The 48491-nt window shown below is 41.2% G+C and carries 44 protein-coding genes and 1 tRNA gene; 7 read left to right on the top strand and 38 right to left on the bottom strand.

Annotated elements, in window-relative coordinates; all coding sequences use genetic code 11:
• Nucleotides 1-211: 211 nt before the first annotated feature.
• The 4 genes from PG840_RS12775 to PG840_RS12760 all read right to left on the bottom strand — a co-directional run bounded on the left by PG840_RS12775 (nt 212) and on the right by PG840_RS12760 (nt 4179).
• On the bottom strand, nt 212-1123 hold the full coding sequence (locus tag PG840_RS12775) for a CvpA family protein (RefSeq protein WP_270205824.1): 912 nt from the start codon (nt 1121-1123) through the stop codon (nt 212-214).
• A 9-nt stretch (nt 1124-1132) separates the two neighbouring features.
• Entirely contained in the window at nt 1133-2311 is a 1179-nt protein-coding gene (locus PG840_RS12770; RefSeq protein WP_118199588.1) for a DUF5711 family protein, read from the bottom strand.
• A gap of 68 nt (nt 2312-2379) precedes the next feature.
• A complete protein-coding gene (locus PG840_RS12765) occupies nt 2380-3513 on the bottom strand; it encodes a LysM peptidoglycan-binding domain-containing protein (protein WP_118199587.1) in 1134 nt (377 codons plus the stop codon).
• A gap of 66 nt (nt 3514-3579) precedes the next feature.
• The gene (locus tag PG840_RS12760; RefSeq protein ID WP_117836386.1) at nt 3580-4179 is read right to left on the bottom strand and encodes an HD domain-containing protein; all 600 of its coding nucleotides are present in this window, start codon (nt 4177-4179) and stop codon (nt 3580-3582) included.
• 193 nt (nt 4180-4372) lie between these two features.
• Here PG840_RS12760 and PG840_RS12755 point away from each other — a divergent pair, with 193 nt between their 5' ends.
• Nucleotides 4373-5173, top strand: coding sequence for a hypothetical protein (locus PG840_RS12755; RefSeq protein ID WP_118199585.1), 801 nt, complete (start codon nt 4373-4375; stop codon nt 5171-5173).
• A gap of 176 nt (nt 5174-5349) precedes the next feature.
• On the opposite strand, the gene PG840_RS12750 is transcribed toward PG840_RS12755, so the two are convergent.
• The 8 genes from PG840_RS12750 to PG840_RS12715 form a co-directional block, all read right to left on the bottom strand.
• Nucleotides 5350-6291, bottom strand: coding sequence for a transketolase family protein (locus PG840_RS12750; RefSeq protein ID WP_022220697.1), 942 nt, complete (start codon nt 6289-6291; stop codon nt 5350-5352).
• Complete coding sequence (locus PG840_RS12745) at nt 6279-7115, bottom strand: transketolase (RefSeq protein ID WP_055158468.1); 837 nt, start codon at nt 7113-7115, stop codon at nt 6279-6281. Before PG840_RS12745 ends, PG840_RS12750 begins: the two co-directional genes overlap by 13 nt.
• 94 nt (nt 7116-7209) lie before the next feature.
• Nucleotides 7210-7866, bottom strand: coding sequence for a fructose-6-phosphate aldolase (gene fsa, locus PG840_RS12740; RefSeq protein ID WP_008370963.1), 657 nt, complete (start codon nt 7864-7866; stop codon nt 7210-7212).
• A 263-nt stretch (nt 7867-8129) separates the two neighbouring features.
• The gene (locus PG840_RS12735) at nt 8130-9230 is read right to left on the bottom strand and encodes a LacI family DNA-binding transcriptional regulator (RefSeq protein WP_195255219.1); all 1101 of its coding nucleotides are present in this window, start codon (nt 9228-9230) and stop codon (nt 8130-8132) included.
• Between the two features lie 67 nt (nt 9231-9297).
• Complete coding sequence (gene recR, locus PG840_RS12730; protein WP_270205823.1) at nt 9298-9894, bottom strand: recombination mediator RecR; 597 nt, start codon at nt 9892-9894, stop codon at nt 9298-9300.
• A 16-nt stretch (nt 9895-9910) separates the two neighbouring features.
• Nucleotides 9911-10261: a YbaB/EbfC family nucleoid-associated protein gene (locus PG840_RS12725; RefSeq protein ID WP_022220696.1), complete on the bottom strand. Its 351-nt coding sequence runs from the start codon at nt 10259-10261 to the stop codon at nt 9911-9913.
• A 21-nt stretch (nt 10262-10282) separates the two neighbouring features.
• Nucleotides 10283-11851 (bottom strand): DNA polymerase III subunit gamma/tau, encoded by a 1569-nt coding sequence (gene dnaX / locus PG840_RS12720; RefSeq protein ID WP_270205822.1) that lies wholly within the window; start codon nt 11849-11851, stop codon nt 10283-10285.
• A 14-nt stretch (nt 11852-11865) separates the two neighbouring features.
• Complete coding sequence (locus PG840_RS12715) at nt 11866-12942, bottom strand: 6-phosphofructokinase (protein ID WP_270205821.1); 1077 nt, start codon at nt 12940-12942, stop codon at nt 11866-11868.
• A gap of 306 nt (nt 12943-13248) precedes the next feature.
• Between PG840_RS12715 and PG840_RS12710 the strand changes: the two genes are divergently transcribed.
• Nucleotides 13249-14112: a methionyl aminopeptidase gene (locus tag PG840_RS12710; protein ID WP_055249318.1), complete on the top strand. Its 864-nt coding sequence runs from the start codon at nt 13249-13251 to the stop codon at nt 14110-14112.
• 73 nt (nt 14113-14185) lie between these two features.
• Here PG840_RS12710 and PG840_RS12705 read toward each other — a convergent pair whose 3' ends face one another.
• From PG840_RS12705 to PG840_RS12620, 18 genes are all read right to left on the bottom strand, one after another.
• Nucleotides 14186-15625, bottom strand: coding sequence for an MFS transporter (locus PG840_RS12705; RefSeq protein WP_117835928.1), 1440 nt, complete (start codon nt 15623-15625; stop codon nt 14186-14188).
• Nucleotides 15626-15723: 98 nt separating this feature from the next.
• Entirely contained in the window at nt 15724-17250 is a 1527-nt protein-coding gene (locus tag PG840_RS12700; protein ID WP_270205820.1) for a response regulator, read from the bottom strand.
• Nucleotides 17231-18922 carry a sensor histidine kinase gene (locus PG840_RS12695; protein ID WP_008370994.1) on the bottom strand — a complete coding sequence of 564 codons (1692 nt, stop codon included), beginning with the start codon at nt 18920-18922 and terminating at the stop codon, nt 17231-17233. Before PG840_RS12695 ends, PG840_RS12700 begins: the two co-directional genes overlap by 20 nt.
• Nucleotides 18919-20142 (bottom strand): ABC transporter substrate-binding protein, encoded by a 1224-nt coding sequence (locus PG840_RS12690; RefSeq protein WP_243000058.1) that lies wholly within the window; start codon nt 20140-20142, stop codon nt 18919-18921. The genes PG840_RS12695 and PG840_RS12690 overlap by 4 nt, the downstream gene beginning before the upstream one ends.
• A gap of 1 nt (nt 20143) precedes the next feature.
• Complete coding sequence (locus PG840_RS12685; protein WP_008370998.1) at nt 20144-22033, bottom strand: fructose-bisphosphatase class III; 1890 nt, start codon at nt 22031-22033, stop codon at nt 20144-20146.
• A 15-nt stretch (nt 22034-22048) separates the two neighbouring features.
• Entirely contained in the window at nt 22049-24562 is a 2514-nt protein-coding gene (locus tag PG840_RS12680) for a hypothetical protein (RefSeq protein WP_117835922.1), read from the bottom strand.
• A 36-nt stretch (nt 24563-24598) separates the two neighbouring features.
• The gene (locus tag PG840_RS12675) at nt 24599-25762 is read right to left on the bottom strand and encodes a class I SAM-dependent methyltransferase (protein ID WP_270205819.1); all 1164 of its coding nucleotides are present in this window, start codon (nt 25760-25762) and stop codon (nt 24599-24601) included.
• Nucleotides 25763-25870: 108 nt separating this feature from the next.
• A complete protein-coding gene (locus PG840_RS12670; RefSeq protein ID WP_270205818.1) occupies nt 25871-28477 on the bottom strand; it encodes a histidine kinase dimerization/phospho-acceptor domain-containing protein in 2607 nt (868 codons plus the stop codon).
• An 8-nt stretch (nt 28478-28485) separates the two neighbouring features.
• The gene (locus PG840_RS12665) at nt 28486-29184 is read right to left on the bottom strand and encodes a response regulator transcription factor (protein WP_117559421.1); all 699 of its coding nucleotides are present in this window, start codon (nt 29182-29184) and stop codon (nt 28486-28488) included.
• Between the two features lie 234 nt (nt 29185-29418).
• Nucleotides 29419-29676, bottom strand: a complete 258-nt coding sequence (locus PG840_RS12660; protein WP_270613698.1) for a hypothetical protein — start codon at nt 29674-29676, stop codon at nt 29419-29421.
• A 22-nt stretch (nt 29677-29698) separates the two neighbouring features.
• Nucleotides 29699-30769, bottom strand: a complete 1071-nt coding sequence (locus PG840_RS12655; RefSeq protein ID WP_117824392.1) for a galactose/methyl galactoside ABC transporter permease MglC — start codon at nt 30767-30769, stop codon at nt 29699-29701.
• Between the two features lie 30 nt (nt 30770-30799).
• Entirely contained in the window at nt 30800-32296 is a 1497-nt protein-coding gene (locus PG840_RS12650) for a sugar ABC transporter ATP-binding protein (RefSeq protein WP_055249308.1), read from the bottom strand.
• A 137-nt stretch (nt 32297-32433) separates the two neighbouring features.
• Nucleotides 32434-33567: a galactose ABC transporter substrate-binding protein gene (locus tag PG840_RS12645; RefSeq protein ID WP_270205817.1), complete on the bottom strand. Its 1134-nt coding sequence runs from the start codon at nt 33565-33567 to the stop codon at nt 32434-32436.
• Between the two features lie 232 nt (nt 33568-33799).
• A complete protein-coding gene (locus PG840_RS12640; RefSeq protein WP_118219331.1) occupies nt 33800-34819 on the bottom strand; it encodes a substrate-binding domain-containing protein in 1020 nt (339 codons plus the stop codon).
• A complete protein-coding gene (locus PG840_RS12635; RefSeq protein WP_270205816.1) occupies nt 34806-36530 on the bottom strand; it encodes a sensor histidine kinase in 1725 nt (574 codons plus the stop codon). Before PG840_RS12635 ends, PG840_RS12640 begins: the two co-directional genes overlap by 14 nt.
• Complete coding sequence (locus PG840_RS12630; protein WP_270205815.1) at nt 36517-38112, bottom strand: response regulator; 1596 nt, start codon at nt 38110-38112, stop codon at nt 36517-36519. Before PG840_RS12630 ends, PG840_RS12635 begins: the two co-directional genes overlap by 14 nt.
• A 197-nt stretch (nt 38113-38309) precedes the next feature.
• Complete coding sequence (locus PG840_RS12625) at nt 38310-38798, bottom strand: QueT transporter family protein (RefSeq protein WP_008371036.1); 489 nt, start codon at nt 38796-38798, stop codon at nt 38310-38312.
• A 536-nt stretch (nt 38799-39334) separates the two neighbouring features.
• A tRNA-Gly gene (locus PG840_RS12620) sits at nt 39335-39405 on the bottom strand.
• Nucleotides 39406-39576: 171 nt separating this feature from the next.
• Between PG840_RS12620 and pepI the strand changes: the two genes are divergently transcribed.
• Complete coding sequence (gene pepI / locus PG840_RS12615) at nt 39577-40458, top strand: proline iminopeptidase (protein WP_270613697.1); 882 nt, start codon at nt 39577-39579, stop codon at nt 40456-40458.
• A gap of 123 nt (nt 40459-40581) precedes the next feature.
• Here pepI and PG840_RS12610 read toward each other — a convergent pair whose 3' ends face one another.
• The 7 genes from PG840_RS12610 to PG840_RS12580 form a co-directional block, all read right to left on the bottom strand.
• A complete protein-coding gene (locus PG840_RS12610; protein ID WP_022220300.1) occupies nt 40582-41163 on the bottom strand; it encodes a xanthine phosphoribosyltransferase in 582 nt (193 codons plus the stop codon).
• A gap of 80 nt (nt 41164-41243) precedes the next feature.
• Nucleotides 41244-42122, bottom strand: coding sequence for an aldose 1-epimerase family protein (locus tag PG840_RS12605; protein ID WP_117559329.1), 879 nt, complete (start codon nt 42120-42122; stop codon nt 41244-41246).
• A 263-nt stretch (nt 42123-42385) separates the two neighbouring features.
• Complete coding sequence (locus PG840_RS12600; protein WP_117455464.1) at nt 42386-42718, bottom strand: DUF3784 domain-containing protein; 333 nt, start codon at nt 42716-42718, stop codon at nt 42386-42388.
• A gap of 50 nt (nt 42719-42768) precedes the next feature.
• Entirely contained in the window at nt 42769-43086 is a 318-nt protein-coding gene (locus PG840_RS12595; protein ID WP_005611085.1) for a hypothetical protein, read from the bottom strand.
• Between the two features lie 154 nt (nt 43087-43240).
• Nucleotides 43241-43987 carry an alpha/beta fold hydrolase gene (locus tag PG840_RS12590; protein ID WP_117455466.1) on the bottom strand — a complete coding sequence of 249 codons (747 nt, stop codon included), beginning with the start codon at nt 43985-43987 and terminating at the stop codon, nt 43241-43243.
• A gap of 53 nt (nt 43988-44040) precedes the next feature.
• The gene (locus PG840_RS12585; RefSeq protein ID WP_117455468.1) at nt 44041-44376 is read right to left on the bottom strand and encodes a DUF3784 domain-containing protein; all 336 of its coding nucleotides are present in this window, start codon (nt 44374-44376) and stop codon (nt 44041-44043) included.
• Between the two features lie 128 nt (nt 44377-44504).
• On the bottom strand, nt 44505-44720 hold the full coding sequence (locus tag PG840_RS12580) for a helix-turn-helix domain-containing protein (protein WP_004845965.1): 216 nt from the start codon (nt 44718-44720) through the stop codon (nt 44505-44507).
• Between the two features lie 111 nt (nt 44721-44831).
• Here PG840_RS12580 and PG840_RS12575 point away from each other — a divergent pair, with 111 nt between their 5' ends.
• Nucleotides 44832-45149, top strand: coding sequence for a hypothetical protein (locus PG840_RS12575; RefSeq protein WP_040015282.1), 318 nt, complete (start codon nt 44832-44834; stop codon nt 45147-45149).
• A gap of 158 nt (nt 45150-45307) precedes the next feature.
• Here PG840_RS12575 and PG840_RS12570 read toward each other — a convergent pair whose 3' ends face one another.
• On the bottom strand, nt 45308-45724 hold the full coding sequence (locus PG840_RS12570; RefSeq protein WP_005424130.1) for a helix-turn-helix domain-containing protein: 417 nt from the start codon (nt 45722-45724) through the stop codon (nt 45308-45310).
• Between the two features lie 159 nt (nt 45725-45883).
• On the opposite strand from PG840_RS12570, the gene PG840_RS12565 reads away from it, so the two are divergent.
• The 3 genes from PG840_RS12565 (at nt 45884) to PG840_RS12555 (ending at nt 48429) form a co-directional block, all read left to right on the top strand.
• On the top strand, nt 45884-46204 hold the full coding sequence (locus PG840_RS12565; protein WP_055195245.1) for a hypothetical protein: 321 nt from the start codon (nt 45884-45886) through the stop codon (nt 46202-46204).
• A gap of 142 nt (nt 46205-46346) precedes the next feature.
• Nucleotides 46347-47180, top strand: a complete 834-nt coding sequence (locus PG840_RS12560) for a rolling circle replication-associated protein (protein ID WP_173794097.1) — start codon at nt 46347-46349, stop codon at nt 47178-47180.
• Entirely contained in the window at nt 47173-48429 is a 1257-nt protein-coding gene (locus PG840_RS12555) for a tyrosine-type recombinase/integrase (protein ID WP_117455470.1), read from the top strand. Before PG840_RS12560 ends, PG840_RS12555 begins: the two co-directional genes overlap by 8 nt.
• The last annotated feature ends 62 nt before the right edge of the window (nt 48430-48491 follow it).

The following is a 48491-nucleotide window of genomic DNA, read 5'->3' as shown; positions in this document are numbered from 1 at the left end:
AACTTTTTTAAATTATTTTTTGTCGCTTTTTATTTTTATTAGCGACAACCTCTATATAATATCATGTGTATTTTGTTTTGTCAACACATTTTTTGAGGTTTTTATTTTTATTTTCAAAGGCTACCTTACATCCCTTATTATAAATAAAAACCCATCACTTTTCCGTGATAGATTTTTATGATACCATTATCAGTTTCTATTGTCAAGCCTTTTATCTCAACATTGTTGCAATTTTCATAATTATATTATTATCATATAAAAAACTAAGGATCTGATCTTCTCTGATCATTCCCATTGCCTGCTTTCCTATCGTTGTTGTATACAGAAGCGTAATTACGATAAACAGGATCCCTACTATAATAAATGAAATCGTCGACCCTACCAGAACTCCTGCCAGCCTGTTCAGAATTCCCAGAACCGGAAGTGCTGTCACAAAATCAAGCGCAAACACAACCGCTCTTATCACAATGGTTGCAAACAGGAATGTTACCAGAAACGCGACAATCTCGATAACCAGCTTTGCAAAATATTTGCTTACATATTCCGCAAATGTCGTTACCCCAAGCTTCTGATAAACTTCACTGTTATTATTTTCCAGAAGAAGATTCTTAAATACATCCGGAAGATCTGCCCCCTCGATTGCCACTATCTGCATTTGCTTTGGAACCTCAGCCTCCATGATTGACTGCTCTGCCTCTTCCGTTGGCACATGTCCATCGAAGATATTTGGTGAAATTCCATACTGCTGCAGCATCTCATCTGACACATTACCATTTACAATATCTTCCACGGTAATTCCTGCTGCTTCCAATGTCTGCTCAGATACACCTGCCGCCGAGAGGATTCCCCGTACCTGCTCTTCCGTAAATCCCGAATTTGTATCCGCTTCTCCCGTGAAGGCTTTTGTCATCGTTTTTATACACTGCTGTTCTACCATCTCATCAATCGGTGTAAGCGAATAAATTGCCTTGCTGACATACGGCGTTGCAAAATACACAACCGCCAGTGTAAGGATCGTCGCCCCAAGCGATACAGCAATCCTGACAGCACCTTTGGCAAATCCTACAATGGCTCCTATTGCTATAATGCCCCCGACAATTACCAATAAAATATTTACTTCCATACTCTACTCCTATTTTACAAGCCGTACCTCTGCAAGTCCGTCTGCATTCATCACCAGGTACTTATTGATTCCGAAAACCGGAATTACTTCTTTTATCTCATATTCTGTCGTTCCTTCAAATTGCTTCACACCAAGCTTGGAATAAATCAGGCAAGAAGTCCCATCATACATGATAACATTTCCATCTGCAATCTTTACATTTCCATATTCCCCGGTAAATGTTTTAGATAATTTCTGATTTCCTTCCATATCATACAGGCGAAGCTCATATTCTCCGCTTTCTTCTTTCAGTATGAACCCAAGATATTCATCGTCATGGAAAAAGCTTTTAATCTGCTTATCCAGCTTTACTGTTTTAGAAAGCTTCGGCTTGTCCGTTTCCTTATAGATCATAAACGACTGATCTCCGACCAGTACAGACTTCTTCTCATCTATAAAAAACGAAGTCGGAACAATTGTGTTTTTGTAAACATCATCAGCAACCTGATATTCTTTGTTTGCTTCTTCTGTATTATCAAAATTCAGGTATCCGACTCTTGTTGCCTCGACACCATCCGCTACACACAAATATGAAATCTGAAGTCTCGTTCCGTTCGGCGAAAGTGCGATTCCAATCGGGTATCCGGTTCCGGTAAGTGAAGCTCTGTGCTCTACCAGTACATTTCCTGTCGCATCATAGCACACAACCATTGGTGAATTTTCGTTATTTAAAATCGTACTGACAATTCCATTTTCCGCAACAGCTATCTTCTCGATCGGATAATTCGTATGGATTTCTCCCTTCGCGCCTTTTTCATCCATAACATAAATATCATTTCCACCGCGCTCTGCGACCGCCATCGCTTTTCCCGACACATTGATAACCGGATCCTTAATCTGATAAGACTGGTTCCACTGCTCTACACCTTTTTTATTGATATACGCAATTCCATCCCGTCCATATTTGAGCATTCCGTCTGCATATTGCAAATATTTCAGATCACTTGATTCTGTCTCTTTATTTTTATAGCTTTGCAGAGTCCGTAAGCTTGTATATGTCTGCAATTTCACAAGCAGATAGCTGCTGATCAGTGCAAACACAAACGCCAAAATCGTTACCGCCGTCTTTATTCTCTTTTTTACTTTGTACGCCTTTATCTTCTCTTCCAGGTTTTCGTCCGGATCACGTACCTTTACTATCACATCCATAACCTGTCCTTTTCCTGTCGTTAGTTTGTTGTTAGTATACCACAGTTTTTATTCATATGTACAGAAAACTACGGCAGAATCAATTTCTGTCCGATAAAAATCAGGTTTCCGTCCGACAACCCGTTCATTCTGCAGATCGCATCTACATGTCCACTATCCCCGTATACTTTCTTGCTGATTTTGGCTAGCGTATCGCCTTTTTCTACAATATAAATATCTTCACTCATTTCCTGCATTGCGCTCATCGAAGAATCATCGACCTTTTCTTCCTCTGTCGAAGCAGAATCAGAGCCCTCTCCCTGCTGTGGCATCGGATCCTGCTGTTCCTCTGTCTGCGGATCATTCGTCTGCTCTGACTGAACGGTATTCTCATTTTGTTGCTCATTTGCTTCTTTTACTGTGCCACTGGTTTTCTGCGTTTTTTCCTCGCCCTGCTTCATGATCGAATTACGTATAAATTCCAGGGATGACTGGACACTTTTCATTTTCCCATAATTGTTCAGGGTTGTCACGCCCATAATCAGAACCACAATTACCAGAAACACGCTCGCCACGTATGTCAGCCTGGAAGTTTTCTTCTGCTCCTGCGCCTCAAATCTTTCTTTTACAAGGTTGCGAAAATCTTTTGCAGCCTTATCTTCCACAACTTCGCTGGGTGTCACGCCAATCTTTTTCCGTGCCGTAATCATATAACTCTGCATTGCAGCATTTTTTTCATAATAAACATAATGCCCGCCAATCTGCATCAGCTCTTTATATTTGTAACAATAATACTGTTCTTCCACCTCTGCATTATCTTTTAATATAAAAATAGTATTTCTTTCGGAAAAATATTTTTCATGGGTATTGAATATCTTCGTATCTATCACCATTCGCGCGCCCGGTCTGCAGAGCATCCAACCAATCATCGTACCCTCTTCAAAATATTCCTTTTTCTCCTGCTCTGCTTTTTCAAAATTCTCCTGTGAAATGATTTCATTTTCATCATCGGAAAATTCCATGCAGATCGCGCCAAAAATATAGAGACACTCCTGACCTTCTGTTACTTCTTTTTTACCGACCAGAAATGCACCTGCCTGTTCCTTATCTGCTTTATCACAAATCTGATTCAGAAATGTATCTACATAATCTTCCACGTAAATCTTCGGAGTATCACTCACATTTCCTATCTGACGTACATTTTTTGGAAATTTGTTTTCCATAATACTCTCACCTCATTCTGCATATTTTGTAGTTTAGGCTATCGTATCATATGGAAAGCACACTTTTTATCGCTTTGTGTCTACTAAATAGGAAAATCGTTCGACAATCCTGTCCATTCCCCGTTTTTTCTTTACCGGATCGCTCTCCTTCCGCTGTGCAGTCTCAAAACTGCCGCAATACTTGTCAGCAAGTGTCGTAATCCATCCTTCTTTTGTCCGCGGCACAGAAAAAAGTGTGACCGGCCACATATGGTTGATGATAATATCCCGTTCGATGCTATTCAGATCAAAAAATTTCTCTGCGTTCATGAGCGCTCTTTTCGGATGCGTCATCCCATGAAAATGATCCCCTGTCCGCTTTGCATGGGTATGCCAGTCGTACAAAAACAAATCATGCAGCATTCCCGCACGCGCTGCTGACCTTGCATCCAGTCCAAGTGCCTTACACCAGATATAATTATAGTAAGAAACATGAAGACAGTGCTGATAACAGTTTGTCACTCCATGATGCGGATAAAGCTTCATTCTTAGCACTACCGGATGGGTTGCGATATCTTTGATGCATTCATAAAACTGCTCAAATTCTGCATCCTGCTCCTCCGGTGTTTTATTTTCCTTTTTTAATTTATCATTTAATTCAGTTATCGTTTCCTGTAATTTTTCCATTTTGGGTATCCTCTTTTTTCTGCCGTGTTCCTTTTCCCGGCGTACTTTAAGTATACCAAAATTTCTTTTGTTCCACCTCATTCTTTTCTAAAGAATTCCTTATGATTTTGTGATGTTTCTGTGATTCATATTGTTTCTTTCAAATTCCTGGTATAAAATAGGGCGAAACAAAAATGAGGAGGCTGATTGTAACATGAAACAAATTTATGAAGACCTGTCAGACGATACTGACTTTGATATCATTGATCTGGATGACGTACCGGATCGGGATACCGTAAAAAGGCGTAAAAAGAAATCTCAAAGAGATGTAAATAAAACCAACAAAAGCGAGGAAGTAAAAAAGAAGGAACACTCTTCCTCCGAAGATCCTTCAGAGGATTCACGAAAGGAGCGGTCTAAAAAAGCCCGGAAACGTACTTCCGGAAACTCTGGAAACGGCAGTTCAAAAGCTTCCGGGAAAAAGCGTTCCACTCCATCCGCTTCGATCATCACCACTCCGGTGAAAAAGACCGTGCAGACAGGCGCAAAAATAACCGGCAAACTCCTGCAGACCGGAGCCCGTGGCGTAACGCTTCTGATGATCGCCGTAATTGCATTTAATATTTTCAAGAATTTCTGGAGCTGTTATCCAGTATATGGTTCACTTGCCACAGCGGTAAATGCCAAGAATTATACGCTCGGTGCCTTCCTTGGCGTCGCAGCATTTCTGCTGATTATGGAGATTATTTTCTTCCTGTGGGCGCTGACCGGACCATGTGCTTATGGAGACAGGGGTACAAAGCGTGTCGATACCGGACGGGGGCTTTTCTCTTTCCTGTTCATCGGTATAACTGTAATTGCTGCCGGAATATTCTGGAATCTGATTCCTTCTTCTCCATCACCACTGACCGGTCTTGCCGGCGGTCTGCAGCTGTATGGAAGTCTGAAAGGAATCCTTCTTCCATTATGCGGAATTGGACTTGTAAGCTGTATTATACGGAAAATATTTTCCTAGAACGGGAAATATGCCACTCTCAAAATATAACTGGTTATAGTGCCACTGGTCTGGTGCTGTATCCTTCTCACTCCCACAGCGGATCAAGAACTTTCCTTTCATCCATAACAAAAATGCCAGTCCCGATTTACACCGGTTCTGGCATTTTTATTATAGATTCTCAGAATCCTTTTTTATTATTTTACAAATGCTTTTACTTTTTCGCAGATGCTGTCTGCATCAAGTCCGTATTTCTTGATCAGTTCAACTGCCGGACCAGATTCCCCGAACGTATCCATAACACCAATCTTCAGAACAGGTGTAGGAAGTTTTTCAGAAAGCACATCACATACAGCACTTCCAAGTCCACCGATAACAGAATGTTCTTCTACGGTAACAACTTTTCCTGTCTCTTTTGCTGCTGCAACAATAAGTTCTTCATCAATAGGTTTGATCGTATGGATATTGATTACTTTTGCATCGATTCCGTCTGCTGCAAGCTTTTCAGCTGCTGCAAGAGATTCGCTCACTTCAAGTCCTGTTGCAACGATTGTTACATCTTTACCTTCGCGAAGTACGATTCCTTTTCCGATCTCAAACTTATAATCCGGATTATCATTGATTACCGGCACTGCAAGTCTTCCGAAACGCATATATACCGGTCCCTGATGTTCATATGCTGCAAATACAGCTGCTCTTGCTTCTACATCATCTGCCGGGCTGATCACTACCATACCTGGGATTGTTCTCATAAGAGCGATATCTTCGTTGCACTGATGGGTAGCACCATCTTCACCAACGGAAATACCTGCATGTGTAGCACCGATCTTAACATTGTTCTTCGGATATCCGACAGAGTTACGAACCTGTTCGAATGCACGTCCTGCTGCAAACATTGCAAATGTACTTGCAAACGGAACTTTGCCTGTTGTAGCGATACCAGCTGCAACTCCGATCATGTTGCCTTCTGCGATACCACAGTCGATAAATCTTTCCGGGAATGCTTTCTTAAACATTCCTGTCTTTGTAGCTCCGGCAAGGTCAGCATCAAGTACTACTACATCATCATGCAGTTTTCCAAGTTCAACTAAAGCATTACCATAGCTTTCTCTTGTTGCGATTTTCTTTACTTCTGACATAATGCTTCACCTGCTTTCTCTAAATCTTCCATAGCGATCTTATATTCTTCATCATTCGGAGCTTTTCCATGCCATCCAGCCTGGTCTTCCATGAAAGAAACACCTTTACCTTTTATGGTCTTGGCAATAATAGCTGTCGGCATTCCTTTTGTTTCTTTTGCTTCTTTGAAAGCAGCTGCAATCTGATCAAAATCATGTCCATCGATATTGATTACGTGGAAGTTGAATGCTTCAAATTTCTTGTCGATCGGGTATGGTGAGTTAACTTCATCAATACGTCCGTCAATCTGAAGGTTGTTATTATCTACAATTACTACCAGATTGTCCAGTTTTCTGAAGCCTGCTAACATAGAAGCTTCCCAAACCTGTCCTTCCTGAATTTCTCCATCTCCGAGAAGTGTGTATACACGATAGTCATCATTACTCAGTTTTGCAGAAATAGCCATACCTACTGCTGCTGAGATTCCCTGTCCCAGAGATCCACTTGACATATCAACACCCGGGATGTGCTTCATATCCGGATGTCCCTGAAGGTAAGATCCTGTATGACGAAGTGTCTTGAGGTCTTCTACCGGGAAGAATCCTCTGTGTGCCAGTGCAGAATAGTATCCCGGAGCTGTATGTCCTTTGGAAAGAACGAAACGGTCGCGGTCTGCTTTCTTAGGATCCTTAGGATCGATATTTAACTCTTCAAAATATAAATATGTGTAGATGTCTGCTGCTGACAGAGATCCGCCCGGATGTCCGGATTTGGCAGCGTGTACTGCTGTCACGATGCTCTTACGGATTTCATTTGCAGTTTTCATAAGTTCTGACTTGTTCATGAAAATATGCCTCCTGAAATAGTTTATTTTTAGTCACTTTGTCGGAAGCGCAGATTAGTGCTCTTCCGACAGTAAATTATTCCGATTGTAAATTTTATTCTCCGAATACTGCTTTGTAATCAGCCTGGAATTTTGCGATACCAGCATCTGTAAGCGGATGATGTGTCATCTGTTCAATTACTTTGTAAGGAACAGTTGCAATATCAGCACCTGCAAGTGCACATTCTGTAACGTGCATTGGGTTACGGACGCTCGCGCAGATGATCTGTGTATCAATATCTCCGGCCGCTGCAAACATCTCAGCGATTTCTTCGATCAGTTCTGTTCCACGTACAGAAATATCATCCAGACGTCCAAGGAACGGCGATACATATGTAGCCCCTGCTCTTGCTGCAAGAAGTGCCTGGTTTGCTGTGAATACCAGTGTTACATTTGTCTTGATTCCTTCAGCTGTAAGAGCTTTACAAGCTTTCAGTCCTTCTACAGTCATCGGAATTTTAACTACCATGTTCGGATGGATCTTAGCGATTTCTCTACCTTCTGCAATCATACCTTCTGCATCAGTAGTTGTTGCTTTTACTTCTCCACTGATCGGTCCGTCTACGATAGATGCGATCTCTGCGATAACTTCTTTAAAATCACGTCCCTCTTTTGCGATCAGTGACGGATTTGTTGTAACTCCGCAGATAACTCCCATATCGTTAGCTTTTTTAATGTCTTCCACATTTGCTGTGTCGATGAAAAATCTCATTTCGTTTTCCTCCTTATGAACATGAAAATTCGTATTTCCCGTTATCAGGAATCTCTCTTTTTATCTGATTGCCTGACTTGGTTAAATTATATCGCAATTTACTCTGACAGGTCAATAGCCATATGTTTTTATTAGTAATTTTTCACATTAATATTAACTATTTTATTAGTAATTTTTTGATACCGTTTTTGGATAATTCTTTATTTTATAGCGTTTTCAGAGACATAAACTATGAAATATTACTAATATTTTTTGAATTTAAACTAATTTTTCCCTTTTTTTGTTTTCGCATAAGACGTCGTTCCACGAACGATCAGACGAGGTTCATATTCTACATGGTAGGTGCTGATCGGCTGGATCTCTGAATACTGGCTGTTCTGAGAAAGAATCTTTTTCATAATGATATCACAGGCATCCCGCCCTTTGAAAACGACAAAATGCTCGATCGTTGTCAGCGACACCTTATGCATCTTCGCAAACAGTGTATTATCACATCCCATTACGGAAATATCTGCCGGAACTTTATATTTTTCTTCGTGAAGTGCATCCAGGATTCCAAATGCGATCATATCATTTAATCCGACGATCGCAGTAATATCATTATGCTCTCTCAAAAGCTCTTTCGTCAGATCATATCCGATCTTATACTCCGAATCGATATTCGGGATGCTCATATCGATCGACTCATTTGCTGCCTTGATGATCACATTGCCTTTTAATCCAACAGCATCAAATTCTTTCAGAAATCCTTCCACCCTTTTGGATCGCTGCTTCTGTCTGGTTGTAAGAGGTGGCGCAATATACGCTACTTTCCGATGCCCCAGATCCAGAAGATGCTTTGCCATCATCCTTCCGAGTTTGGAATTATCCAGTTCCACTGCATCTACATTCAGATGCTCATTCTGGTTATTGATAATTACGATCGGAATTTTTTCTGCCAACTCTTCTATCGTATCCATAAAACAATGGCTTGGATTGCAGGTATAGATAATGCCAAGCGGTTTCAGCTCATGCATCATCCTGAGATACCGCTCTTCCATCTTCAGATCCCTCTGGGTATTGCACACAAACAGTCCATATCCCTGCTCCTTTGCACGGGATTCAATCCCCTGAAGCAACATAACATAATAAGGGTTCGTGAGGTTGGAACAAAATACGACAATCAGTTTTTCTTTCCTGCTTTCTCTGCGTGTCTTTCTTTTCGGTACTTCGTATCCCATCTCTTCTGCGATCTGTTCCACTTTACGGATCGTTTCTTTTGAAAATGATACATTATATTTTTTATTCAGGATCATGGATACCGTTGCCTGCGACACACCTGCCGCATGTGCGATATCCGAAGAGGTTACTTTCTTCTTTCTCATATCTTTACTTCTTTCAAATGCATACGTTTCCGGCACTCCTCGCAGTCCTTAAGTCACGTTAAGTCACCTAAAGTGCTGTACGTCCTTCCAGTGCACGCAGAAGCGTCACTTCATCAATATATTCCAGATCGCCGCCGACCGGCACGCCGCTTGCGATCCGGCTGATCTTGATTCCTGTCGGCTTGATCAGTTTGCTGATATACATCGCAGTAGTCTCCCCTTCCAGGCTGGAATTGGTTGCGATGATCACTTCATCCACATCCCCCTGAAGGCGCTCCATCAGCTCTTTTAGCCGGATATCTCCAGGTCCGATCCCAAGCATCGGGGAAATTGCGCCATGAAGTACATGGTACACACCGTTATATTTTCCAGTCTTTTCATAAGCTGCAAGATCTCGGGAATTTTCCACAACCATGATCGTCTTATGATCCCGCTCCTCGCTGGCACAGATCGGGCATAATTCTTTGTCAGTAAGCGTGCAGCATTGCTTGCAGTATCTTACATTATTTCTTGCATCTACCAGTGTCGCTGCAAGCTGTTCTACCTGTTCCTTCGGCATATTAATGATATGAAAAGCCAGCCTTCCGGCTGACTTTGCTCCGATACCAGGCAGTCTTGATAATTCTTCGATCAGTTTACTGATCTGACTGCTGTAATAATCCATCTTTTACACTCCCGTTCTAGAACATTCCCGGCATTCCGCCAAGTCCGCCAGTCAGCTTGCTCATAGCGGAAGTATTTGCCTCATCGACCTGACGAAGTGCTTCATTGACTGCTGCCATGATCAGGTCTTCCAGCATCTCTACATCATCCGGATCCACAACTTCTTCCTGAAGTTTTACTTTCTGGACTTCTTTTTTACCGCTTACGGTCACTTCTACAGCTCCGCCGCCTGCAGTTGCTGTAAAACTTTTCTCTTCCATCTCTTTTGCCTGCTCTTCCATCTGCTTCTGCATCTTCTGAGCCTGCTTCATTAAATTTGCCATATTTCCCGGCATTCCGCCTCCTGGAAATCCTCCTCTTTTTGCCATAACTATAAATCCTCCTAATTATTATTCATCTTCAATCGTGATCTCCATATTGATCACTTTTTCTATATCCACAAAACTGTCTTCAAAATGGCGTCCGTTCTCCACCTGACGCACATCAATCTCCACAGTCTTGCCGATTTTTTTCTCAATCAGATCTTTTAATTCCTGCTTATGTTCTTCGCTTCCTACCACGCTGGCGCTGATCTCATCCGGCAGAACGATCAGAAGTCTGTCCTGATTGTCCACGCTGAGTCTTGCCTGCTTCAGATAGCCTCTAAGCATTCCTGATGCTTCGTTTGCAATCTTCCGGAAATTGGATGTCACCTGCTTTACATCTTCCTTCAGTGCTTTCGGAAGCTGCGGTTTTGGCTGTGGCTTCGGTGCTTCACCATTTACATAAACAACCCTCTCCTGTGGCTGCGCAACTGCAAAACTTCTTTCTTCTACCTGTTTTTCCAGTGCACGGATCCGGTCCAGAAGACTGTCCTTCGTACTCTCCATCTGCGGTTTGCAAAGCTTGATCAGTGTTACTTCCAGAAGCACTCTTTTCTGTGTTGCATATTTGAGCTGATTTGTCAGCTCGGAAAAAATACGGATATACCGGAGCAGCACCCCGGATTCGATCATCTGTGCTTCCTCTTTCAGCTGCGCCAGATTCTCCGTCGATACATCCAGCACATCTTCCATATTATCCGAAGTCTTCACCAGAAGAAGGTTGCGCAGATACCAGGTAAAATCTGCCGCAAGTTGCGTCAGTTCTCTACCCTGCATCACAAGCTCTTCTACGGTAGCAAGTACCTTTCCCACATCCTGGCTGATGATCTGTCTGAGAAGCCGGCTGAACACATCCGTATCCACCGCGCCAAGAACCTCAAGAACATGATCGTAGGTCAGCTTCTGTCCGAGGTAAAACGCAATGCACTGATCCAGAAGACTTAGTGCATCTCGCATGGATCCGTCCGCCGCTTTCGCAATATAGCGGATTGCTTTTTCTTCTACCTCAACTTGTTCTTTTTTCATCAGTTCATCCAACCGCGCTGCGATCGTATCGATCGTAATACGCTTGAAATCGTAGCGCTGGCATCTGGATAAAATCGTGATCGGAATCTTATGTGCCTCTGTCGTTGCAAGAATAAAGATTACATATTCCGGAGGTTCCTCCAAAGTCTTTAACAGAGCATTAAATGCACCTATTGAAAGCATATGCACCTCATCGATGATATACACCTTATATCTTCCCTCCGTCGGACGGTAGGATACCTCTTCCCTGATCTCACGGATATTGTCCACACCGTTGTTGGAAGCCGCATCGATCTCAATGACGTTCATGGAAGTACCGGCTGCAATATTTTTGCACATGGTACATTCCCCGCAGGGACTTCCGTCTACCGGATGCTCGCAATTGACTGCCTTTGCAAAAATCTTCGCTACTGTTGTCTTTCCGGTTCCTCTTGTGCCACAGAACAGATATGCATGTCCGATCCTGTCCGCCTTTATCTGATTCTTCAGCGTTGTGATAATATGATCTTGTCCTTTTACGTCTTCAAATTCCGCAGGACGGAATTTACGATACAGGGCAGTATATGACATGTTAAATTACTCCTTTACTCATCACCAAAACTGATTCCGACAATCTTGGCTTCTTTGATGATATCCGCTTTCGGATCTACCATCTTCAGCTTTCCGGCAACCTCTCCAAGCGGAACCTTGCGGATGTTGCCGTTCTTGATTCCTACCATATATCCGTAGTCCTCTTTTAAGATCAGGTCTGCTGCTGCTGCTCCAAGTCTGGTTGCAAACACACGGTCATACGGACACGGGCTTCCACCTCTCTGCGTATGTCCCGGAACCGTGATACGAACCTCCTGATCCATACGGTTCTGGATCTTCTCTGCAAGCTCATATGCCACAGACGGATAGCCCTTCTTTTCCTGTTTTTCTTTTAATTTTTTCTTCGGAAGGGCTGCATCTTCTTTTGTGATCGCGCCTTCTGCAACCGCGATGATCGTAAAATGCTTTCCTGCCTCTGTACGGCTCTTGATCGCACGCACTACGTTATCCACATCATACGGGATCTCCGGGAGAAGAATAATATCTGCTCCGCCTGCGATTCCGGCATGAAGTGTTACCCATCCTACTTTATGCCCCATAACCTCTACAATAAATACACGGCTGTGTGAAGTTGCAGTTGTATGGATTCTGTCAATTGCTTCCGTTGCGATATCTACCGCACTCTGAAAGCCAAATGTCATATCTGTTCCCCACAGATCGTTGTCGATCGTCTTCGGAAGTGTAATCACATTCAGTCCTTCTTCTCTTAACAGATTCGCAGTCTTATGGGTTCCATTTCCTCCCAGTACTACCAGGCAGTTCAGGTTCAACTTGTGATAAGTATGCTTCATCGCTTCGACCTTATCGATTCCATCCGGTCCAGGTACGCGCATCAGTTTAAACGGCTGTCTGGATGTTCCGAGGATTGTTCCACCCATCGTCAGTATTCCCGAAAAATCTTTTGCTGTCAGCATCTCAAAGTTCGAATAAATAAGTCCTTTATATCCATCCTGAAATCCATAAATTTCCACATCGTTTCGTTTTGAACAAAGTCCTTTTACAACACCTCGCATGGCTGCGTTCAGTGCCTGACAATCCCCACCACTGGTAAGCATTCCAATTCTAAACATAATTGCCCATCCTTTCCCTGTTCATCTTTTCCAGATCAGTCTGTTATTTTCAGTTATAATCCCTTTGTATTATAACCGATTCCTGAGTCCTATACAAGCAATAGTTCTGCTGCAAAACTGATACATACCGCATCCTGGTCTGTCATTTTGAATCACATCTGGCGAAATGCACAGCACAGATTGACTTTTTGTTCCGGAATGGATATATTATAGAAGTGAAACAGTTAGTGCAGGCATACATCTGATTTTTTGTGATCACATCAGACTCTGCACGTAAAAATTTATAAAAGAAAGTCAGGTATTCTCATGGAAAGAAATGAATTGTGCTGGTGTGGCAGCGGAAAAAAATACAAAAAATGCCATCTTATGATCGAAGAAAAGATCGCATATCATGCAGATAAAGGAGAAATCGTTCCGACAAGAGATATGCTCAAGACCATTCCTCAGATTGAAGGAATCCAGAAAAGTGCAGATCTCAATACTGCCGTACTTGATCATGTAGCTGCCCATATCCACGCAGGCATGAGTACAGCCGAAATTGATAAATTAGTTTATGACTATACAACCGAACACGGCGGAATCCCGGCACCGCTTAATTATCAGGGATTCCCAAAGAGTGTGTGTACTTCTATTAACAACGAGATCTGCCATGGTATTCCGGATGAAAATATTATTCTGGAAGAAGGCGATATCATCAATGTGGATGTATCTACCATTCTGGACGGATATTTCTCAGATGCATCCCGTATGTTTATGATCGGCAAGGTCAGCGAACGTGCCGAAAAACTGGTTCGTGTCACACAGGAATGTGTCGAACTTGGACTTGCGCAGGCAAAACCATGGAACCATCTCGGAGACATTGCAGATGCGATCAATTCACATGCAAAAGCAAATGGCTATTCTGTTGTAGAGGAAATCGGCGGACATGGTGTTGGTCTTGAATTCCACGAAGAACCTTGGGTAAGCTATGTTACACCAAAGGGAAGCGAAATGCTTCTGGTTCCGGGTATGATCTTTACCATCGAACCAATGATCAACGAAGGCAGTCCGGAATTCTTTGTTGATGAAGACAATGACTGGACGGTTTATACCGAAGATGACGGACTTTCTGCTCAGGTAGAATACATGGTCCGCATTACGGATGATGGCGCTGTCGTTATGACAAAATAATTTTCTATTACAAAAAGGACCGGATGGCGAACTGCCATCCGATCCTTTTACTATTACTATTTATCTTATATTTCTAATTCTGTTTTGCGTTTTTTCTACGTTCATCCAGTTCTTTTCTAACTGTCGGATATACCTTATCGATTCCCATAAATAAATACCAGATGATTAAAACAACGACTGTGATAGCCAGTGGCAGATATAAGAACAGACTCTTAATTGCAAAGATCGCACTGTCCGGCTGAACAGCTGCCGTTCCATTATAATTTCCTGCCGCAAGGATCCATCCAAGTGCTGCCGTCCCAAGACCTGTTCCGATTTTCTGTCCAAAGCTGGTTACACTGTAAGTAAGTCCTTCTTCTCGGATTCCGTCTTTCCATTCACTGTAATCCACTACGTCTCCAACAATTGCGAACAGGCAGGAATACAATGCCGCATGACCAATTCCCTGTAAAACCAGTCCTCCATAAATCATCGGAAGATTGACCGGTCCTGCAATTTCAAGAATAAGTCCTGCTCCATAGAACAGGAAGCCCACAAATAATGCTTTGATCTTTCCAAATTTTTTTGCAAAAATAGGGATCAGCATGATCGTAAGGATCGTTGGGATATAGTTAAATAATGTCATTGTACTGTTGATCATCTCATTGCCAAGTACATATTTTGCATAATAAATTCTTGATCCACCGGTAAGTCCGAGTGATGTATAAATAATTGCAAATGCTAATGTGATCAGAATAAAGTATTTATTGCTGCAAAGAATTTTAATAGTCTTAACCGGATGTTTTTTCTTCTTTTCAGTCACTTCCGGTTTGATCGGTTTATATCTTTCTTTTGTTCCGGCAAATGTTGTAATAAACATTCCAAGTGCTACGATCGCATAAATAATACTCATGCAGGTCCAGCCCTTCTGGCCGTTTCCAAGGAAATGTACCAGCGGAATCGTAATCACATTGATTACCAGCTGTGCGATCATTGTAAATTCAAACCGGATTGTATTCATTACATTTCGGTCATGCTGCTCGGTTGTTACCAGCGAAAGCATGGTATTGTAAGAAAGATTTGATGCAGTAAAACAAACTGCTGCAAGGAAAATATATACAAGCAGCATATAAATTGCTTTTCCGTTTGCTCCGATATTCGGAACTGTAAAAATCATAATCAGACTGACAACAAGCGGAGGTGCACTCCATAATACCCACGGACGAGCCTTTCCCCATCTGGTATTTGTCTTATCGATAATAACACCCATAAAAAGATCGGATACTCCATCAAACAATCTTGCGATCAGCATCAGGGTTCCGACTACTCCTGCTGCAATTCCTGCCACATCTGTACAGTAAATCGTCAGGAATGAAGCTACCGTTGTCCACACAAGGTTTGCTCCGATATCACCAACTCCGTAACAGACTTTTTCTCTGGTGGAAACCCGCATACCTTCTGCTTCTTTTTTGACTGCTTTACTTTTTGTTTTTTCTTTAATTACTCCGACGGAAATTTTTTCGACTGCTTCCATCTTACTTCCTCCTCTTCTCAATTTCTGAACCTACTATAGCAAATTCAGATTTTTAAAAAGGAGAAATTTTTTATAAAAAGAGGAATTTTACAAACTGATTATGTATTCATCCTCCGATATTCGTTCGGAAGCATTCCTACTTCCTGTTTAAACACCTTACTCATGTACTTGGGATCCGAAAAACCTGCCATTGAAGCAATCTGATTCAGCTTTAATTCCGTATCCAGAAGTAATTGTTTTACATGTGCGATTTTATATCGCCTTATGATCTCCGTAAAAGAAGAGCCTGTTTCTTTTTTTAACTGTGTACCCAGATACTGTTCGGTAACATGCAGTCTCCTGGCTGTTTCCTCCAGATTGATTCCGTCACTGTAGCATTCTTTAATAATAGAAAGAGCTTTCTGTACCAGAAGCTCTGCCGAAGTCTGTTTTTTTTCATCATTTTCTATGCAGACAAATAATTCCAGCATTGCATCCATGATTTCTTCCCAGAAAACAGCATTTAAAATCGTATGTAATATTTTTTGGACAAGCAGATCTTCATCCCGTAATGTTCCACACTCTTTTGCAGTATTGATCACAGCGTAAGCAAAACGGATACAAACCTCTCTGATTTCCTGCGGGCTGTGGACTTCACGTAATCCTGCCTCCATAAATTGCTGAAAGCACCGGGTAAACGCAGGATAATCCAGATGGATTACCGCACTCCTTGCCTGATTCTCCAGATCTGCCGGATAAGTAAAACGCTTTGTCCTCAGTTGCGCGATTTTTTTGCACTTGATCAATACCCGGTTGCCAAGTATTAAATGCCATCCGCATGCTTCGGTCAGCGCATTTTCAATCTCCACCAGTTCTCCCAGCCCTTGACACTCTTTTCCCGCAAATGCCCCATGATCATGGATTCTCATAGAAAAAGCCGGTACTACCGATTGCTTCAAATACTGTATAAAATTTTTTTTTGCTTTCACATCATAAAAACAGATAAAAACAGACTGCCTCTTCTCTCTCCATAACCAGCACATTTTTTTGTCCGGATTATGTTCCCGGAATTCTTCTAAAAAAAGCTCTGCTTCTTTTTGTTCGGAATCATAATACTTTCCCATAAAAAGATACATACAGTAAATTTGTTTTCTGCTGGAGAACCCATATTTCTCCAAAAGCGTCTCCTCTAACCTAGAATCCTCTTCATACTCGCCTTCTAACGCATCTTTTATGACCGTTTCAAGTGAAAGAGAATTTTTCCCTCTCTGTTCTACGAATATCTCTTCCTTGATTTTAGAAAGGGTGTTCTTCAGTTCCGTAAGATTAACCGGCTTTAGCAGATAATTTTCTATTCCGAGTGCAATTGCCTTTTTTGCATAATCAAAGTCAGAGTATGCCGTAAGAATCACAACCTTAGTCATACTTCCTCTTTCTCTTGCTTCTTTTAACATCTGCAGACCGTTCATATCCGGCATCTGGATATCAAGCAGGATCAGATCCGGATCCTGTTCTTCAAGAAGAATTAAACCTTCTCGCCCATTTTCCGCGCTTCCTACCACCTGGTATTCCGGACTGATTTTATTCAAAATATGTACAAGTCCCTCACGAATCGGTCTCTCGTCTTCAATGACTGCTATCCGCATCGTCATTTCCTCCCTGTATCGGAATAAATAAATGTACTTTCACGCCACCCGAAAGAATATTTTCAAAATAAACTGCTGTATCTTCTCCGTAATAGAGTTCCAACCGCTTTCTCACATTGGAAATTCCGAGATGATTCTTTATCTTCGTTCCTTCATTGAGTTCTTTTAATCTGACTTTCTCAATACACTGCCCATTATTTACAATGATCAGATGTAATTGTTCTTCTGCCTTCGCAGCTTCGATGGTAAGCCGGTGTTCGCCCTTACATCCGCGGAAACTGTACTTGATCGCATTTTCCACAAAAGGCTGAAGCAGCATTTTATGAATTTTATAAGTTTCCAATTCCTCCGGTATTTTAAATATCAGCTCGATTTTTTCTCCTAATTTTTCCTGCTGCAGAAGAATATACTTTTCCAGCCATACCTTTTCCGCTTCGATCGTTGTCAGTTCCCCTGCATCATTAATGGCATAACGCAGGATTTCGGCAAGCGCCACTAACATCTCACTGATTTCATACTGCTCATTTTCAATGGCTTTCCAGTTGATGGTATCCAGGATATTATATAGAAAATGAGGATCGATCTGTGCTTCCAACGCTGAGATTTCTGCATTCTTCTGCTCCAATGCAGATTGTTTCACCTGACCGATCAAATGATAGATCCGTTCAGTCATATCATTGAAGCCTTCCGATATCTTCTGTATTTCTATACTGTCATTTTCTTTGATTGCAAGCTTCTCCCTGAAATTATCTTTCTCCAGATTTTTCATCGCATCTACAATCTCATTTACCGATACCATGACTGGTTCTGTAACTTTATAGATCAGAAATACAAAAACAAGCAGCACTGCCACTGCCAGCAGCAACCAGAATACGATCTGTTCTCTGATTGCTCTCTGATATTCACTCAGCGACTGGCACAATACGATTTTCCAGCCGCTCCGGGTATTTGTAATGGATTTTTGACTGACCCTTTTCGTCTCTAAAATATCTTCCGTCCTGCCCAGTAATTTTTCATTTTCCGCTCCGACGATCCTTCCGTCATCTATCAGATATATTTCCGATCCTTTTCCAACATCCAGCACGGAACTCAGTTCATCTGCATCGACTGACAGAATCACTTCTCCCAGATCTTCACTGATATCCCAGTAATTTACTACCTTACGGCTGATATGAAACATCCTTTCTGGATTTTCATTCTCTTGATCCATCGTATAAGACAGCATCTCTTCTGTCTCCGGAACTGCAACCTTTTCAATCCAGGAACTGTTCACCGAAGAAGAAGAAAGCCTGTCATAAAAGATTCTTTTTCTATCTGCCAATACCAGCTGAATCCCGTCCACACCCTGATTTCTGTTACAGATATGTGAAAATTCACTTCGCATATTATAGGCATCTGTCTCCATAATATCAGCAGATTCTTTCGCGGTAACCGCAAGATTTAAAAAGTCTTCAGCCGTAGTGATATCATACAGAATCGTCTCATACTTATCCAATGTCATATTCAGACACTGATTTGACTTCTGAAGATCTGCCTCTGCCTGATTGTTCATATTATCAAGGGTGCTTTTTTTCAGACGCGCCTGCGATATCACTGTAAAAATAGTGATCGGAATGCATGCCGTAATAATAAATGCAGGAATCAGAATCTGTCTCAGATTTTTCTTTTTCATTTCTCTGCTCCGATTTTCTCTATCTTTTCTGCACTTTTATTCAATATTGTCTGCGGATCCTCTTCCTCCACCAGTATCTGTCTCAGAGTATCGGAAAGGGTCAGGGAAATCCGTGGCCATTCCGGAGAAATCTCACGAATCCCGGCAGCCTTATACATTTTTATAAATGTTCTCTTTTCCGGATCTTCGGCAAATTGTTGTTCCATAATATCCTGACGCGGTGCAAGAAAACCAAATGCATCAATATATTCTTTCATTCGGTCTTTATCTGCCAGAAACTTTAAAAAACGGATTGCATACTCTTTCTTTTCATTCTCCGCTACTGCCAGAATTTCTCCTCCGGCTACCGAAACCGATGTCTCTCCTCCCGGAATCGGTGCAACACCGAATTCCAGATCCGGATTTCCTTCCCTGATACTGTCAATCGCCATAGAGGAATTGAACATGATCCCAATTTTTCCTTTTAGAAACTGATTTGTCAGATCTCCCATGGTAAGAGAAATGCTCTGCAAACTCAGACTTCCTTCTTTTTCCATCTGATCCAGCAGAAGAAATGCTTTTTTACTGTTTTCTTCTGCAATTCTATACACGTCCCCTCCCATTGACCATAAGATCGGCAGAAATTCATACATACTTTCTTCTGTCTGTAAAGCAGTGATCGCAAACCCTTTTACATCTTCATTGCTGATCTTCGCCGCTGTCTCTTGAAATTCTTCCCAGCTTTCCGGAACTTCGCATCCATTTTCTTCCAGGAGTTTTTTATTATAGAACATCCCTGTACAGTTCACACCAAAAGGCTGCCCATAAATTCTTCCATCTATCGTACATGGTTCCAATGCTTTTTCGTTATATTCCTTTAATTCCGGAATAGCATCTGTAAGATCAGCAAACGCTTTCATATGATGTAGAAATTGAAAGTCCGAAGAGTCCACTACGGCAATATCCGGCATCTTTTCTTCCGACATCGCCAGGGCAAGCTGTTTTTTAAAATCTTCATCCGGAATATAAGATACTTCTATCTCAATATCCTCCTGCATCTTATTAAACTGCTCTACCAGCTCTTCCAGATGTCTCTGATTATCCGGTATATCCCAGTAATGCCATAATTCAATGGTTTCTTTCTCTTTCGCTTTTGTTTCTTCCTTTTTCCGGCATCCTGCACAGCTGCATAAACTAACTGTCATGACAACACATAAAGCGCATGCAAAAATCTTTTTCACTCTATTCCAACTCCCCTTCACGGTATGCACGGAGCAGCATTTTAAGTGCCTCAATATCCTCCTTGATCTTCTTTCCGCTATCTGTATCCCGCACCATCAAACGTTCTTTTTCGGTCTCGACCAGTTCTGATTTTGACTCGATATCCTTATTTTCCGTAAGTGCCGCATACACACTCAGGAAAGGCTGGTGGGATTTGATCCGGATACCATGGGAATTGAAGATCAGTGTATACCCGGCAATTCCGGTAGTCTTATGGTAGCTCTTGCAGAAACCTCCATCAATGACCATTAATTTTCCATTCGCACGGACCGGATGCTCTCCTTTTGAAGTTCTGACCGGTGTATGCCCATTAATGATATGAGCACGCTCGGAATAAAGGCCAAACTCATGCAGAATCATATTGCAGACCTTTTCTTCTTCGTAAAATTTATAATATGGATTTGATTCTTCATACCATGTCGACTCATCCAGCACATAAGTACGCTCAAAGGTTTTCGTATTTCTTCCGGAAAGTGGAGACTTTCTTCCGCACCACAGATACCACATAAAGTCTCTGTCTTTTTCTTTCGCCTCCTTCGACCAGGCTCTTCTGGCAACATGCTCTGCATAGTCCAGATATTCTCTTCCTCGATAGCATCTCTTCCCAAATACAACGCCGTCAAAGTTTCCGCTCTCATCCAGCGGCACACAGCCGTGATACAGAAGATTATCGTTGAAGATCCGGTACATACTTCCTTTTTTATACAGGAAATCTATATGCTGTCGCAGACGGATACTGTTCACAAAAGCCATCTGAAGACCTTCCATTACATTTTCTTCCTCTTCGGTCAGCTGATAGACTTCTTCCACGCTTTCAGCTGCAAAACTTACAGTTGGAAATTCTTCCTTCTTGATCTTATATTCTTTTCCGCCAATTTCAACAACCTGACGTTTCACATCCACTTTATGAAGCAGCAATTTATCTTCCATCTTGTAATCCGGATTACGCAGGATCACCTGGCCTTCCAGTTTAAAAAGAAGTACAGAAATTGCTTTCAGTGCCGCTTCCATCGGATCGATCTGCGGGTATATCTTTTCTGCAAATAAGGTCAGATTTCGCAGACTGATCCCATAGCTATTCTCCATGATCTTCATATTATCATATTTCAGATTGTTACGGATAACTGTTGCGATACAGGCTCTGCTTCCTGCCGCTGCCCCCATCCACAGGATATCATGATTTCCCCATTCAATATCAATGGAGTGATAAGTCGTAAGCAAATCCATGATCCGGTCTGCACAAGGACCTCTGTCAAAAATATCTCCGACAATATGTAGATGATCGACTGCCAGCCGTTTAATCAATCCGGCAAGCACCTCGATAAATTCATCTGCATTCTGTAGTTCAAGGAGCGTATTCAGGATATTGCGGTGATACACCAGCTGATTATCATCTTCATCCTTCTGTACATGGATCAGTTCATCCAGAATATAGGCATATTCTTTCGGCATCGCTTTTCTTACTTTTGAGCGGGTGTATTTGGATGAAAATAATCTTGCGATATCGATTAGTTCTCCTAAGATCACACGATACCACTCTTCATTATTTTTTCCTTCCTTTTTTATCATTGCAAGCTTTTCAACTGGATAATAGATCAGCGTACAGATTTCTTCCCGGTCCAGATCTGATAAAGTATCTTCAAACAACAGATCTACTTTTTCCCGAATCACACCGGAGCAGTTATTTAATATATGGCAAAATGCCTCATATTCTCCATGCAGATCACTCATAAAGTGCTCTGTCCCTTTTGGCAGGCTGAGGATTGCTTTAAGGTTAATAATCTCTCGGCAGACCGCCTGCTCAGTTGGGTATTTTTCTGCCAGAAGTTCTAAATATTTCTCGTCTCTCATTTGCGTCCTCCAAATTTATTTTACATAACCAAAAAATACATTTCCGCTGCCGCTTACCATTTGCGCCATCTCTTCAGGCGTAGCCGAATGACGTTCTCCGTCTGCCGGATCCAGATAAGCATACTTCGCATCCGTGTATCCGATGACCAGTACCGCGTGATCCACACTGAGCATTGCGATCACCGGTGTCTCATGGCTGATCGTATAGCGGATTTCTTCCGGTGTACATCCGGTCAGATCAAACCCTTCTCCACCGGTTGCTTCTGTCAGGATTTCTGCCGGCGACTTTCCGTTTTCCAGCTCTGTTGATGCATTTATATCTTCTGCGCCTTCCAGCTTCAGGATCCGGTTCAGGCACGCTGCAAGTGTACTTTCACCTTCTCCTGTCCGGAACTCATCCATATTATTTACTTCATAAATATCCGGCGTATTTCCGGACTCCCATACATATTCCTGTGATGAAGAAATGACCACACCTTTTATCTTCTCCGCTTCCTGGATCGCATAAGATGCTTTTTCATACACCCCCTGCAGACTGCCAAGTGCATATACATAATACTGATTCTTTACCTTCGGTTTGTCAAAGCTGACAACCATCGGTTTATCAAACAGTACCTGCTTTGGTTTTAAAATTTTTGCTTTGCTGTCTTTGATCCCATTTTCATAAGTAAGACGAACCAGAGTTCCCCGCAGATCATCATTGTAGGTCTCAACTGTGATATTGCTCTCTTCCTTCTCCTGATTGTTGGTAATATAATCTGCCGTTGTTGAAATATAGGTATTCTCATTTCTGTTTACCCGATTAAGTGTCATCATATTGTCTGCCACATAGCCATCCAGAATGTAAAAATCCTGTACCTCATAGGTCTTGGCTATCTCCTGTTTCTGCGTGATGATATCCACTTTATACATCGGGTACACACTCTGTCCGGATATATTGGTTCCTGCATCGCTTCCACGCAGCGTGCCATAGGCAAAATCATTCCGGATAAATCCGATCGGTTTGACATATTCGTCTCCTTCGGATGTAATATCAAAGGATTTTCCCGTCTTCAGATTCAACACGATAATCTTCTGCGACTCATTGATCTTTCCGCCCTCACTCTGGTAAGCAAGCAGATGTCCGTCTGGTGAAACCTGATACTGCCCTTCCTCCAGATCTTTCACCAGCACCTCTCTGGTGTTGTCCTTCAGATTCACAAGATACAATGTACCATCTATCATTACATAAAGATTCTCATCAGAATTGCTGTAATATACAAATTTACCCAGATCCTCTTTCATCAGATAATATCCGTCTTCACTAGGGACAAATGCTTTTTCCGTAACGGAATTTTTTTCTGCGTCAAAATAATAGACTGCTACACCTACCTGCCCTTCATGTACACCGCGATTCATATAACCCACTACAGTAAATGTGGTATTGCCTTTTTCATCTACTGAAATCAGGCGGATATCATGCAGGTCGCATAATGTACGCACATCCATGTTTTCCGCATCTGCGAAGCCGAATACCAGTGACATTTCATCCTCTTTTTTATCATAATGCCAGAGCTGGTTATCCTCTATAAATGCTACAATGGTTCCATCTGTATTAGTCTCATACTCCAGGTCCGTCGGCGCAATCCCAACAAGAACACCTTTCTGGTTCAGCGCAGTTGTCTTACCATCAAATCTCTGATTCATCGTGCGATCATAATCAAGCAGATACTGTTGTGCATCTTCCCCGGTGCGGATCCGGAAGAATTCCTTTACACTGTAAAGCCGATCAGCATAATCAGTATCCCCGGTGCACTTTACCTGGTATTTGAGGACAAGTGATGTGTAATTCTCATTGCATTCCTTAATTTCCCAGTATACATTTCCCGATACCTGCGGTGCAAGCGAACCCCATGTCACCTGTGACTGTGTCGATGCAAGTGTAACCTCCTGATAGGTGGAGCTGTCCTCACTGGAATCTGTTTCCAAATAGCTTTCGACCTTATCACCCTGATTTTCGAGTGCCGCATTGTGGAAATCATTTGCGAAATCCAGGCTTTTCTTATAGTTGCAATCTGCCGAATTCTTGATCCTGGTATAAAAATAAATATTTTGATTATCCAGGTACAAGGTTACTTTCAAAATCCTCTCTTCTTTCAGGATCTTCGTATTCTTGAAATTTAAAGTTACTGTATCCTGAACATCTTTAATGGTTCCCTCCTGAATACATTTTTTCCCATTCAGTGTATATACCTGCCAGTAAACCTTCTGGATCTGGTTATCATATTTTGCAATGTTCATATCCAGCTGGTTATTTGTGACGGGTGTCAGTGTATCACGCATTGAAGTAAGCGTCATATCGCTTTTATATCCCGGCAGTGAGTTCACTTCATATCCTTCTGTCGTAAAGGATATTCTTGGCAATGTCGCACCTCCCATATCTGCACTCATATCAGTGTTGCCTCTGTTCGTCACATAACTGGATACGATAACTGCAAGAATAAATACAGTAGTCAGTACCCCTGTCTTTATTGCTATCTTTTTAAACATTGTAATTATAGTCCCCTTTATCTTAATCTGCTAAATTTATACTCCTTTTTCTCCCTCTTCATTCTGCTGATCCAATAATCTCCCCAGCATTGGATCGATGTGAAGCATTTCTTCACATGTGCGGATTGCCTCTGTATTTTTTCCTTTATTTCCCGTGTAAATGGCCCGTATCAAAATATTCTTCGGTGTATGCTCCATATCGATAAACTCCAGGATCTGTGTGTCATATCCCTCCCTCTTGAGATATTCTGCACGCATAGCATCCGTGACAAGAGCTGCCATTCGCTCTTTGATCAGTCCGTAAGAAAACAGCGGTGCAAGTGTTTCATTTGCAATCTGACGGTTCACTTCATGCTGACAGCACGGAACCGAAAGAATGACCTTCGCTTTCCAGCCAACTGCTTTTGCAAGTGCAAAATCGGTAGCGGTATCGCAGGCATGCAGCGTCACGACCATATCCACTTCATCAGAGCCGGTATAATCTGCAATATTTCCTTCCATAAACTTCAGTTTTCTATAGCCATATTTTTTTGCAAGCTGGTTGCATGCATAAATGACATCCGTCTTCAGATCCAGTCCGATGATCCGGATATCATAACCTTTTAACTCATGCAAATAATAGTAAATTGCAAATGTCAGATAGGATTTACCGCATCCAAAATCCAGAATCGTTACTTCCCTGTCCTTCGGGAGCTCCGGAAGAACATCCTCGATAAACTCCAGGAAACGGTTGATCTGGCGGAACTTATCAAACTTTGTCCGCACGATTTCCCCTTCTTTTGTCATAACTCCCAGATCCTGTAAAAATGGAACTGCTTTTCCTTCCTCCAGGATATAATGCTTCTTCCGGTTGTGTGACAGATCAATCTCTTTGAACCTCCCGGTCTGAAGCCGTCTCTGAATCGTCATTTTCCCTTTTTTGCTGACCAGAACCTGATAGAGGAATTTTCTCGTCTCCATCTGCATCTGTTTGAATTCCTGCATGGCATTTTCAATATATCCTGCTGCTTCTTCATTCAGATTGTGGTGAAATACCTGGTTGTTCCGGTGCTCTTCGCACTGGTACAAAATATTGTCTTTATGCTCCACAGGGCGGATCTTAATCTTTACAATTCCGCCTTTTTCACGTGGATTGCTGATTATTGCTGATAAAAATTCTTTATTTAAACTCTTTTTTAAGATATTATTCAATGATTCCATTTTAATTTCCCCTTACATTTTAGGTTATATGTACGAATCCAGTTTTTATTGTAAAGCGAAATAAAATAGAGCGCAAGGGAAATTTCCCTTACGCCCCATATTTACCTGTTACTGTTCGACTTCCTGATAGACATCTTCCGTTTCTTTTGGAACCGGGAAACGGATCAGTACCTTGAACAGATCTCCGTCGAGATATAACTCGAATTTTCCCCCTTGAAGCTTTGTCAGATTCTGTGCAATCGAAAGACCAAGCCCGCTTCCTTCCGTGCTTCTGGATACATCTCCGCGGATAAATCTTTCTGTCAGCTCATCTGCCGAAATATTCAGCGGCTGCTCTGATACATTCTTGATCGTAAACTGTACTTCCTCACCTGTCTGAACCAGATCCACGTAGACCCGGCTTCCCTCCATTGCATATTTTGCCGCATTGTTAAATACATTTGCAAGAACTCTCCACATTCGTCTGCCGTCTGCGTAGATTGTTGCCGGTTCGGTCGGAAGATTCATGATCATTTTCAGATTCCTTGCCTCAAATTTTTCTTCAAACTCTGCACTGGTCTGGTTAACCAGCTCAACCAGATTCAGATTCATCATTTCCAGGCTGATATTGCCACTGCTTACCTTGGAAGCTTCTACCACATCCTCGGTAAGTGTCTTCAGACGATATGCTTTTTCTTCCAGAACCTGAAGATAATTCCGGATCTTCGGATCCTCAAAATCCTCTCTCTTTAAAAGGTCCACATAATTAATGATTGATGTAAGCGGCGTTTTGATATCATGGGATACATTTGTGATCAGATCCGTTTTGAGGCGTTCATTTTTTACGCTCTCTTCTACCGCCCGGTCCAGTCCATCTCCGATCTTATTGATGCTGACTGCTGCTTCAAGCTGTCCGCCTTTGAGTCCATTTAACGGAATCTGATAGTCAACCTGACCGTCTGCGATTGCTTTTACCCCTTTGATGATCCGCGCTCTTCCGATGGCTCTGCGCATCAGGCAGAAAAATGCCCCCGCCTCTGCCGCAAGCATTACGAACAGCCAGATTCCCGGCTCCCACATGGCGATCGCGATCCAGTGAACTACAACCAGTACTCCAAACAAAATCGCAGCTTTCCAGACCTCCCCCAGATGCCGGATTCCAATCCGGACGTATTTGATGATCAGACATAAAATACTGTTCTTCCACAAGGTCTTTGCCTTGATCCTTCTTACCATTCCAAGCCAGAAAGTAAGTCCTGTCATGCAAACGCTTACCGCAACAATCCCTGCAAAAATCAGTACCGATGTGCCATTGAAACCATCTCCGCTAAACCAGACTCCGTTCAGCAGACCGTAACTTAAACTGATTTCCCCGTAAATACATATCACCATAACTGCAACCGACAAAAGAATAAAGAGTTCTGTCTTCATTTTATCGACCCGATTTAACACAATGCCTTCTTCCCGGTTTGATCTGCCTGCAACAATTGTCAGCCATGCCAGAATTACAAGCATTGCAAATCCGGTTGCAATCGCAATCCAGAAGGTAAATCTTACCTGCGGTGCATACTCCTGATAAATCTTGCTCTCCTGATAAAAGTCATCCTGGATTGGATAGGAAGTATCTACCGCGAACACGCATTCGTAATTATCCATCCACATATTGCCACCGATCAGTGATTTCCACTGTGATCCGTCCATATCAATATCACTCTGGTACTCAGTAAGCTTTGGTGTGGCAACCGCATATACTCCCAGCTTTTTCATACTTTCCAGATTCTTTTCCCATTCATCAAATCTCTGATATGCAAGACGGTTGGTATAAACTTTTTTATTGTCCAGATCTACAATCATATATGCAAGATTGGTATTACCTTCTTTATATTCTTCCGTTACATACTGCCACGTCAAAAAATTATCCCGTACACTGTCCACAGTATTTCCAAGCATGGACATCGCATCACTTAACTTGCCGTTCCATCTGGAATCCTTGTTCACAACTTCCAGAAGATTCTTCGCGCCCACCGGTGCACAGTTTTCGGAAACTTTTTCTCCGTCATACCGCCAGCACTTTGTGTAGACCTGGCGATTTTCACTGTCCAGAATATTGCGGTAAATACTTGCGGAGTTCTCGATCCAGTCATTGATCAGAGAATCGATCACTTCTCCGGTGCTTTCCAGTGAATATTCATCTTTTGCCTCATCCATATTACCAAACTGAAGGTTCCCGTTTTTAAATTCTCGACGAAATTCTTTTTCATAGTAATAATGGTAGGTTCCGTCATCCTTCTGGCAGACGATGATCTCATCATCATTGTCTCCATCTGCCATCTTGGTCCCGTCTGCGTAGTACATCTCCTGATCGTTTTCCCAGTAATTCACAAGATCACCAAGACGGTATGCAAGCCCATTTACATTTTCATTTGAAATCTTACGATCTGAATCATATTCTTTCAGATCTACAATTCTGTTTTCATCATATTTTCCTTCTGTTTCAAAATTGCTGTCGTATCCTTCCGCAGCTGTAATATCATTTGCAGCACTCATCAGCTTGTCGGTAAACCCTTTTGACTGTTCATACTTCTTATGTGGCTTTTCAAACAGGATTCCTGCCAGATTATCGCCCGGATAACTGAATGTAAAAACCAGACATGTGATCATCACCACCGCTAAAATATGCTCCAGTACGATCAGGATTCCTTTACATGGTGCGCTCTGATACCATTTGTTATTCATAAGACCTCCTAACCGATCTTCTCTACCTTATATCCGACACCCCATACTACCTTCAGGTAACGTGGCTCTTTCGGATTGATTTCGATTTTCTCCCGGATATGGCGGATATGTACGGCAACGGTATTGTCCGCTCCGATTGCTTCTTCATTCCAGATATTTTCGTAAATCTGATTGATAGAGAACACCTTTCCCTGATTTTTAACGAGTAACAGTAATATATTGTATTCAATCGGTGTCAGCTTCACTTTTTCGCCGTCCACAGTCACTTCTTTCAGATCATCCCTGATCACAAGTCCCCCGGTCCGGAACTCACTCTGGTTGTCAGATCTCGCCGTACTTCCAAGCTGGGTGTAACGTCTGAGTTGGGATTTTACCCTTGCCACCAGCTCCAACGGATTGAACGGTTTGGTTATGTAATCATCTGCACCGATATTCAGTCCTAAAATCTTGTCCGCATCCTCTGATTTGGCGGATAAAATAATAATCGGGAGGCTCATGTTTTCCCGGATCTTGAGTGTCGCCCGGATTCCGTCCAGCCGCGGCATCATCACATCCATGATCAGAAGATCAACTTCATTACTTTTCAATACCTTGATCGCTTCGTCGCCATCATACGCCTTCAGGACTTCGTATCCTTCCTGCGTCAGGTAAATATCTATTGCTTCTACAATGTCTTTATCATCATCACATACTAATATTTTCGCCATCTTTTTCACCTCCTCTATACTATACAAGATTAGCAGAGATTTTTTAAGAGATAGGGCGGGATTTTCTTAAGATTTTTTTGAGATTTGAAAATGTGGTGCGAGATGATCTATATTTGTCAGATACAGATTCTTGTGCAAGCACCAATCTGCACCTGACTCATCATATACGCAAAAAACTCCCGGCAAGTTTTACTTTACCGGAAGTTTTCTCTTGTGAGGTAATATTTATGATTTCTACTTTTCGTCTTCTCTGTGATCTGCTTTTATATTGCGGTATCCTACGATCAGTCCAAACCCGATCAGTCCAACACCAACTATCAGAAACAGAATCGTCGCCACGATCATAACAAGCTGTTCATTACCATGACTTGTGGAAATCGCCCTGAACATCTGGTATGCCAGTGTCAGCAGATAAAACCCGGCCATTGCATAAATCGCCAGTCTTGCATTTTTCTTCCATCCGTCATTCTCCGGCATCTTATTCTCGTCCATAACATTTCCCAGCCTTTTCTTTTTATTTTCTTACCAGATATTTTCTCATATCAATTGCACATGCGATCAGAATAATCAGACCTTTGATCACATACTGCATATTCTGACTTACTGCCAGGAACTGCAGTGCAACGAAGATGATTCTCAGAATGAACACCCCTAAAACAACGCCGCTGATCTTACCGGTACCACCTACAAAAGATACACCACCGATTACACAGGCAGCAATCGCATCACACTCGTAGTTCAGACCTGTATTTGCCTGGTTGGAACCGATACGTGCAGATTCAATGAATCCAGTGATACCATACATGCATCCTGCAAGTGTATGTACCAGAATGGTTGTTCTCATAACATTTACACCAGATACATTGGCAGCTTCCGGGTTGGAACCAACTGCGAACATATTCTTTCCAAATGTTGTCTTATTCCACATGAACCACATGAATACAACTACAACACAAGCGTACCATACATAGTTCGGGATCGGAACGCCACGGATCTTTAAGAAACTTCCTGTTACAAAATTCTTAAAGGATTTGTCCAGTCCGGAAAGTGGCTGTCCGTTGTTACCGTTCAGCATAATGTACATCAGAAGAATTCCGTATACGATCAGCTGTGTTGCCAGTGTTACAATGAATGGATGTAAGTGGAATTTCGCTACGAAGAATCCATTTACCCATCCAACAATACCTCCGACTACGATTACGATCAGAATAACCAGTGGTATCGGAAGAACCGGAAGATCCGGGAAAATTTTGGTTGCATAAGTTACTGACTGCAAAAGTGATGCAGAAATACATGCTGTAAGACCTACAACACGTCCGGCTGAAAGGTCTGTACCGGTAAGTACGATCGTTCCTGCAATACCACACGCGATCGGAATGTTCGCTGCAGACAGCGAGATAATGTTAACAATAGATGCCACGCTCAGGAATCTGCTGTTCTGTGTGTAAGTGTAAATAACTGCGATAATGATCAGAAGATAAATCGCATTATTGATAAGTCCTTCTTTCCACGCTTTTGCCTTGTCTGCGGAATCCAGTGCTTTGTATTCTGCATAGCGTGATTTTATATTTGCAAATGCTTTCATCTGGGAAGCCTCCTTCTTTTTGTTTGAAAATTACACATACTTTGCTGCGTAAGTCATGATCAGTTCCTGCGTCGCCTCTTCAGCGTTAATCTCTCCGGCAAGTCTTCCACCGGACATAACCATGATACGGTCACAGATTCCGAGAAGCTCCGGCATTTCTGAAGAAACTACAATAACTACTTTGCCGCGGTTCGCAAGATCGATGATGAGCTGATAGATCTCATACTTTGCACCGACATCGATTCCTCTTGTCGGCTCATCCAGAAGCAGTACTTCCGGATCGGTAAGAAGCCATCTTCCAAGGATAACCTTCTGTTGGTTTCCACCGGAAAGTGCACGGATCTTTGTCTCCTGCGACGGTGTCTTTGTCCGCAGCGCATCAATATATTTCTGCGTATCTTCTTTCATGGATTTTTCACTCAGATAAAATCCTTTTTTGTGTCTCTTTAAGCTGGAGATAACGGTATTTTCACGAATGTTCAGGATGCCGAAGATACCGGTTGCTCTTCTCTCTTCTGTCAGAAGTGCAAATCCGTTCTTGATCGAATCCTGTGCATTCTTATTGCTGACTTGTTTTCCGTCAAGTTTTATCGTTCCTGATTTCCTGGTTGCAATTCCAAAAATTGTCTCCAGAGTTTCTGTACGCCCACTTCCGTCAAGTCCGGCAATTCCAAGAATTTCTCCTTTTCTTGCTTTGAAGGAAACATCATTCAGGATCGAATACATTCCGGAAAGGTGTTCCACTTCAAGCGCTACATCGCCCGGTTTATTTGTCTTTGGCGGGAACTGATTGGTAAGCTCACGTCCAACCATCAGGCGGATGATATCATCCATCTCCAGATCATCTGCTTTCTCTGTTGCTACCCAGGTTCCGTCACGCATGATCGTGATTTCATCTGAAATCCGTTTGATCTCTGCCATTTTATGTGAAATGTAAATGATTCCGCATCCTCTCTTTTTCAGCATCTCAATGATATCAAACAGATGCTCTACTTCCTGCTCTGTAAGGGAAGAAGTCGGCTCATCAAATACGATGACTTTTGCATTCACAGATACTGCTTTTGCAATCTCTACCATCTGTCTCTGTGATACCGGCATCGTACTCATGATCCTTTTCGGATCTACATCAATTTTCAATTCTTCAAATACTTTTTTTGTGTCGTCATAGATTTTTTTCTCATTTACCATAACGCCGCCCACTTTCGGGTAACGTCCGAGCCAGAGATTATCCATGACGTTTCTTTTGAGCGCCTGGTTCAGTTCCTGGTGAACCATTGCAACTCCATTTTCAAGAGCTTCTTTCGAATTCTTGAAATTAATCTCTTTTCCCTCCAGCTCAATCTTGCCACTGTCTTTGTCATAAATTCCGAAAAGGCATTTCATCAGTGTTGACTTTCCGGCTCCATTTTCACCCATCAGTGCATGGACAGTGCCTGCTTTAACTGTCAGGGACACATGATCTAATGCTTTTACGCCCGGAAATTCTTTACAGATATCCGTCATCTGCAGTAAAACATCCTGTTTCATAGCTGTCCTCCTGTCTCTCATCTTCTAATCTCGCATACCTTTCGAACCTGCCACTATGCAGTTCCATCCGGCTGCGTCACAACTTTAGAAAAGGTGGCTGGCCAACCACCTGGCCGCCACCTTTATTTTTTACATTTTTATTTTCCTGAGTATTCCTGGTAAGGAATGAAGATCTTGTTGCTTACTTTATCAGAAATGTTGTAAGAATCTGTTCCATCCATCAGATCTTTTCCATCTGCTGCATTCTTAGCAAGATCTGCGATACAAGCTGCCATACCATCTGCATCCTGTTTAACAGTTGCTGTCATCTTGCCATCTCCGATCAGCTGTTTTGCTGCATCTGTAGCATCAACACCAAATACCGGAATCATCTTTCCGTCTTTGCCTGTTCCAAGGTTGTATCCCTTATCATTCAGAGCAGAGATTGCGCCTTCTGCCATACCGTCGTTGTTGCAGATAACAAGCTCGATCATGTTATTGCTTCCTTCGTTGTACTGGGAAAGGTTGGTTGTCATATAGTTGTTTGCTGCTGTTGCACTCCAGTTACCATCCTGGTCAACCTGGTATTTGTCACTGTTAGAAGCATCGAAATATTCCAGTGCCGGTTTGCCAGCTTCTGTGATGATCTTGTCTGCATCTTCTACAGCAAACTGTGTACGGTAAATAGCTTCTGCATTTCCAAGCTGTCCCATAAACATTGCGTAAGAGATTTTTCCATCTCCGTTGAGATCCATTTCATCAAAATGTTCTACTACATAGTTACCGATCATTTCGCCCTGCATATGTCCTGCTTCCGGAGCGTCTGTTCCTACGAATGCGCACTTTTCATAGCTTCCAAGTACATCGCCTTCTGTCTTGTCATCTTCGATCGCACGGTTAAAGAAAATAACCGGGATTCCTGCTGCTTCTGCTTTTTCAACGATCTGAGAAGAAGCATCTACAGAACCGGATGTAACGATGTTGACGATCAGTGCTGTAGCACCTGTCTGGATCGCTGTATCAATCTGTTCGTTCTGTGTTGTCTGGTTGCTGTTTCCATCATAGTCCTGATATTCAACACCCATCTCGTCAAGTTTTGCATCGAGTGCTGTACGGACAGATGCGATATAAGTATCAGAATAGGTATAGTAGAATACTGCGATATTAGCGTCTGATGATTTCTTATCACTGCTTCCACCATCACTGTCACTCTTACCGGAGCCCCCGCATCCTGCAAGCATTCCAAGTGCCATCACACCTGCGAGCATCGCTGCTACAATTCTTCTTTTCATAATTTCGTTCCTCCTTGTATAACGTTTACTTGATGATACGAGTATAACAAGAAGAGAATAAAATACCCATGTGAAAAACTACGAGGGGTTTGTGAATTTCAACGTTTATATAAATTTTTACTTAATTTCGTCCATAAATGTTTCAAATGCCCAATTCTTTAAAAAGCTGTAGTCCAAATATTTTTCAGACTACAGCTTCTATACTTCCGAGCAGCTACAAACATTCCACCCGTTACTTTTCTTCAAATGAAAAGAGCGCCTTCTGGCTCTTATCATCATACATATTTTCTCTTGTCACCAAAATACTGCTGGTTGCCGTCTCTTTCTTTTCCGGCTTCTGACCATTCAGTAGTGTATTGATCTGCTCAATCCCCAGGTATCCCATCGCATATGGGTTTTGGACGATCAGCGCATCTACATTTCCTTTTTCCAGCATTCCAATGGATTTTACGTTACTGTCAAACGCAACAACCTGCGTCCGCTCTCCTGCGCCAAGTGCTTCTACCGCATCCCCGACTCCAAGTGTTGTCCATTCATTAAATGTCACGATCACATTGATCTGCGGATTGTCAAGCAACATCCTCTCGGTGCCCTCTCTTGCGTCGGTGATCGTAGACTTCACATTGATGGACGCCGTAATATTTGCCCGGTCATCATTAAGAACCGTATCCCGGAATCCCTTTTCACGAAGCTGCCCGTTCTCCGTACTCTTATCAAAATTTACGATTCCGATATTTAGATTTTCCGCCGGATTACCAAGCACTTCTTCTCCTGCCATACATCCGGCTTCATAATTGTCTGTACCAATATAGCATTCCACAGCCTCACTGTTTACCGGACTGTCCACAACCACAATTCTGATTCCTGCCTTTGCCGCACGGTCGATTGCTTCCGCATTCTTTTCAAAATCAATGGCAGAGAACAGAAGTGCATCTACCTGTTCCCGGATCGCCCGGTCTATCATTTCATTCTGCGCCTCATAATCTTCCTCACCGTCTCCATCCGGTCCTTCGCACACCAGATCCAGATTATATTCCGCACTTGCCGCACCGGCTCCCGCATATGCGGACTGCCAGAAAGAAGAATCCATGGATTTTGTCAGAAACACTACTTTTTTCTTCTCGATGACGCTATTTGTACTGCCTTCTTTTCCTTCCCAAAGTCCGTCACCCGTCAGGACAAAAAACAGAATTGCAAGTAGGATCACACCTGCACCAATTGCAATAAATGGTTTTCTTCTACTTTTTCTCATATTCTTCCTCCCTGACCTTCGGCATACGGATCGTCACACAGGTCCCTTCATCCAGCTCACTTGTGATATTCAGTCCATAATTGCTTCCAAAATAAATCTTGATCCGGTCATTTACATTCTTGATTCCGATTCCGGTACGGTCTCCCGGCTCTTTGCGCAGAATCTCCCGGCACTGTTCTTCCGTCATACCGATTCCGTTATCCTCCACCTGGAAAATAATATCTTCTCCGTCCTCAAAAATACGGATCCAGATCTCACCCTCATCGATCATCTGCTTTACACCATGATAAATTGCATTCTCGATAATTGGCTGCAAAGTAATTTTGTTACAAAGATACGAAAGACACGACTCTTCCACCTCAAATGAATAGGTAAATTTGTTCTTATACCGATAATTTTCAATCTTCAGATAACTCTTTGCATGTTCCACTTCTTTTTCGATCGGAATCAGCTCATGCCCTTTACTGATACTGATACGGAACAGCCTTGCAAGTGCCGTAACCATCTCTTCTGCATCTTCATTTTTCCCATCTTCACACATCCATGCAATCGCATCCAGTGTATTATACAGGAAATGTGGATTGATCTGCGCCTGAAGCGCTTTCAGCTCTGTTTTCCGCAGTGTGATTTCTTCCTGTCTGACCTGCTCCATCAGCTTCTGGATCTTCACAACCATGTGTTCAAACGAGTTGGATAAAGTCGTGATCTCTGTAGTTCCCGCCATCGGCTCAAATACAAAATTTTCAGCATTTTTTTCAAACCGGTGCATGTCATCGGCAAGCTGCCTTACCGGTGCTGAGAACAGTTCTGAAAATGCCCATCCGAGAAGAAAGACTGCTCCCATAACCAGACACAGGACGATCAGAAGTCTGGATACCGCACTGCTTACCTTCTCCGTAATCATTTCATCTACATAGCAGACACCTACAATTTTCCAGTCACAGTTCTCCAGATTTTTTACAGTATAGATCGCCTGTTCCTGAATATGTGTCCCTTCTTTTAAATCCATTCCCTTCTCTTCTTTTAACCCGGAATAAATGAGCTGCTGCTGTGGATGATAGATCAGATTGCCTTTTTCGTCCGCAATATAGGCATAGCCGTGCTGCCCGATCCCTACATCATCAACATAATTGGCAATGTCAGAAAAACGGATGTCAATATTTACCTGTATACTGGTTCCGTCTTCTTTCTGAATCTTCTGGTAAACGGTTACAACCCATGGATAATATCCCTCAAACAAAGATTCCACATATGGTTTGGTTATACGCAGCCTGCCATCGTCATCTTCCATTTCGGTACTCTGAACAATGCGATAATTCTCTTTCAGCTTCTGCCCTCTGTTCCAGTAACGCAGAAGCTCCCCATCTTCACCACAGATTGTTACCGCTACTACATCGGAACGGATATTTACCAGATTCTGGATATATTCCTCAGAATGATTATTCTCATGACGCATTCTCGCCACGATCCCTTCCAGTATGATCCGCATATCCTGTGTATAATTCTCAACCGTATTCTGTACCTGTTCACAGCTCTGGGAACTGCTTGTCACTGCACTTTGCTCCATTGCATTCCGGTAAATCTGAACAAAAATAAGCGTTGCAGCCACTACCGAAATCAGGACGATTCCCATTACCATTGCAATAAACACACCGGAAATAGATATATTCCATCCCTTGTGCTGATCTGCTTCTTTTTTACGCCTGTTCATGTTCCCTCCTGTATTTGTTCGGTGATACTCCAGTCAGCTTTTTGAAGCAGTGGCTGAAATAATACTGATCCTTATAACCACACAGCTCTGTAATCTCACCGATCTTCATACCGGTACACTGCAGAAGCTCCATTGCCTTTTCAATTCGTTTTTTCGTCAGGATCTCAACCATTGAACTGCCTGTCGTCTTTTTTATCAGACTGCTGAGATAATTCGGCGACACCCCGATCTCTTCACTGATGATCATAACAGACAGATCCTGTTGGGCATAGCGGTCCTGTATGATCTGCACTGCCTGCTCGCAGATCACCTCGCTGCTCTTCTTTCTCTGATCCATAAGCATTTTTTTAGCCTCCATACACAGCATTTTTATGATCTGAAAATTCTCTGCCATACGTTCCATTTCACGCATCTGCTGCATGGAATATTTTTTCTGAAGAACTTCTACACCACATTCCCCGATTGCCATATAAATAACCTTATATACTGCCGCCCCAATCTCGGTCAAAAGTATCGTACTAAGTACCAGTGTATTCTTGCCTCCATTTCGCAGCTTCTTTTCCAGATCATCCAGATAAATCTCCAGATCCTCTGCCATTCCACCACGTAAAAAATTCTCCATCGTTGCTGTAATTTCCTGTATTTCTCCCTGTTCCAATCCCGATCCGTGCTCTGCATCGGAAATGAAATAGACACTGCTTTTATCCTTTCTGGAATAACTGAGCGCATTCATCGCCTCCAGATAGCTCTCTCTGCATTTTCCAAGAGTATTCACACTCCTGCTTACCCCGACCTGACAGCAATATCCCATAATACGCTCCACACTCTGAACAATTTCTTCTACAATAATATGTAAATACTTACCCATACCTCCCGGAGTCGTCGCGATCAGCGATACCACTCTTCCTTCCAGATGGCAACTTACATAATGAACATATTTTTTCAGGATCATATCAACTGCATTTACACTGCTATAGCTTGTCTGATCCTTTCCATTTGCATCACGGATTCCGGTTACAAGCACCACATACTGCATATTATCCGGCTTCGGATTACGGATCAGCTCACATTCCTCTGCCCGCTCAAGAAGTGCCTCTTCGGACACCCGTTCATTCTGAAAGCTGTCGAGCAAAAGCGGAATAAGGAATTGCGTCTTGCGGATATCCAGCTTCTCTTTTCTTTCTTTTGTAAATTCTTCCACTCGCTGATCCATGGCTTTTTTAATCTTTATCAATTCCGCCTCGATCTCTTTTGCTGAAATTGGCTTCAGCATATAACTTACAATATTATATTGAATTGCCTGCTGCGCATAGGTAAAATCATCAAATCCACTTAAAAATGCGATCTGTACCATCGGGCGAACTTCCCTGACCGCCCGTGCCAGCTCAATCCCCGATAAAAATGGCATCTTGATATCGGTAAGGAGCAGATCTGGTTCCATCTTTTCAACCAGTTCCAGCGCGTCTGCACCGTTTTCAGCTTCCCCGACCACTTCAAAACCAATCTCTTCCCACTTTACCCTGCGAACAAGACTTCTGCGGATTTCCTCCTCATCATCAGCAACAACAACTGTATATTTCATATTTCTCCCTTTTTCACTTACTGTCAAATTTTCATCTGGTTACAGTTTCTCTTTTTATATTATAGAAGATTCATATCCACTTTTCCATAAATATATCTCCACTCAAATTTGTAAAATTCTACGATTGTATACACAACAATAGTATAAAAAACGGACAGGCTGAATAGCTTTTCAGTCTGTCCGCTTTTTACATCTTCTTATGCTGTTTTAAAAATTACATTTTTATAACGATTCAATGCAGTATAAAGGACTAATCCAAGCACACCACATCCGACAACTTCTCCGACACCAACTGTCAACATCATAAACGGAATCGGAAGTGCTACTCCATATCCGTAACGAAGTACAAACGGAACGATTACTGTGTTAGCAATAATCGGTGGTAACGGTGCAAGGAAACGGTTTTTGTTACGAAGCTGATAAGTAAAAAATGCTCCGATCAAAGTTGCAATGCTTCCGAAAATGATATCCGGCAGGATTGCTCCTCCGAGAATGTTTCCAACAATACATCCAACGAAAAGTCCAGGAATCGCTGCTGGTGTAAATACCGGAAGGATCGTAAGTGCTTCTGCAATACGTATCTGTACTTCTCCGAATGAAAATGGTGCAAATACATAAGTAAGCACCACGTAGATTGCAGCGATCATCGCTGCCTGAGTCATAAATGCTACATTCTTGTTCTTCATATGAAATTCTCTCCTCTAGTTTTGTTTTACGAGTGGAAGGTCACGAACACTCGATTCATTTTCGCGCAGCAATGAGTCTGGCATCCATGCTTGCATGGACATCTGACGAATGCCACGGAAGGCACATACTGTAAGTATATGACCTTACGCCGGGAATCGGCGAAACCCTTGTAAGACCTTGTTTTTAGGGGTTTTGTAACGGGTGTTAGTATAGCATGGTGGGGATGAAAAATCAAGGTAAGTACCAAAAAATTTACGACACTGGTAAACATTTCGTTCCCCCCTTGCGTCCTGCTGCCAGATATGCTATATTTAAGACATAAAGAGGGAAACCGCAAGCGGCTACCCGCAAATAGTGTCAACTATTACTAATGTCAGTCGTCAACTATTCCCAGTAGTTGACGGCTATTTTCGTTTACCCTTATAATCGAGCCGACATTTTAACGTACCAGTCAAAAATGACTAAATTTTTCTCTATAAATCAGGAGCCCGGTCACCACTTTGGCGACCGGGCTCCTGATTTAAAACATAACAAAAGCGGGTGATGGGAATCGAACCCACGTATCCAGCTTGGAAGGCTGGTGTTCTACCATTGAACTACACCCGCGTGACTCTTATTATTATATTCATCATTCAACTGTTTGTCAACAACTTTTTTGTTTTTTTTATTTTTTTATATTTTTTTTCGTTATTTTTTTATTTTTCCACTTTTTCTTTCCCTTACTTCATTTTAATGTTATAATGAAGAAACTCAGTGTACTGATAGGAGGGATTAAATATGAAAATTACAGAAGGCTACATGCCTTATCTTGGATACAAAACCTACTACCGTATTGCAGGCGAATGCTCCGACAATAAAAAACCACTCATTCTGCTTCACGGCGGGCCTGGTTCTACACATAACTACTTTGAAGTACTTGACCGGCTTGCTGATGAAGGTCGTGCAATTATTTCCTATGACCAGCTCGGCTGCGGTAATTCTTACGTAGAAGGACATTCAGAACTCTGGTGTTCTGAAACTTGGATGAATGAATTGATCGAACTCAGAAAATATCTCGGACTTGATGAACTTCATCTTCTCGGACAGTCCTGGGGCGGAATGCTCTCAATCGAATACTTATGCGATCACAAACCAGAAGGGATCAAATCCGTTATTCTTTCCAGCACCCACCCATCTGCCAGATTGTGGGCCCAGGAACAACACCGGATGATCAAATTCATGTCCCAGGAAGATCAGGACGCCATTGCCAAAGCTGAAGCAACCGGCAATTTTGACGATCCGGCATATCTCGCAGCCAATGAACGCTTTATGCTTCTTCATGCCGCCGGCGTACCAAAAGACACCGATCCTGAATGCCTGCGCCGTCCAAAAAAGGTTGGAACAGACTCTTATATCACCGCGTGGGGACCAAATGAATACACGCCAATCGGAAATCTCAGCAACTATGAGTACCGTGGCAAACTGAAAAATATCAAAGAGCCGGCACTTATCATCAACGGAGCCAACGATCTGTGCACTCCACTGGTTGCAAAGACCATGTATGACAGTATCCCGAATTCACGCTGGGAACTTTTTGATGACTGCCGTCATGTATGCTTCGTTGAAGATACCGACCGCTATTGCAGGCTTTTAAATGAATGGATGGAGCAAAACGACTAAACCTGCTTATCAAAAATGCAAATCCCTTTGAAAATACAAATCTGCACTTAGCTCATCATATACGCAAAAGACGCATATGCCCGACAAAATTTTTGTTCAGGCATATGCGTCTTTTTGCACTTTTTACTGCTCTCTGAAAGTGATCTCACCCGTCTCACTGTCCATAGCTTCTACAATCGCAAGTGATTCCAGCGGATATCCAAGGTTGCGGATGATTCTTCCGCCGGACTGGAATCCTTTTTCGATCACAATTCCAATTCCCTCTACAGTTGCACCTGCCTCTGTAACCAGCTGAATCAGCCCCTGCAGCGCACATCCATTCGCAAGGAAATCATCAATAATGAGCACATGATCTTCCTCTGAAAGAAATTTCTTTGCTACAATTACCTGGTTCTTGCATTTGTGGGTAAATGATTCGACTTCTGCTACATACATCTCCCCTTCCAGATTGATGCTCTGTGTCTTTTTTGCAAATACAACCGGCACATGAAAATGCTTGGCTACAATACAGGCAATCCCGATACCAGAAGCTTCGATTGTCAGGATCTTGTTGATATTCTTATCTGCAAATCTCTTCTTGAATTCCGCTCCGATCTGGTCAAATAATTCAATATCCATCTGATGATTCAGAAAACTGTCCACCTTAAGAACATTTCCCTCTTTCACGATTCCATCTTTGACAATACGTTCTTCCAAAAAGTTCATCTTACGTTCTCCTCTTCCTTTAATATTCCATGTATTTTTTTCATTGTATCAGTCTGAGCCATGAAACGCAACCCTCTGCGCTATTTTACCAGAATCTTATAATCCTTTTCAAAAATATTGCCCGGTTCCAGTTCATTCCCCCACTCCCTGTTTTCCAGAATATGGTCAAAATCTTCTCTGTCACTTCTTCCATACCATGGCTCAATGCATACGAAAGGTGCGTGTTTTTTTGCCGGAGACCAGATTCCAAAAAGCGGTGCATCAAATTCTACTTCCAGATAAACCTTTCCATCTGCATCCGCAAGACCGATCCTCTGTGCCTGATGATTTTCAATAATAAGTGCATCCTCATCAAATAAATGTTCCTCAAGCTTCAGACATTTTCCGAAAAGATTTAAGATTTTTGTCCGTGGACAAAGTGCACCTTCTTCATTCACGATGCTGCTCGTGAGCGGTCCTTCTGTATCAAATATCAACTGACAATCCTCCTGCTTTTCTCCTTCTTTCAAAGGACAGTTAAATGCCGGATGCCCTCCGATCGAAAAATACATCTTCTTATCATTTGGATTTTCTACTTTCCACATTACTTCCACCTGACGTCCGGAGAGTCTGTATCCTACTTTCAGAATAAAATGAAATGGATATTTTTCCAAAGTACTTTCTGTATCTTTCAGTACAAACCAAATCTCTTCTTCTGTCTGGCTCTCCAGATCAAATTCCATGTCTCTTGCAAAACCATGCTGTGACAGCGTATATGTCTTTCCTTCGTATACCGACTGCTTCTGCGCATAATTTCCTACGATTGGGAAAAGAACCGGTGATGTTCTTCCCCAGAACTTTGGATCTGCCTGCCACAGATATTCCTGCTCTGTCTTATTGTCTTTTAGCGATTTCATTTCTGCGCCTGCTGAAATAACAGTCAGTGTAAGTTCTTCATTTTTCAGTTGATATGCTCCCATTTTTATGCCTCCATTCCTTTCTGTATCTACTTTTCTGCCTCTACGCTGGCAAATTGCGTATTTAACAGAATCCCGGTTAAACAAAAAGCAGGAGAAATGCTGTAAATTCAACGTTTCTCCTGCTTTTCAAACACTGCCGCAGACCGGAATCGAACCGTTTTTCTTAATCTCAAATACTGATAGAAAGGGGCTTTGAAGACTTCATCACGGTTGCGGTGTTCAAAAAGTGTTCAAACGTTTGTCGCATACAAACTAAAAAGTTGTTACTTTCTGCATAGTGTATTTTCTAAAATGATAATTACTACGACATCAACCAAAATAATCCCCAATGCAATATATACAAAAAATGCAGGCAAAATATTTTCAAGCAAGCCCATTGTCAATGCAAGAATTGCTATAATAGACATTCCAATTCCCATTGTTCTGCATAACTTCTTTTCATCATATTTTTCCTTTTCTTCTTTTGAAGCCGTATTATATCCGGAAATAAACCAACTCCCGTGTCCAGAAAGTAAAATAATAGAAAATACAGCAAATATCACAAAGACAATCCACACTATCCAATCAGAACCTGTTGCTAAATCTACTAATTTCATTTATAAGCACCTCCTTAAATTCCGTTTTTCTTAATTCGATAAACTTGAATTTATACCCGGTACTTGTCTCGATTTATAGTCATATCAACCAAATGAAATACAAGTAAGATAATAAAAAAAACGGAAACTATTATTATTCCTGCGCCCAGCTTGATAAAATCAATTATACCGCCAAGACAAAAGAGCATTGCCCATGTCTTAATCCGTTTTCCAGTAACTCTGCATATTTTCTCTGTGTTTAATCCAGTATAATCTCCTGATAAAAACAGCACACTTCTTTCTGTATTCCTTGATTTGATAAAAAATCTTCCAACAAAAAAGAGAACAGTTGCCATCAGTAAATCAATAAATATAATTATTATTTTCATTTTCAACACCTCTAATTCTAAGTTCACAACTTCAAATTGTTTTAATTCTTCTCAGTTCCACCTTCTTTCCCTTCGGACAAGAAGTATCCCTCGCTCAAAGAGCTCGGTCAATTCAAATCTTCTATTGCTTTCAGTCTCTGCTGAAGACTGAAAGTTACCTTCGCTTTACTATTTCTAATAGTTTTCTCACATAATCATTTGCGTGGTTTATTGAAAACTCTCCATGATACATATTAGGAAGAACTTGTATAAAACTATCCTGCAATTTTTCATGAATGATTTTAGCGGATTTTTTCATTGATTGCTTTTCTTTTTCTCCAACATAAATTTGAACGGTTGCTTCACACTCTCCAATGCCATCTTTTAGTGAATATACTGAGTTTTCCTGTAAAAAGGCAATCATATCACTCTTTCTAATAGCACAAGTATCTTTGTAATATTCATCAAACAAATTCGACTTTATTCGTAGTGATTTGAATTGCAATTTTGAAAACCACTTATACTTTATTAAGCCATAGCAACTTCCAAACGCCGGTTTAATCATAGAATATGTAAATTTTGAAGGTATCACAAGTACACTTTCCACTATTGCATACTTACATATATCTTTGCGTTGAGATAAAATTTCAAGCAAAATCTGCCCTCCAAGCGATAGTCCTCCCATCATTAAAACAGAACCGCCCAATTTGCTATTTACAAATTCTATAATATCCAAAGCATTATTCTCTATCGTTGTAAACTGCTTATCACATCCTGCATGACCATCTAATATAGGCAAAACCACATGATAATCTGTTTGAAGTCTTTCAGCAACCTCTTTGTAATTCCACCATGATAAACCGCCTCCGTGTAAGAGGATAATTACATCGCTGTTTTCTTTTCCATATTCTACATAATTCAACCTCTTTCACCTCACTGTAAACTTCCGATTTTCTCAATTCTCCAAACTTGAATTTACTTTAATAAATATTTTTCAAACGCTTTATGATTATCAAAGTGGACTTCTCTAAAAAACAGAACTAACCAAATAATATAGGTTGGTATAGCTATATATGGGGTTAAAAAGCAGGATAATAATGCTCCTGCCAACATTATAATAGCCCACATAAAGCACTGATTTCTTATATCACGAGAGATATGAGCTTTATCATACAATGCCTGTTCTTCTTTAGAAAATGAATTAAATCCTGAAACAAATTTTGCTGCTTTTGCCTTAAAAATCGCAAATAAAACACCTATAATCAGAAATGGTATTACCAAAATTATACACGACCAAAATCCTATATTCATAATACATACCTCCGCTTCAAACTTTGATTTCTCTGTTTCATGTTATTCACAGTATAATTCCATTTTATAAAATATTCAATTAAAAAGGTATGCGAATATTTTTTATTTCCGCATACCCATTTATCACTTTATTCTTTTACATATCGAATTAACTCACCAATTTCACATTCAAAATAGTTGCATAGTTTACAGATTAAATTTGCATCCAGTCTTTGAAATTCATTTCTGCAATATCTATTGAAATTTGACCTTGGGATATCGAGTTCCTTACAAATCATATTCTTACTGATACCTTTTTCTTGTAACAGTTCTTCTATTCTTAATTCTAAATGTCCATAATTCATGTTCCGCACCTCTACATAAAGTATATTTATTAAATCTTTATGTAGTAATTCACTATATAGTGAGGTACTATATAGTCAGTTCCTTGTTAATAACACAAAAGAGGTATGTACATGAAAAAGAAAATCATAGCAACAATCACAATGCTCTGTTTACTGACCGTTCTCTATAATTATCTCAGACTGCCGGACTATCATATTACTAACAGCATATCCTTTAGCAGTGCAGATACCAGAGATACTGAATTGACTGTAATTGTTTACAAATGTTGGGAAATTGATGGATTAATCAAAGACATTGAAAATGAACATAACAAAATCAATGGTACGCCTACCACCTTGGAAATCAAGCTCTATTATCCAACTTATTACTTGCACAATAATAGCAAACCATTCCGAACTACAACCATTGAATATAATAAAAAAGAATAGCACTCTATTACTGCTTTTGAAGTAGTATCGGCTATTCCCTCTCCTTATATTCTTTTGTTCGTATTTTCGCAAACTAACGTTCCGCAAGGATGCCCAGTGCGACGGTTCCTAACAGGGCGGCGGGTCGACTGGGCAAGTGGACGGCTGAAAAGCATTTTCTACTCAACGACATATTTAACGTTTGATTCTCTCCGTCCCTCATATTTCTCCTGTGCCAACAGTTTATCAAGAAATTCTGACACTTCTTCCATGTCTTCACTGTCTATCAAATCCAGTTTTATCAATACATCAAGGTCTGTCTGATTCTTCGGTTGTATTGAGATCGGCTGAGATGTATCCACAACCACTTTCAACTGTTTTGTCTTATTTGCTGTTTCAATATCCGTAGTTAATCCCATAACGTGGCTTTTACTCACGCCGAATATCTGTGATAATTTTTCCCATATAGATTCATCTCTCGGCGTTCCGTTTCCATTTTCATAGTTCGTAAGCATACTTTGTGAAATGCCTAATTCTTTTGCAAGTTCCGCAACGGTTATATTCTTTTCTTTCCGCAATTCTTTTATTTTATTCATAGCGAACCTCCTTTATAAGCACATTATATTTCATCAAATTTTCTCTGTCAATCTTTTTATCGGATATTCAGATATTTTCTATTGACATTCTGCAACGCTTGTTTTATCATAAGATTATCTTAATATCTGATAATCAGATATCTGTAAGGAGGTGAAACGATGATTAGAGGAAATGACTTTATTTTAAATCCAGACAAACTGCAAGAGGAATTTCAGTTAGTAGAAGTTTCCGACTGGATAGACTTTTCTACAAAAGAAAAATTAGGATTCTACTATACAGTTCTTCTTCCAAAATTAAAGTTTGAGAAAGTCAAAGTAGGCATTAAAGCCAACACAGCGATTGTTACCAACGAGGAACTTGAACAAAAAGGGCAGATTCCAGTCTCATTTGATGGCTTACATACTTGGGCTAGTCTCTATAATGGACGTCTTTCTGTCAAAGCAGAAGCTTCCAATATCAGAAAAGTGGAAATGAAATAATTTCCCTACTATGTCAGCCAGTCAGTACCGGACAACGTCATAGGTGCTGAACTGGCTGACCTCTATACTTGATATATAAAACAACATCTTCCGAAAACAATCGGAACATTCATTACAAAAATTGGGATATGAGGTGAGATTCGTGAGCAAAACAAAAGAGTGTTTTGCATACAATACGAAAATCATTGAAACTCCTACTACAAAAGAAGTATATATTTACGAAAACCCTATTTTTATTCACTCGAAAGAAAAGGCAGATTTAACAGACACAAGTAACCGAAAAAAATTTGATGAAATGTCAGCTCATAAGCAATATGACAGTTTAAAACGCAAGCAGAAGCATTACGAACAGGCTCGTTGGGATATTGCCCGTATTGTTGACTGCAACTTTGATAACAAAACAAAATTTGTAACGCTGACATTTAAAGAAAACATTCAGGAAATCCTGATAACTAACCGAGAATTTAAGTATTTTATCCAGCGATTAAATTATTATTTGTACCATACCAAAACCCAGTTATTAAAATACCTTGCAACGTGGGAGAAACAGAAGCGTGGAGCAATCCATTATCATGTTATTTTCTTTGATTTTCCGTATATAGCAAAAGAAAAATTACAGAATTTATGGTCACATGGATTTATTAAAATCAATCGCATTGATGTAGACAGCAAAGAAAACAGAGGTCGTTATCTTAGCAAGTATTTTGGAAAAGACCTTGATTTGAAAGAACATAAGAAAAAAGCCTTTTTTAAATCTCAAAATCTGAAAGTTCCACACGAAACAAAAGTCATGCTGACCGAAGACATTTTACATGACTTACAAAAAGAAAATATCGTCTTTCAGAAAGAATACACAAGGCAAATTTACGATACCAACGCTTTCTTATCTACTGGTTCATGCTTAAAGGACAGCAGTGTTATCTACATCAAAATTAAAAAAGAAAATCCTTGCGTAAAGGGGGAATCTTATGGATAATCCCGTTACGTTTTCAGATATAACATTATTGAATACGTTAGCCACCTGTGCTAACATGAGCACAGATGAAGTCTTCAAAGATTTTAAAATTATGGCAAATAAAAAAATCTTGAAGAATCACAAATATGAAATTTATTACTCGGAATCAGAAAAAAGCTGGCGTACTTATTTACCCGATGAAACCAAACCTAACAAACGCCGTCCTGTTAAGAGGAAGAGTAAAGAGAACCTTGAAAAAGAAATCATCAGATTTTATCTCGAAAAGCAGAAAGCTGAAAACCGTCAGAATGTCACACTGGAAGAATTATATGTTGAATGGCTTTTGTATAAAAGAGATTATACTTCCGTAAAAGCAAAAACAATTCAAGAGTATGTATCTGAATGGAATAGATTTTTCAAAGATACAGAACTTGTTAAAATGAAGATAGGCGAAATCAAACCAATCACGCTTATCCGCTTTTTCAGAGAAGCTACAAAAGACCGACAGTTCACGCACAAGCGAGTCAGTAATGCCCGTTCTGTTTTGAATGGAGTAATGAGTTATGCGATCGAAGAAGAAATTATATCACATAATCCTGTCTCTGATGTGAATTTCAAACAGTTTACCTATAAGCCAGTAGAAGTACAAAGTGACAATGTATTTTCTCGTGATGATACGCATAAGTTATTAAATTATCTTCGGTGTATCATAGAGCCATATTCTCTTGCAATACAGTTATCTTTCTATCTGTTTATCCGTGTTGGAGAAACAAAAGCTATCCGTTGGGAAGATATTGACTACAATAACAGGCTTGTATATCTTCACAGACAGGCGACCTGTGAACGTACATTGAATGATGATTTAACATTCTCAAGCCGAAAAGTAAAAGTAGTAAATCAAATGAAAGGAAATACTTCTCATGGATTCCGTAAACAGTTCCTTACAGACGAAGCACTTAAAATTCTTCACAAAGCAAAGGAATTAAATCCAAATGGAATATATGTCTTTGAACCCAACGGCGAGATTATGACAACAGACAGCTTTAATCGCCGTTTGAAGAAATATTGCAAAGAAGCCGGTGTTCCTTATCATTCCAGTCATAAAATCCGCTTTTACAATGCTTCAACAGCTTTTGACGGAAATAATCTTACAACCCTTAGTTATTTAATGGGGCATAGTGAGACAGCTACAACATTGCATTACTTGCGGAATGTCAATAAGAGGAAGAATGACAGGCTTGCTTTTCAGAATCTTGGTATTTCATCATAAAGTGTTCAAAGGTGTTCAAACTTTTTGAAGCAAAAAAATAAGAGAAACGCTGTAAATTCAAC

Source organism: Coprococcus sp. AM97-35, assembly GCF_027697525.1.
GTDB lineage: Bacteria > Bacillota > Clostridia > Lachnospirales > Lachnospiraceae > Allocoprococcus > Allocoprococcus comes.
This window is presented reverse-complemented; position numbering and strand designations above follow the sequence as displayed.

Coding starts and splice junctions, on each gene's coding strand:
- PG840_RS12585 (WP_117455468.1), bottom strand. CDS start 44,376: ATGAATATAGGATTTTGGTCGTGTATAATTTTGGTAATACCATTTCTG.
- PG840_RS12660 (WP_270613698.1), bottom strand. CDS start 29,676: ATGGACGAGAATAAGATGCCGGAGAATGACGGATGGAAGAAAAATGCA.
- PG840_RS12700 (WP_270205820.1), bottom strand. CDS start 17,250: ATGCGGATAGCAGTCATTGAAGACGAGAGACCGATTCGTGAGGGACTT.
- PG840_RS12685 (WP_008370998.1), bottom strand. CDS start 22,033: ATGAGAGACGAGAAATATTTAGAACTTCTGGCAGAAAAATACCCAACT.
- PG840_RS12605 (WP_117559329.1), bottom strand. CDS start 42,122: ATGGGAGCATATCAACTGAAAAATGAAGAACTTACACTGACTGTTATT.
- PG840_RS12710 (WP_055249318.1), top strand. CDS start 13,249: ATGGAAAGAAATGAATTGTGCTGGTGTGGCAGCGGAAAAAAATACAAA.
- pepI (WP_270613697.1), top strand. CDS start 39,577: ATGAAAATTACAGAAGGCTACATGCCTTATCTTGGATACAAAACCTAC.
- PG840_RS12715 (WP_270205821.1), bottom strand. CDS start 12,942: ATGTTTAGAATTGGAATGCTTACCAGTGGTGGGGATTGTCAGGCACTG.
- PG840_RS12770 (WP_118199588.1), bottom strand. CDS start 2,311: ATGGATGTGATAGTAAAGGTACGTGATCCGGACGAAAACCTGGAAGAG.
- PG840_RS12765 (WP_118199587.1), bottom strand. CDS start 3,513: ATGGAAAACAAATTTCCAAAAAATGTACGTCAGATAGGAAATGTGAGT.
- PG840_RS12675 (WP_270205819.1), bottom strand. CDS start 25,762: ATGGAATCATTGAATAATATCTTAAAAAAGAGTTTAAATAAAGAATTT.
- PG840_RS12600 (WP_117455464.1), bottom strand. CDS start 42,718: ATGAAATTAGTAGATTTAGCAACAGGTTCTGATTGGATAGTGTGGATT.
- PG840_RS12625 (WP_008371036.1), bottom strand. CDS start 38,798: ATGAAGAACAAGAATGTAGCATTTATGACTCAGGCAGCGATGATCGCT.
- PG840_RS12670 (WP_270205818.1), bottom strand. CDS start 28,477: ATGAATAACAAATGGTATCAGAGCGCACCATGTAAAGGAATCCTGATC.
- PG840_RS12745 (WP_055158468.1), bottom strand. CDS start 7,115: ATGAACAAGTCAGAACTTATGAAAACTGCAAATGAAATCCGTAAGAGC.
- PG840_RS12640 (WP_118219331.1), bottom strand. CDS start 34,819: ATGAGAAAAAGTAGAAGAAAACCATTTATTGCAATTGGTGCAGGTGTG.
- PG840_RS12570 (WP_005424130.1), bottom strand. CDS start 45,724: ATGAATAAAATAAAAGAATTGCGGAAAGAAAAGAATATAACCGTTGCG.
- PG840_RS12775 (WP_270205824.1), bottom strand. CDS start 1,123: ATGGAAGTAAATATTTTATTGGTAATTGTCGGGGGCATTATAGCAATA.
- fsa (WP_008370963.1), bottom strand. CDS start 7,866: ATGAGATTTTTCATCGACACAGCAAATGTGGAAGACATTAAAAAAGCT.
- PG840_RS12650 (WP_055249308.1), bottom strand. CDS start 32,296: ATGAAACAGGATGTTTTACTGCAGATGACGGATATCTGTAAAGAATTT.
- dnaX (WP_270205822.1), bottom strand. CDS start 11,851: ATGTCATATACTGCCCTGTATCGTAAATTCCGTCCTGCGGAATTTGAA.
- PG840_RS12635 (WP_270205816.1), bottom strand. CDS start 36,530: ATGAACAGGCGTAAAAAAGAAGCAGATCAGCACAAGGGATGGAATATA.
- PG840_RS12580 (WP_004845965.1), bottom strand. CDS start 44,720: ATGAATTATGGACATTTAGAATTAAGAATAGAAGAACTGTTACAAGAA.
- PG840_RS12680 (WP_117835922.1), bottom strand. CDS start 24,562: ATGTTTAAAAAGATAGCAATAAAGACAGGGGTACTGACTACTGTATTT.
- PG840_RS12750 (WP_022220697.1), bottom strand. CDS start 6,291: ATGTCAGAAGTAAAGAAAATCGCAACAAGAGAAAGCTATGGTAATGCT.
- PG840_RS12755 (WP_118199585.1), top strand. CDS start 4,373: ATGAAACAAATTTATGAAGACCTGTCAGACGATACTGACTTTGATATC.
- PG840_RS12725 (WP_022220696.1), bottom strand. CDS start 10,261: ATGGCAAAAAGAGGAGGATTTCCAGGAGGCGGAATGCCGGGAAATATG.
- PG840_RS12655 (WP_117824392.1), bottom strand. CDS start 30,769: ATGAAAGCATTTGCAAATATAAAATCACGCTATGCAGAATACAAAGCA.
- PG840_RS12695 (WP_008370994.1), bottom strand. CDS start 18,922: ATGAAAAAGAAAAATCTGAGACAGATTCTGATTCCTGCATTTATTATT.
- PG840_RS12610 (WP_022220300.1), bottom strand. CDS start 41,163: ATGAACTTTTTGGAAGAACGTATTGTCAAAGATGGAATCGTGAAAGAG.
- PG840_RS12555 (WP_117455470.1), top strand. CDS start 47,173: ATGGATAATCCCGTTACGTTTTCAGATATAACATTATTGAATACGTTA.
- PG840_RS12735 (WP_195255219.1), bottom strand. CDS start 9,230: ATGAGAAAGAAGAAAGTAACCTCTTCGGATATCGCACATGCGGCAGGT.
- PG840_RS12645 (WP_270205817.1), bottom strand. CDS start 33,567: ATGAAAAGAAGAATTGTAGCAGCGATGCTCGCAGGTGTGATGGCACTT.
- PG840_RS12760 (WP_117836386.1), bottom strand. CDS start 4,179: ATGGAAAAATTACAGGAAACGATAACTGAATTAAATGATAAATTAAAA.
- PG840_RS12630 (WP_270205815.1), bottom strand. CDS start 38,112: ATGAAATATACAGTTGTTGTTGCTGATGATGAGGAGGAAATCCGCAGA.
- PG840_RS12595 (WP_005611085.1), bottom strand. CDS start 43,086: ATGAAAATAATAATTATATTTATTGATTTACTGATGGCAACTGTTCTC.
- PG840_RS12665 (WP_117559421.1), bottom strand. CDS start 29,184: ATGGCGAAAATATTAGTATGTGATGATGATAAAGACATTGTAGAAGCA.
- PG840_RS12575 (WP_040015282.1), top strand. CDS start 44,832: ATGAAAAAGAAAATCATAGCAACAATCACAATGCTCTGTTTACTGACC.
- PG840_RS12565 (WP_055195245.1), top strand. CDS start 45,884: ATGATTAGAGGAAATGACTTTATTTTAAATCCAGACAAACTGCAAGAG.
- PG840_RS12705 (WP_117835928.1), bottom strand. CDS start 15,625: ATGGAAGCAGTCGAAAAAATTTCCGTCGGAGTAATTAAAGAAAAAACA.
- recR (WP_270205823.1), bottom strand. CDS start 9,894: ATGGATTATTACAGCAGTCAGATCAGTAAACTGATCGAAGAATTATCA.